Source organism: Bradyrhizobium sp. Kon58 (genome assembly GCF_055807455.1).
Genome location: NZ_JBVVOT010000044.1, coordinates 1 through 46,355 on the forward strand (window position 1 = coordinate 1; position 46,355 = coordinate 46,355).

Annotated in this window: 47 protein-coding genes and 1 pseudogene; 21 read left to right on the plus strand and 27 right to left on the minus strand. The window is 64.4% G+C overall.

What is annotated here, in order from left to right:
- Positions 1 to 255: 255 nt before the first annotated feature.
- Positions 256 to 489: a hypothetical protein gene (locus AC0L20_RS36800; RefSeq protein ID WP_245313367.1), complete on the minus strand. Its 234-nt coding sequence runs from the start codon at positions 487 to 489 to the stop codon at positions 256 to 258.
- 52 nt (positions 490 to 541) lie between these two features.
- Between AC0L20_RS36800 and AC0L20_RS36805 the strand changes: the two genes are divergently transcribed.
- A complete protein-coding gene (locus AC0L20_RS36805; protein ID WP_473295239.1) occupies positions 542 to 739 on the plus strand; it encodes a hypothetical protein in 198 nt (65 codons plus the stop codon).
- A 30-nt stretch (positions 740 to 769) separates the two neighbouring features.
- Here AC0L20_RS36805 and AC0L20_RS36810 read toward each other — a convergent pair whose 3' ends face one another.
- The 3 genes from AC0L20_RS36810 to AC0L20_RS36820 all read right to left on the minus strand — a co-directional run bounded on the left by AC0L20_RS36810 (position 770) and on the right by AC0L20_RS36820 (position 2,838).
- On the minus strand, positions 770 to 1,369 hold the full coding sequence (locus AC0L20_RS36810; RefSeq protein WP_473295240.1) for a hypothetical protein: 600 nt from the start codon (positions 1,367 to 1,369) through the stop codon (positions 770 to 772).
- A gap of 241 nt (positions 1,370 to 1,610) precedes the next feature.
- Entirely contained in the window at positions 1,611 to 1,988 is a 378-nt protein-coding gene (locus tag AC0L20_RS36815; protein WP_027518408.1) for a response regulator, read from the minus strand.
- Positions 1,989 to 2,229: 241 nt separating this feature from the next.
- Positions 2,230 to 2,838 (minus strand): TetR/AcrR family transcriptional regulator, encoded by a 609-nt coding sequence (locus tag AC0L20_RS36820; protein ID WP_473295241.1) that lies wholly within the window; start codon positions 2,836 to 2,838, stop codon positions 2,230 to 2,232.
- A 129-nt stretch (positions 2,839 to 2,967) separates the two neighbouring features.
- Here AC0L20_RS36820 and AC0L20_RS36825 point away from each other — a divergent pair, with 129 nt between their 5' ends.
- Together AC0L20_RS36825 and AC0L20_RS36830 are read left to right on the plus strand one after the other, a co-directional pair.
- Positions 2,968 to 4,206 carry an MFS transporter gene (locus AC0L20_RS36825; protein WP_473295242.1) on the plus strand — a complete coding sequence of 413 codons (1,239 nt, stop codon included), beginning with the start codon at positions 2,968 to 2,970 and terminating at the stop codon, positions 4,204 to 4,206.
- 212 nt (positions 4,207 to 4,418) lie between these two features.
- Positions 4,419 to 6,269 carry a caspase family protein gene (locus tag AC0L20_RS36830; RefSeq protein ID WP_473295243.1) on the plus strand — a complete coding sequence of 617 codons (1,851 nt, stop codon included), beginning with the start codon at positions 4,419 to 4,421 and terminating at the stop codon, positions 6,267 to 6,269.
- Positions 6,270 to 6,465: 196 nt separating this feature from the next.
- Here AC0L20_RS36830 and AC0L20_RS36835 read toward each other — a convergent pair whose 3' ends face one another.
- A complete protein-coding gene (locus tag AC0L20_RS36835; RefSeq protein ID WP_473295244.1) occupies positions 6,466 to 7,383 on the minus strand; it encodes an NADP-dependent oxidoreductase in 918 nt (305 codons plus the stop codon).
- Positions 7,384 to 7,752: 369 nt separating this feature from the next.
- A complete protein-coding gene (locus AC0L20_RS36840) occupies positions 7,753 to 8,565 on the minus strand; it encodes an aminoglycoside phosphotransferase family protein (RefSeq protein WP_473295245.1) in 813 nt (270 codons plus the stop codon).
- Between the two features lie 314 nt (positions 8,566 to 8,879).
- Here AC0L20_RS36840 and AC0L20_RS36845 point away from each other — a divergent pair, with 314 nt between their 5' ends.
- Complete coding sequence (locus tag AC0L20_RS36845; RefSeq protein ID WP_456769586.1) at positions 8,880 to 9,152, plus strand: hypothetical protein; 273 nt, start codon at positions 8,880 to 8,882, stop codon at positions 9,150 to 9,152.
- 28 nt (positions 9,153 to 9,180) lie between these two features.
- On the opposite strand, the gene AC0L20_RS36850 is transcribed toward AC0L20_RS36845, so the two are convergent.
- The 4 genes from AC0L20_RS36850 to AC0L20_RS36865 all read right to left on the minus strand — a co-directional run bounded on the left by AC0L20_RS36850 (position 9,181) and on the right by AC0L20_RS36865 (position 13,093).
- Complete coding sequence (locus AC0L20_RS36850) at positions 9,181 to 10,440, minus strand: acyltransferase family protein (protein ID WP_473295246.1); 1,260 nt, start codon at positions 10,438 to 10,440, stop codon at positions 9,181 to 9,183.
- 228 nt (positions 10,441 to 10,668) lie between these two features.
- Complete coding sequence (locus AC0L20_RS36855) at positions 10,669 to 11,223, minus strand: hypothetical protein (protein ID WP_473295247.1); 555 nt, start codon at positions 11,221 to 11,223, stop codon at positions 10,669 to 10,671.
- Between the two features lie 252 nt (positions 11,224 to 11,475).
- On the minus strand, positions 11,476 to 11,643 hold the full coding sequence (rpmG, locus tag AC0L20_RS36860) for a 50S ribosomal protein L33 (RefSeq protein ID WP_045008041.1): 168 nt from the start codon (positions 11,641 to 11,643) through the stop codon (positions 11,476 to 11,478).
- Between the two features lie 124 nt (positions 11,644 to 11,767).
- Complete coding sequence (locus AC0L20_RS36865) at positions 11,768 to 13,093, minus strand: LLM class flavin-dependent oxidoreductase (protein ID WP_473295248.1); 1,326 nt, start codon at positions 13,091 to 13,093, stop codon at positions 11,768 to 11,770.
- Between the two features lie 215 nt (positions 13,094 to 13,308).
- Here AC0L20_RS36865 and AC0L20_RS36870 point away from each other — a divergent pair, with 215 nt between their 5' ends.
- The gene (locus AC0L20_RS36870; RefSeq protein WP_456769590.1) at positions 13,309 to 13,869 is read left to right on the plus strand and encodes a hypothetical protein; all 561 of its coding nucleotides are present in this window, start codon (positions 13,309 to 13,311) and stop codon (positions 13,867 to 13,869) included.
- Here AC0L20_RS36870 and AC0L20_RS36875 read toward each other — a convergent pair whose 3' ends face one another.
- Genes AC0L20_RS36875 through topA form a run of 4 tightly spaced genes read right to left on the minus strand, consistent with a single transcriptional unit; the run spans position 13,870 to position 20,207 of the window.
- Positions 13,870 to 14,616, minus strand: a complete 747-nt coding sequence (locus AC0L20_RS36875) for an NUDIX hydrolase (protein WP_473295249.1) — start codon at positions 14,614 to 14,616, stop codon at positions 13,870 to 13,872. It abuts the gene before it with no gap.
- A 32-nt stretch (positions 14,617 to 14,648) separates the two neighbouring features.
- Positions 14,649 to 15,083 (minus strand): DUF983 domain-containing protein, encoded by a 435-nt coding sequence (locus AC0L20_RS36880; protein WP_473259555.1) that lies wholly within the window; start codon positions 15,081 to 15,083, stop codon positions 14,649 to 14,651.
- Positions 15,077 to 17,446, minus strand: a complete 2,370-nt coding sequence (rnr, locus tag AC0L20_RS36885; protein WP_473295250.1) for a ribonuclease R — start codon at positions 17,444 to 17,446, stop codon at positions 15,077 to 15,079. The genes AC0L20_RS36880 and rnr overlap by 7 nt, the downstream gene beginning before the upstream one ends.
- Before the next feature lie 7 nt (positions 17,447 to 17,453).
- Complete coding sequence (gene topA, locus AC0L20_RS36890) at positions 17,454 to 20,207, minus strand: type I DNA topoisomerase (protein ID WP_473295251.1); 2,754 nt, start codon at positions 20,205 to 20,207, stop codon at positions 17,454 to 17,456.
- A 226-nt stretch (positions 20,208 to 20,433) separates the two neighbouring features.
- On the opposite strand from topA, the gene AC0L20_RS36895 reads away from it, so the two are divergent.
- Complete coding sequence (locus AC0L20_RS36895) at positions 20,434 to 20,673, plus strand: hypothetical protein (RefSeq protein WP_007603303.1); 240 nt, start codon at positions 20,434 to 20,436, stop codon at positions 20,671 to 20,673.
- A 308-nt stretch (positions 20,674 to 20,981) separates the two neighbouring features.
- Here the strand turns inward: AC0L20_RS36895 and AC0L20_RS36900 are convergent, their stop codons facing one another.
- A complete protein-coding gene (locus tag AC0L20_RS36900; RefSeq protein WP_473295252.1) occupies positions 20,982 to 21,536 on the minus strand; it encodes a flavodoxin family protein in 555 nt (184 codons plus the stop codon).
- A 237-nt stretch (positions 21,537 to 21,773) separates the two neighbouring features.
- Positions 21,774 to 22,244 carry a winged helix-turn-helix transcriptional regulator gene (locus tag AC0L20_RS36905; RefSeq protein WP_473295253.1) on the minus strand — a complete coding sequence of 157 codons (471 nt, stop codon included), beginning with the start codon at positions 22,242 to 22,244 and terminating at the stop codon, positions 21,774 to 21,776.
- Positions 22,245 to 22,365: 121 nt separating this feature from the next.
- Between AC0L20_RS36905 and AC0L20_RS36910 the strand changes: the two genes are divergently transcribed.
- Both AC0L20_RS36910 and AC0L20_RS36915 read left to right on the plus strand, forming a co-directional pair.
- The gene (locus AC0L20_RS36910) at positions 22,366 to 23,139 is read left to right on the plus strand and encodes an SDR family oxidoreductase (protein WP_473295254.1); all 774 of its coding nucleotides are present in this window, start codon (positions 22,366 to 22,368) and stop codon (positions 23,137 to 23,139) included.
- 176 nt (positions 23,140 to 23,315) lie between these two features.
- A complete protein-coding gene (locus AC0L20_RS36915) occupies positions 23,316 to 23,498 on the plus strand; it encodes a hypothetical protein (RefSeq protein ID WP_473295255.1) in 183 nt (60 codons plus the stop codon).
- Between the two features lie 71 nt (positions 23,499 to 23,569).
- On the opposite strand, the gene AC0L20_RS36920 is transcribed toward AC0L20_RS36915, so the two are convergent.
- Positions 23,570 to 24,178 carry an FMN-dependent NADH-azoreductase gene (locus AC0L20_RS36920; RefSeq protein WP_473295256.1) on the minus strand — a complete coding sequence of 203 codons (609 nt, stop codon included), beginning with the start codon at positions 24,176 to 24,178 and terminating at the stop codon, positions 23,570 to 23,572.
- Between the two features lie 83 nt (positions 24,179 to 24,261).
- On the opposite strand from AC0L20_RS36920, the gene AC0L20_RS36925 reads away from it, so the two are divergent.
- Positions 24,262 to 24,672 (plus strand): winged helix-turn-helix transcriptional regulator, encoded by a 411-nt coding sequence (locus AC0L20_RS36925; protein ID WP_473295257.1) that lies wholly within the window; start codon positions 24,262 to 24,264, stop codon positions 24,670 to 24,672.
- On the opposite strand, the gene dprA is transcribed toward AC0L20_RS36925, so the two are convergent.
- Together dprA and AC0L20_RS36935 are read right to left on the minus strand one after the other, a co-directional pair.
- A complete protein-coding gene (dprA, locus tag AC0L20_RS36930) occupies positions 24,669 to 25,787 on the minus strand; it encodes a DNA-processing protein DprA (RefSeq protein WP_473295258.1) in 1,119 nt (372 codons plus the stop codon). The two genes, AC0L20_RS36925 and dprA, sit on opposite strands and share 4 nt — an antisense overlap.
- Before the next feature lie 109 nt (positions 25,788 to 25,896).
- Complete coding sequence (locus tag AC0L20_RS36935; RefSeq protein ID WP_473295259.1) at positions 25,897 to 26,868, minus strand: ABC transporter substrate-binding protein; 972 nt, start codon at positions 26,866 to 26,868, stop codon at positions 25,897 to 25,899.
- Positions 26,869 to 27,033: 165 nt separating this feature from the next.
- On the opposite strand from AC0L20_RS36935, the gene AC0L20_RS36940 reads away from it, so the two are divergent.
- Entirely contained in the window at positions 27,034 to 28,278 is a 1,245-nt protein-coding gene (locus tag AC0L20_RS36940; RefSeq protein WP_473295260.1) for an amidase, read from the plus strand.
- On the opposite strand, the gene AC0L20_RS36945 is transcribed toward AC0L20_RS36940, so the two are convergent.
- The 4 genes from AC0L20_RS36945 to AC0L20_RS36960 form a co-directional block, all read right to left on the minus strand.
- Positions 28,270 to 29,475, minus strand: coding sequence for a patatin-like phospholipase family protein (locus AC0L20_RS36945; RefSeq protein ID WP_473295261.1), 1,206 nt, complete (start codon positions 29,473 to 29,475; stop codon positions 28,270 to 28,272). The genes AC0L20_RS36940 and AC0L20_RS36945 overlap by 9 nt on opposite strands.
- Positions 29,476 to 29,620: 145 nt before the next feature.
- Positions 29,621 to 30,217: a glycerol-3-phosphate 1-O-acyltransferase PlsY gene (plsY, locus tag AC0L20_RS36950; protein WP_027518383.1), complete on the minus strand. Its 597-nt coding sequence runs from the start codon at positions 30,215 to 30,217 to the stop codon at positions 29,621 to 29,623.
- A 47-nt stretch (positions 30,218 to 30,264) separates the two neighbouring features.
- Entirely contained in the window at positions 30,265 to 31,566 is a 1,302-nt protein-coding gene (locus AC0L20_RS36955; RefSeq protein ID WP_247362754.1) for a dihydroorotase, read from the minus strand.
- Between the two features lie 5 nt (positions 31,567 to 31,571).
- Positions 31,572 to 32,519 (minus strand): aspartate carbamoyltransferase catalytic subunit, encoded by a 948-nt coding sequence (locus AC0L20_RS36960; RefSeq protein ID WP_007603315.1) that lies wholly within the window; start codon positions 32,517 to 32,519, stop codon positions 31,572 to 31,574.
- A gap of 177 nt (positions 32,520 to 32,696) precedes the next feature.
- On the opposite strand from AC0L20_RS36960, the gene AC0L20_RS36965 reads away from it, so the two are divergent.
- Together AC0L20_RS36965 and AC0L20_RS36970 are read left to right on the plus strand one after the other, a co-directional pair.
- Positions 32,697 to 33,461, plus strand: coding sequence for a M15 family metallopeptidase (locus AC0L20_RS36965; RefSeq protein ID WP_473295270.1), 765 nt, complete (start codon positions 32,697 to 32,699; stop codon positions 33,459 to 33,461).
- Positions 33,462 to 33,506: 45 nt separating this feature from the next.
- Entirely contained in the window at positions 33,507 to 34,277 is a 771-nt protein-coding gene (locus AC0L20_RS36970) for a lysostaphin resistance A-like protein (RefSeq protein WP_473295271.1), read from the plus strand.
- On the opposite strand, the gene AC0L20_RS36975 is transcribed toward AC0L20_RS36970, so the two are convergent.
- The gene (locus AC0L20_RS36975) at positions 34,274 to 35,197 is read right to left on the minus strand and encodes an AEC family transporter (protein WP_473295262.1); all 924 of its coding nucleotides are present in this window, start codon (positions 35,195 to 35,197) and stop codon (positions 34,274 to 34,276) included. The two genes, AC0L20_RS36970 and AC0L20_RS36975, sit on opposite strands and share 4 nt — an antisense overlap.
- A 3-nt stretch (positions 35,198 to 35,200) precedes the next feature.
- Complete coding sequence (gene ruvX / locus AC0L20_RS36980; protein WP_027567307.1) at positions 35,201 to 35,692, minus strand: Holliday junction resolvase RuvX; 492 nt, start codon at positions 35,690 to 35,692, stop codon at positions 35,201 to 35,203.
- Between the two features lie 47 nt (positions 35,693 to 35,739).
- Between ruvX and AC0L20_RS36985 the strand changes: the two are divergent.
- Positions 35,740 to 35,957: pseudogene (locus AC0L20_RS36985) on the plus strand (hypothetical protein).
- A 48-nt stretch (positions 35,958 to 36,005) separates the two neighbouring features.
- On the opposite strand, the gene AC0L20_RS36990 reads toward AC0L20_RS36985, so the two are convergent.
- Both AC0L20_RS36990 and AC0L20_RS36995 read right to left on the minus strand, forming a co-directional pair.
- The gene (locus tag AC0L20_RS36990) at positions 36,006 to 36,941 is read right to left on the minus strand and encodes a cyclase family protein (protein WP_473295263.1); all 936 of its coding nucleotides are present in this window, start codon (positions 36,939 to 36,941) and stop codon (positions 36,006 to 36,008) included.
- Positions 36,942 to 37,158: 217 nt separating this feature from the next.
- Entirely contained in the window at positions 37,159 to 38,049 is an 891-nt protein-coding gene (locus tag AC0L20_RS36995) for a LysR family transcriptional regulator (RefSeq protein WP_473295264.1), read from the minus strand.
- Between the two features lie 98 nt (positions 38,050 to 38,147).
- Here AC0L20_RS36995 and AC0L20_RS37000 point away from each other — a divergent pair, with 98 nt between their 5' ends.
- The 8 genes from AC0L20_RS37000 (at position 38,148) to AC0L20_RS37035 (ending at position 46,136) form a co-directional block, all read left to right on the plus strand.
- The gene (locus tag AC0L20_RS37000; protein WP_473295265.1) at positions 38,148 to 39,173 is read left to right on the plus strand and encodes an NAD(P)H-dependent flavin oxidoreductase; all 1,026 of its coding nucleotides are present in this window, start codon (positions 38,148 to 38,150) and stop codon (positions 39,171 to 39,173) included.
- Positions 39,174 to 39,279: 106 nt separating this feature from the next.
- A complete protein-coding gene (locus tag AC0L20_RS37005) occupies positions 39,280 to 40,356 on the plus strand; it encodes an NAD(P)H-dependent flavin oxidoreductase (protein ID WP_473295266.1) in 1,077 nt (358 codons plus the stop codon).
- Between the two features lie 76 nt (positions 40,357 to 40,432).
- Positions 40,433 to 40,720, plus strand: coding sequence for an Asp-tRNA(Asn)/Glu-tRNA(Gln) amidotransferase subunit GatC (gene gatC, locus AC0L20_RS37010; protein WP_028143922.1), 288 nt, complete (start codon positions 40,433 to 40,435; stop codon positions 40,718 to 40,720).
- A 79-nt stretch (positions 40,721 to 40,799) separates the two neighbouring features.
- On the plus strand, positions 40,800 to 41,012 hold the full coding sequence (locus AC0L20_RS37015) for a hypothetical protein (protein WP_007611210.1): 213 nt from the start codon (positions 40,800 to 40,802) through the stop codon (positions 41,010 to 41,012).
- Entirely contained in the window at positions 41,009 to 42,484 is a 1,476-nt protein-coding gene (gatA, locus tag AC0L20_RS37020; protein ID WP_473295267.1) for an Asp-tRNA(Asn)/Glu-tRNA(Gln) amidotransferase subunit GatA, read from the plus strand. Before AC0L20_RS37015 ends, gatA begins: the two co-directional genes overlap by 4 nt.
- Positions 42,475 to 42,777: a hypothetical protein gene (locus tag AC0L20_RS37025; protein ID WP_473295268.1), complete on the plus strand. Its 303-nt coding sequence runs from the start codon at positions 42,475 to 42,477 to the stop codon at positions 42,775 to 42,777. The genes gatA and AC0L20_RS37025 overlap by 10 nt, the downstream gene beginning before the upstream one ends.
- Entirely contained in the window at positions 42,774 to 44,252 is a 1,479-nt protein-coding gene (gene gatB, locus AC0L20_RS37030; protein WP_473295269.1) for an Asp-tRNA(Asn)/Glu-tRNA(Gln) amidotransferase subunit GatB, read from the plus strand. The genes AC0L20_RS37025 and gatB overlap by 4 nt, the downstream gene beginning before the upstream one ends.
- Before the next feature lie 1,617 nt (positions 44,253 to 45,869).
- Positions 45,870 to 46,136 (plus strand): hypothetical protein, encoded by a 267-nt coding sequence (locus AC0L20_RS37035; RefSeq protein WP_275167891.1) that lies wholly within the window; start codon positions 45,870 to 45,872, stop codon positions 46,134 to 46,136.
- Positions 46,137 to 46,355: the final 219 nt, after the last annotated feature.

Genomic DNA, 46,355 nt, shown 5'->3' on the forward strand with positions numbered 1-46,355 from the left:
TCAAGCCTCCCTTCAACTGAGACGCTTGAATCACAATCCAATTTCGAAGGGAATCCCTATTGAGTACAGACCCTAGTCGGATCAATAGCTTACGTCGGCCGCAAAACGGCTGATGCAGACGGCAATGCCGTTTGACTCGTCGGGCAAAACAGGAGCATCCTGCTAGCATCCCGAACATCCCACGAACTTCGCTGTCATCGCGCAGGCGAGGAATCCGGCACGCCACGGCGGACCAGCGGGCATCCATTCTTCAAGTCAGGGAGGATACGGCTCCGACCATTCTGCCTTGGCCAGGGCCGCGCCGGTGCTGGACTTTGCGATGATCTCGTAAGTGTACAGGCCGGAATTGCAGGGGCCCCAGGTTCGTAAGCTCTCCGGCTTCACGATGTTGTCTGAAGGAAATGGGATCTCCTGGCCGCCCATCTCGTAGTTCTTCTCTCTGCGAAACTTGACGACGATCGTGCGCGTGCCGGGCGGAACACTTTTCATCTTGATTTCGGGATTTGGAAAGACGGTGGTGCAGGGCCGCGGAGGTCCAAACGTGAATTGGATCTTCATCTCGTCAGCCGCGGCCGGGGTGCAGATGATCGGGAATGAAATTAGCAGCAACGACGACAATCTAATCATGGGCACGCCCCAAAAAGAAACCAGTGTATCGGCAGGGCCGCCTGATGCCAAGTTTACCCGTTTTTCGCTCTCGCAGCCCTCTTCGGGACGTCACAAAAAAGGCCCGCCGTAGCGGGCCCTGTGGAGATGGAGAAAGTCCGGGTCACTTCTGATCGACGTTGCTGGTCCCCGAGCCGGGCGTGCCGATCGGCAAACCATTCGCCGCATGACCGACGCCAACGCCGGGCGCACTGACCGCTCCTGGAGTTTGATCCTGTGGAAGCGTCTTGACCCCGGTTCTTGCTTGTTCCGCGGGGCTCATCTGCCCCTTGTTGTCGCTGTTGGCACCGTTGGTGGCCGTGATGCCGGACCTGTCGGTCCCGTTTGGCGTGCCCGTCTGCGTCGACCCGGACGCGGTGTTGCCCGTGCCCGAGCTGCCCGGTGCGGCCGGTGTGCTCGCGGTGTTGCCGTTCGGCGTCGGGGGCTGAACGTTCGGATTGGTTGGAGAGTTGTTGGTGTGAGCGCCGGTTGAGGTTGCGTTTGTGCCCATGCCGGATGGGGCCGAGGGACCTCCATTGGCGGCACCAGACGTGCCAGTGCCTGCACCTGAGCTCGCGGATGATCCGGACGCGCCGCCGCTCGCCGCCGCGCCACCCGCGCCTCCGCCGGCACCACCACCACCACCACCGCCGCCTTGTGCGAAGACGGGCGCGGCAACAGCGAAGGACAGTGCGGCTGTAAGAAGAAGCGTTTTTCGATTCATGACCTTCTCCAGTGTAAAGAAGGTCAACTACGCCGAAATGACGATGGTTCCTTTTCCTCCACTCGCTTCAGGAGTTCAGCTTCTAGCGGAGCTTCCTGATCAATTCGCGGACGTTCGCGGCATACTCTTCGATGGTTCTCATCCCTCTCGCGCACTTTCACTTCTGGCTCGGACGTCGGTGGATCATCGCTCATGCGTCACCCCAGCTGTCCCTCGGCAGCCGACTTTGATCAAGACTAGATCAATGCGAAGGTGGGACTTGGTTGAGCAGCTGCGATACTGCCGTAACGACCTGGGCGGGCGCGAAGGGCTTGCTCAGCAGAACGCTATTGGGCACGCCGTGAGAGGGCCACTGATCGGCTCCAGCGCCGGTCATATAGACCACCGGCATCTCTGGATTGATCTCTCGGGCTTGCTTTGCAACGTCCCAGCCGGTGAGCTTACCGGCCAAATGAACATCGGTGAGCAACGCGCGGTATTTGGTGGGGTCGCCTTTCAGCAGGGCAACCGCGTCCTCGCCTGATGAAACAATCTCGGTCTGAAATCCACCGTCTACGAGGGCCTCGCCCACCATCTCTTGGATGAGAGCTTCGTCCTCTACAATGAGGACTAGCAACAATTGGCTATCTTGCACCGGCCCCACCCTCTGTCGCGCACCATCGCGACAGTACAGATAAGTGTAAAAGTGCACAAAAGTTCCCGCATGGAAACCTGCGCCGCGTGCACTCCCTCAGCGATATCGGCGCGCTCTCTTGGAGAGGTCGAAGGTGAAGCATGGCAAACTGGGGTGGAGACTGCGGTGCGTGCTCTCCCATCCGCCCTCTTGCGGCGAGCGGAATCGCGTTGACCCTTCAGCTGCGTCAGGGATGCCGGGCCGACCGCTTGCCTCGCTTCACCGCAGCCTCGTCTCCCACGTCCACCCCCGCATTCCGCAACAACACCGTCGCCGCCTCCTTCGCGGCACGCGCCATTGCGGGGTCGTCGCGGACGAGGTCCTGGGCGATCGAGCCGTCGACCAGCAGCACGAGCTGCGTTGCGAGCGCCTCCGCGTTCGCAATGCCGAGCTCGTTCAGGCGGTCGCGAAACCAGATGCGGCGGCTTTCCTTGAAGGCGATGGCGATCTTCTTCACGGCGCGGTCGGCCGGGCCAAGCTCGGCGACCGCATTCACGAACGGGCAGCCGCGAAAGTCTTTGGCGGAGAAGCGGCGCTCCAGCGAATCGAAGGTGGCGAGGATCTGCTCGGCCGGGGGCTTGTCCGAGGGGCGGGGCTGCACGAAACGGCGCTCCAGATAGGCCGCGATCAGCGCGTCCTTGGAGGGGAAGTGGTTGTAGAGCGTGCGCTTGGAGATGCCGATCTCGGCCGCGATGGTGTCGACGCCGATGGCGCGAATGCCCTGCAGATAAAACAGCTTGTCGGCGGTCTCGAGGATCCGCTCTTTCATCGTCTGTGGGGCGGGCGGGGGAGCCATGCGGCGGTGAATGTCCTGTTCGCTTGACAGCGCGCGCTAACCATAGCCTAAGTACACAGGTCTGTGTAACCAAAATCAATCGATATTGCAGACGACGGCGCCCGCGCCGCGCCGATAAGGGAGAACAAAATGCCCCTGTTGCAGGTCCTGCGCCCGACATTGCCCATCCTGATCGGCGCCTCGATCATGCTGACGCTGAGCATGGGGCTGCGGCAGAGCCTCGGCATCTTCATGCAGCCGCTGACCCACGACATCCATCTGTCGATCTCCGACTTCACACTGGCGCTGGCCGTGCAAAACCTCGCCTGGGGCTTTCTCCAGCCGCTCGCAGGCGCGATGACCACGCGCTACGGCTTCCGTCCGATCATGATCGCAGGCTCGTTCATGTACATCGCGGGCCTGGTGCTGATGGCAACCGCGAACGGCCTCGTCGCCATCATGATCGGCGCCGGCGTGCTGATCGGCACCTCGCTCGCCTGCACCGCGGCGGCAATCGCAATGTCGGTGGCGGCGCGCGCGGTGCCCGCGACGGTGCGTTCCACCGTGCTCGGCATCGTCTCCGGGGCGGGCTCGCTCGGCGCGCTGCTGTCGGCGCCGATCGGGCAGATGCTCAACGAGGGTTTTGGCTGGCGCGTCGGGCTCGCCGGCTTCGTGGTGATGTCGGTGCTGATGATCCCGGCGGCCTGGTATGCCGGGCGCGTCGACGCGGTCCCGCTGCCGAAGCCCGCGACTGACGAGATCGTCGATGCCACGGCGATGATTGCCGCGAAGACCGCCTTCGGCAATGCGTCGTTCGTGGTGATGACCTGCGCCTATCTGGTCTGCGGCATGCAGCTCGTGTTCCTCACCACGCACCTGCCGTCCTATCTCGCGATCTGCGGCCTCGATCCGATGCTGAGCGCGCAGACGCTCGGCATGATCGGCGGCTTCAACGTGCTGGGCTCGCTGTTCTTCGGCTGGGCCGGCCAGCGCTGGAACAAGCTCGCGCTGCTCGGCGGCATCTACGTCCTGCGCTCGCTGGCGCTGGCCTGGTACTTCATGCTGCCGGCGACGCCTGCCTCGACCTTGCTGTTCGGCGCCATCATGGGCTTTTTGTGGATGGGTGTCGGTCCGCTGGTCGCGGGCGCGGTCGCCGAGATGTTCGGCCTGCGCTGGCAGGCGATGATCCAGGGCCTCGCCTTCATGAGCCACCAGATCGGCAGCTTCCTCGGCGCCTACGGAGGAGGGGTGCTCTACGACGCGCTCGGCTCGTATACCATGGCCTGGCGCATCGGCGTGGCGTTGGGATTGGCCGGCGGCATCATCCAGGTCGCCTTCGCGCTGATCCGACCATCGCAACCGCCGGCGCCGGTGTTGCGGACGGCGTAGCGGGGTACCGACCTCAGAGGCACTGGCATTTTTCGGATCCTGTCGGAACACGACGGGTCGGTTGTCGGCCGCGGCACAGGGCGCGTCGAGGGCATCACTGCGAATCTCGTCGGCCTCTTTGCTCGAACGCCGAGTGACCCAAGTCACAGAACTGTATTGCGTTCGGGAACGTTCCGGATACTACTTTATCCCGGTGCTTTCGCGGGGCTACGATGGGCGCATTCAGACTCGTCACATGTCTGATCCTTCTGCTTGGGTTGGGCGGAGTCGCGCACGCCGAACGTCGCGTCGCCCTGGTCATTGGCAATTCGGCCTACAAGAGCGCGCCGCTTCTCTCCAATCCCGTGAACGATGCGACGCTGGTCGGCGGCATGTTCAAGAAAGCGGGTTTCGACAGCATCGACGTCAAGCTTGATGTGAGTGCTGCCGAGATGCGCAGGTCGTTGCGCGAGTTTGCCAACCGAACGCGCGATGCCGATGTCGCCGTCATCTACTATGCCGGGCACGGTATCGAGCTGGACGGAAACAACTATCTGATCCCGATCGATGCGACGCTCGAAACGGACGGCGATGTGCTCGACGAGACGGTAGCGCTTGATCGTGCGCTGTTTGCCGTCGAGTCTGCGAAGCAGCTTCGGCTTGTCATACTCGACGCCTGCCGCGACAATCCGTTTGCCAGGACGATGAAGCGCACCGTGGCTTCGCGCGCCGTCGGTCGTGGTTTGGCCAAGATCGAGCCGACGAGCCCCAACACCATGATCGCGTTTGCCGCAAAGGCGGGCTCGACGGCCTCGGATGGTGACGCCAAAAACAGCCCGTTTGCCGCAGCTCTGGTCGAGCGGCTGCCGACGCCGGGGCTCGATCTGCGCAAGGCCTTCGGATTCGTCCGCGACGACGTTCTCAAGAGCACCGGCTACAAGCAGGAGCCCTACGTGTATGGCTCGCTGGGTGGCAACGATGTCTCATTGGTCCCCGCCAAGCCGGTCACGGTTGGACCGCAACCCAACCCGCAGGACGCGATCCGCCGGGACTATGAGTTGGCGATGCAGATCGGCACGCGAGAGGTCTGGACGGCTTTCCTGGCTCAATATCCCGATGGGTTTTATGCCAGCCTTGCCAACGGACAGTTGAGCAGGGTTGCGGCCGAGGAAGCGCGCGCCGCCGCGGCCGACAAGGCTCGGCAGGCCGAGGACGAGAAGGCCCGGCTTGCTACGGAGCGCGGCAGGAAGGCCGAGCAGGACAAGGCGGCGGCCGCAGCCAAGGCGGCCGAGGATGCCAAACTCGCCGCAGAGAAGGCCAAGCAGGCCGAGGAGGCGAAGGCGACCGCTGCCGAGCAGCGGCGCAAGGAAGCCGAGGCTGCTGTTGCCAAGGCGCTGGCCGACAAGCTCGCCGCCGAAAAGGCCCTTGCCGACAAGATCGCATCCGACAAGGCTGCGGCCGAGCTCGCCGCCAAACAGGCGGCGGAAAGGAAAACGCAGGCAGACGGCGAACAGAAGATCGCCGCTCTCGCCCCTATCGCATCGCAGCCCGGCATGTCTGCGCAGGAGACGGCGAAGTTGCTGCAATCGGAATTGCGCCGGGTAGGATGCTTCGCAGCGGCAGCCGATGGGGACTGGAGTGCATCGTCCCAGCGCTCGCTGACATTGTTCAACAAGTACGCCGGCACCAAGTTCGACGCCAAGCTTGCAAGCTTCGACGCGCTGGACGCGATCAAGGCGAAGCCGGGTCGGGTCTGTCCTCTGGTGTGCGATCGCGGCTTCAAAGCCGACGGCGACGCCTGCGTGAAAATCGCGTGTCGCTTTGGCTATCGCGTCAACGATGACAACGAATGCGAGAAGATTCCGGAGAAAAAGCCCGTTGCTACAAGAGATGACTCGAACAGGCGAGACGAGCAGCGCAAGCAGGTCGAGTCCGCGCCGGCCAAGCCGCAGGCGACCGGCCAGATGTTTTGCAACGGAGCAGGGTGCAGGCCCGTACGGTCCGGCTGCAAGCTGGTTCCCGGCGGCTCGAGTCTGCCTTCTGGCGATGGTAGGCCTAAGGCAATGCTGGAGGTTTGTGGTTAAGGTCGGCAGCCGCTTCGGATATTCAGCCCGACAGTCGAGCGTCTCGGTCGCGGCCGATAGTGAGAGCGCCTTTCGCCGAGATGGTCGGCGCGCTGGACGTATGCTTATGAGCGTCCGCCTTGGAGTCTACAGCGGACGCTGCGCTTGCTTGGTCGTGACCGCCGGCTGGCGGCGTGCATCGATGAGCGTGCGTCTCTCAGGGACGAATGTTGATAATCGTATTCCCCTTGCGTCGCTTGGTCGGATTTAATGCGGCGACGGCATCGTCGAGATTCGCGACGTTGCCGATGTTCGTCCGCAGTCGTCCGTCCCGCACCCGCTGGACGATCTCACTCAGTTGGGCACGATCGGACTCGACGACGAAGTCGACCGCCAGGCCATCGGAGGGCCGCGTCTCGGCCGGCCCCACGATTGTCACCAATGTTCCTCCGGCTCGGATCCGTGCTGCGGATCGCTTCTGGATGTCACCGCCGATGACATCGAACACCAGATCGACTTTGCCCACGTCCCCCAAGGTGTCGTTGTCGAGGTCGATGAACTCCTTCGCGCCGAAGTCGAGCACTGTCTGACGGTCGGCGGCGCGTCCAGAGCCGATGACGTAGGCGCCGGCCTCTCGTGCGAGTTGCGTCACCATCGACCCGACTGCGCCGGCCGCGCCGTGTGCGAGGACGCTTTGCCCCGCCTGAAGGCGGCCGTGTTGGAACAGCCCTTGCCACGCCGTCAGGCCCGAGATCGGCAGACTCGCACCCACCGTAAAGTCGACGTCGCCCGGCAGCGGTGCAAGGTTGCGTGCCTCGATCGCCACATACTCGGCCAGTGTGCCGTCGCGATACCAGTCCGCGAGGCCGAACACCCGCTGTCCCACTGACAGCCCCGTCGTGCCATATCCGAGGGCGGAGACCACTCCGGCTAGCTCGTGCCCAGGGATCGACGGTGTTCGGTCACGTTCGAGGCGATCGGTCCAGGTCGATGGCCACGCCAGCTCAGTCGGTACAAATCCCGACGCATGAACCTGAACGACGACGTCGTTTATCGCTGCCTGCGGCTCGGGCCGGTCCATGAGCTTCATCCCGGCCGTTCCTGCGGCCTGGTCCGTTACAACGATCGCCTTCATGGGAATTATCTCCTCGGTCATTTGTCTCTTGGTCGAATAATGCAGAGAGCGGGGACGCACCGGCTATCCACAGAATGCCGGGCCGTGTGGAACGCCTGTCTCCGTGTCCGCAATCTCCGCTGTCCGCATTGACCGGGGCTCCCACTCATCCTGATGGATCGGGATCGCTCCGGTCGCTGGTGTCAGCCATTAGATGCGTTGCGCCCGGCTATAAAACAGTACCAAGAATGCCGATTTTGGCTGTACCAAGCGCGACGGCCGCCTCCCGATACAACTCGATTGTGCCAAACGGCTCCATTGGCTGCCGAGATTTGCTCGGTGATCGAGAGCGCCTTGAGAGGGCGAACAGGAATCTGGATTGCGGACGGTTCAGTCTTTCGAGCGCAGCCCCGCTTCGATGCGCTGGATCAGTTGCTCCCGCAGCGCAGGCACCACGTTTCCGAGGACGACGAAGGTGCGGACGATAGGCAGATAAGGCTCCATTGCCGCCCTCAGCTCCGCCAGAGACATGCCGGCCAGCCGCGCATATTCGGATTGCGCCGCCGCATTGGTCGCGCGCGGCCGCTCCGGATTGTCGGCTATTTCCGGGGCGAGCTCGGACAGGATGACATGCAAGAACCCAAGATCGAGGGCGGCGGGCCCCCGCATCGCGAAGGTCCAGTCGACGAGCTTTGGGCCTTCCGCCGTCATGATCACGTTGCCGGGGCTAAGGTCGCAATGGCAAATCCCGTCGCCGGTCGGCAGGCGATCGATCAGGGCGAGGATATCGGTGGCGATGTGCTTCGGGACCTTGCCGTCGTCGTGCCGCAACTCGCTCTCCATATACGCGCGCATGGAGAGGAGCTCCGGCGGCGCGGACGTCTTGTGAAGAGTCATGGCCAGCGCCGCGACGATCGCGCCCGCCCGTTCGAACGTCACCGCGCCGGTCCGCGAGAGATGCAACAGGGTCGGTCCGTCGAGGCGCTCCAGCACGATGCCGAAGCGCCCATCCAGCGTCACCTCGCCGAATACCACCGGCACCGGGGCGCCGGCGGCCCGCACGGCGCGGATCATGCGTACCTCGTGTCGGCCGAGCAGATGAGAGACGCCGGCCTTGAACAGCTTCACCACCTGACCGGGCGCCCAGGCGTAGGCCTCGGAGAAGGCGCCTTCACCGATCTTTTCCCCCAGCGATCCCCGCATGCCCGTTCTCCGCCGTGCAGATGAAACACCGGCGGCGAGAAAAAAGGAACCCTTCACGTCGCGAGGGCAGCCGGAGATCATGATCGCGTTTTAACCTGCAGGGACCTTCGACAGCGTTCGCGCTGATCCGACCATCGCAACCGCCGGCGCCGGTGTTGCGGACGGCGTAGGCGAGGGTGTGCTCGCCGGAGTCAAGTCCAGAGGATGACGCTGATATCGCGCCGACCGGGGGTGACGCATTGGCAATGGTTGTAGTATTTGCTATCGTACATCCTGAGATAGCATTGAAGCTATCCACTATTGGGGAGAAGACGATGAGAGCTTCGGTTTCTCTTCTTGCGGGTTTGACCATTCTGTCGGTCAGCGCAGCCAGCGCCGCCCCTAAGGGCGCTTCCGCTTCGATCTCCGAAACGAAGGTCAGCTCGGTCGCGTGTTCCACGTCTGGTGGAGGCTTCGGGACCTATCCGGCAGGCTGCCGAAACGGCGCAAACTTCAAGAGCTACAACGAATGCAAGGAATCAGGCGTCAAGCGCGGCTGGAGGCACGAAGACATGGCATGGTATTGCAGCGGGCTGGGACTGCAATAGCGAGCAGACGCCAAAGCGCGGGGACGGTTCATTCTGATCTCATCGCGCTCAAGGGCACCGCGACATTCACCTTGACCGACACGGGCAGCGGAAGGCGCAGCCCGCGGGCCGAAGCCTGATAGCGCGATGCCGGCTGTCTCTTCGGCAGCTTTCCGAAATGCGAGAGGGCCTGCATCAGCGCGGATCTGACGGCGGGCTCGACCTTCGCACAAATGAGCCAGCAGACCAGAACAAGCAGGCCCAGCGCGATCCAGACGGCCGAGGTGGCATCGAAACCGGCATCGACCAGGGCACGAATGATCGCGGTGCCGATGACGTTATGCGTGAGATAGAGCGGATAGGTGATCAGTCCGATCGTTCTCAAATAGGCTGGTGTTTCAGGAGAAGCTTTGCCCGCAGAGCGCCTGCTCCGCTTCGCGGCAATGGCAATGAGGAGCACTGCAGCAGCCCAGACCATGATCGGCACGAGAGCCGATTGATCCGAGATGGCGGGGATAGACGTCAAGAAGAACGAGGCGAAGAAGTAGATTTCCGCCGCGCCTGATAGACACGTGATGGCAATTGCGACTTGTTCGAGCGCCGTCAATTGTCTGTTCGCGGAGATGAACAGCCAGATCCCCAGCGCAAAGAAGCAGCCATGCGTCAGCAGGAATGCCGCGCACGGCACCCGAAACATCAGAATGACGAGGTAAGGCAAGTCGGATGGCGTCGTGCATGACAGCACGAGCAGCGCGACGGCATTGAATATTGCGCTGTAGATGGTGAGGCCCCAGGCCAGGTGCCGCAGGGTGACCTTCTTGGTGAGCATCGCGCAAAACACCAGACCATAAAATGCCGTCTCGGCTGCCAGCGTCCAATAGACCTCGTCAAGCCACTGACCAGTGACTCCCTTGGGGACCATCAGCATGGCGTGGATGTAGGGCAGAATGAGTTCGGATGCCGGTCCGCTCCCGAAGAGGAGCAGAACAAGGAAGGTCGCGGTCGCGCAAACCCAGACCGCCGGATAAATCCGAAGCGCACGACCAAGAAGAAACTCGCCCGGCGACGATGTGCTCGCGGAATTCGCGATGACGAAACCGGAAATGACAAAGAAGATTTCGACGCCGACCCAGCCGAACCACGTGTAAGACGCGGCGGACGGGTAGAGAACATCGGCGGCGACGGTGCGCTCGAAACCCGGGACGCCAATCGAGGTCCAGGCCCAGGACCAGAACATCTGGTGGAACATGGCGACGCCGAGGGCGGCGGCGAAGCGCAGCGGATCCAGCAACGGCAAATGGCTCTTCACGGGAATGGACCAGGTTCATGCAACGATCCCGCTGGAGATATTGGAGCCGGTGAAGGCGCTCTGCGAGGTGGGTCACACTTGGTCCGTCGTGGTCGAAATGCGCAGGATCTTTGGGTTAGTCACGTAACCCTGCTCTCATGTCCGGACGCAACGCCACGCGCTGCGTCCGGGTCTGGACACGAGTGAGCTGAAGCTCGATCGCAACAGAAGGACTGCGGAGAGGATGGACTAGCGCGTGCGTCCTGACCGCTTGAGATCGGCGACCTTAAACCTGTTGCCGGCGGCCAGGCTGCTGCACAACCAGTGGGCCTTGTTTCGGTTGTCGCCCAGGAACGTTCTGGTGTCGACGCAATCCAGGTAGGATTTGTGGGTGATGGTGTCGCGGCAGGTTGGCGAGAAAGGACCGTAGTCGATGTTGCCGCCCGACAGGCTGCATCCCACCCAGGGATCCTTGCCGCTTGGGAAGCTTGATGCACAGCCACCGTTGCAGCTGCTTGCGACTTTCTCCAGGCTGGCAATCCTCCCCATCACAGAACCCGGCGCATACGTAGGCGTGCGCGCGACTGACGTTTGAGCTGTTGACGCAGTCCGACGCGGCGCAATTGTGTTTGCTTCCCGCTCCGACACGTGTGGCCTTGCGACCTGTTTCGGCGCGTCGACCGTGACGGGGGGAATCGTGGCGGCGGAGCCGGTTGGGATCTGCGACGCTGCCGGCGCGCACAGCAAGATTGTTGACAAGGCAGCGATGGTTGAAGGCACGACAAGGCTTGATGAGAATCTCATGACCATGTCCTTCCAAATCCGGCACGGACATTCCGCCCGGCAAGTGCACGGTAACATACATTCGGAAGCGAGCAACCGGGGGTTGAGAGAATGTCTGGCGATGACTCGCTGTGCCGAGCTCAGCCCTCGTGCCCAGGTCGCAGCGTAGCGTCACGTCCACGGGGCGCTGCGCGTCCGGGACACGAGAGAGGGGCCAAAATAAAACGGGGCCCGAAAGGGCCCCGCAAAAGTCTTCTACGTTCCGCGATCTTCTTACTTGATCTTGGATTCGCGGAATTCGACGTGCTTGCGCGCGACCGGATCGTACTTCTTCTTGACCAGCTTGTCGGTCATGGTGCGCGAATTCTTCTTGGCGACGTAGTAGAAGCCGGTGTCGGCCGAGGACACGAGCTTGACCTTGATGGTGACCGCTTTGGCCATGTTCAATACCTCAGGAATGAAGGGAATCTGGAGCCGGCCAAATGGCCCGCGTTGGCCGGCAACCTAGCCAGAAACCGCCTGATGTCAAGATTTTAGGGGTCGAGAACCGCTCAAATCGGCCCGATCAGGCCTCGAAGAACCGGTTTTTGGGCCGCGGCAGGCCGAGATTCTCCCTCAAGGTGGGCCCTTCATACTCTTTCCGGAAAATCCCGCGGCGCTGCAGCTCCGGGACCACCTTGTCGACGAAATCGTCGAGGCCGGCGGGCAGGAACGGGAACATGATGTTGAAGCCGTCGGAGCCGCGCCCGACCAGCCACTCCTCCATCTGGTCGGCAATGGTTTTGGCCGTGCCGATGAAGGAGAGCCCGCCATAGCCGCCGACGCGTTGGGCGAGCTGGCGCACCGTGAGCTTGTCGCGCGCGGCGAGGTCGACCATGCGCTGGCGGCCGCTCTTGCTGGCATTGGTCTCGGGGATTTCAGGGAGCGGTCCGTCCGGATCGAAGCCGGAGGCATCGGTGCCGAGGATGACCGAGAGCGAGGCGATGGCGCTGTCGTAGTGCACGCGGCCGTCGAGCAGCGCGCGCTTCTCCCTGGCCTCGTCGACGCTGTCGCCGACCACGACGAAGGCGCCGGGCAGGATCTTGAGGTGCTCAGGGTCGCGGCCGACCTTCTCCATGCGGCCCTTGATGTCGGCATAGAGTTTCTGGCTGTCGGCAAGGCTGCCGCCGCCGGTGAAGACGGCTTCCGCGGTCTCGGCCGCGAGCTGCCTGCCGTCCTCGGAGGCGCCGGCCTGCACGATCACCGGCCAGCCCTGGACCGGGCGGGCGATGTTGAGGGGACCGCGCACCTTCAGATATTTGCCCTGATGGTCGAGCACATGCATCTTCGCGGGATCGACGAACACGCCGCTGTCGACATCGCGCACGAAGGCGTCGTCGGCAAAGGAATCCCACAGGCCGGTGACGACGTCGTAGAACTCGCGGGCGCGCTTGTAGCGCTCGGCGTGCTCCATGTGGTCGTCGAGACCGAAATTCAGTGCCGCATCCGGGTTCGAGGTGGTGACGATGTTCCAGCCCGCACGGCCGCCGCTGAGATGGTCGAGCGAGGCGAAGCGCCGCGCGACGTGATAGGGCTCGTCGAACGTGGTCGAGCCCGTCGCGATCAGGCCGATCCGCTCGGTGACGGCCGACAGCGCCGACAACAGCGTGAACGGCTCGAAGGAGGTGACCGTGTGGCTGCGCTTGAGCGCATTGACCGGCATGTTCAGCACCGCGAGGTGATCGGCCATGAAGAAGGCGTCGAACTTGCCGGCCTCGAGCTTCTGGATCAGCGTCTTGATGTGGCCGAAGTTGAAATTGGCGTCCGGCCAGGCCCCGGGATAGCGCCAGGCGCCGGTGTGGATGCTGATCGGGCGCATGAATGCGCCAAGCTTGAGTTGCCGTTGTGCCATCGCCCGGTGTCCGTTCTTGGTGTCGTTGCGGAAGACATAGGCATGCCGCGGAACTCCGCCATTGGGGGAGGCGGGAAGATTATTTTGTTTTTCGATGCGCTCTCAGCACATTCGCGTCATCCCGGGCCGCGCCCGGAATGGCGGAGGAGTCCCATCGAACCGATCCACGGCTCACTCCGACCAAGCCATGACTTTCGCTCCCAAGGAGATCTTCGATGGCAGGTGCAATGACCGTGGACGGGCGCATCGTCCGCATCGACCGGCCCATGCCCTGGGTCGGGCGGCTGCTGTCATTGCCGCTGCTGGCGGCGAGCTTCTATCTGCTGTGGAATGTCGCGCTCGGCCTGCGGCAGGATTTCTCCGGTTTCGGCCGGCTCGCCGATGATCTCATGCCGGTGCTGGTGTTCACGGGACTCGGGCTGCTCGTCGGCATCCCCGGAATCATCCTGCTCACCTTCCGCACCTTCGTCGTGCTGAACGAGACGCTGCGCCAGATCGTCATCACCAGGCAGTTCGGCCCGCTGAATTTTCGCAACCATCGCGATCTCGCCGATTATCATTTCATCAGCATTACCGACGAGGACGATCCGGAGCTGACGACATACGATGTCAATCTCTGCGGCAACAAAGGGACTGAGCCGATCACGCTGATGAGCTTCACTAAGCGCGAGGAAGCCAGTCGGTTCGCCAGCGAGCTCGGGCGCGTGCTGAACGTTCCCGCGCGCGACTATGTCGGCACCGAGCCTGATGCGGACGATGCGGACGTCACAAACTGATCAGCTCAAAATATCCTTCTGCATCTTGCCGCCGTAGAAATGGAAGAACGGCACCGGCGCATCGTGGCGGAGCGGGCCGGTGGCAAGCCGCGCGTCGAGCTCGTTGAGCACGTTGCGCGTCATCGGATGCAGATCGGCGAGCGGCTTCGAGCCGAGCTCGACCCAGACCAGTTCGACCAGCTCGGCATCGGCATGGATCACGCCGTCGACGCGATGGGTGATCGCGGAGGCGTCCGCCGTGAAGAAGCGCGTGTCGAACCGCTTGACGCGGCCGGGCGGGGTGATCGCGCGCGCGATCAGGAACAGGCTGGAGGGATCGGGCAACAGGCCCGCATCGGCGAACGGCTTCCAGGGGCCTTCGAGTTTTGCCTTTCCCTCAGCCTTGCGCCCGAGGCAGAGACCGGTTTCCTCGCAGGCCTCGCGGATCGCGGCAATCGCCAGCGACTTGGCGCGCGAGGCCGGCGTCTTCGGACTGCCCTTGGCGAGATTGGCTTCCAGCTCGGCGGTTACAGGCGCCGCGCACGGCACGCGGTAATCGTCCTTGTCGACGCGGCCGCCGGGGAAAACGAACTTTCCGGGCATGAACACCACCTTGTCGTGGCGCTTTCCGACCAGGACCTTTGGAATGGCTCCGCTGCGATCGACCAGGATCAGTGTCGCCGCATCCCGCGGGCGGAAATAGGGATGATGGTCGGCTTCCTTGCCCTCGTGGATTTTTGCCTTTTCCGCCTGCGCCGTATCCGTCATGTCCTCACCCGAACTACTTTTGCTTATTTTGCTTACACAGGCGGAATACCATCCGTCGGGTTCTCGTCAAACCCGTGCATACGCAGAGCCCATTGCAATCCGACCACGGCTCCCTTCACCGGCTGGAGCAGTGCGAGCGAGGCGACAAAGGTGAAGGGCAGATAGGCCGCGAAGCTGATCCAGACCGGCGTGGTGTAGTTGGTTTCGATCCAGAGGATGCTGGGCACCACGATATGGCCGACGATGACGATGACGAGATAGGCGGGCAAATCGTCGGCCCGATGCGGGGTGAAATCGAGGCCGCAGACCGCGCAATTGTCCGCGGTCTTCAGGAAGGCGCGGAACAGTTTTCCGTCGCCGCAGCGGGGGCAGCGGCCGCGAAAGCCGCGCTTCATGGCAGCGAAGACGTCGCGCTTCTCGACGAGGCCGGTCTCGCGGGTCCAGATCTTCGGGGCTGTGCTCACCATGCCTTACCCTTCTGACCCTTGCCCTTGCTTTTTCCCTTGCCCTTGCTTTTTCCCTTGGCCTTTTTCCCCTTGCCGGGCTTCGGCTTGTCCGGCTTGCGCTTCTTGTCGGGACTGCGCCCGGGATGCGCCTTGAATGAGGGGCGGCGTTGCGGACCGGATCCCCTGCGGCCGCGCGGCGCGGTCTCCCCAGTCGAGGACAGCAGCTCGAAGCGCAACGCGCCTGCGATGGGAGCTGCCTCGATCAGGCGGACGTCGACGACATCACCGAGCTGATGCATGGTGCCGCTGCGCGTGCCGACCAGGGCGTGGCGGCCCTCGTCATAGTTGAAATATTCCGTACCGAGGGATCGGATCGGGATCAGGCCGTCGGCGCCGGTTTCAGCGAGCTTGACGAACAGGCCGGCGCGCGTGACGCCGGAGACGCGGCCCTGGAAGCTCGAACCGATGCGATCGGCGAGATGGTGCGCGATCAGGCGGTCGACGGTCTCGCGCTCCGCTTTCATCGCGCGCCGCTCCGTCACCGAGATGTGGGCGGCGACCTCGCTCAGGGTTTCCGGCGTCTCCGTGTCGGGCAGCGCGCCTTCGCCAAGCCCGAGCGCGCGAACCAGCGCACGGTGCACGACGAGGTCGGCATAGCGGCGGATCGGCGAGGTGAAATGCGCGTAGCGGCGTAGGTTCAGACCGAAATGACCGTAATTCTCCGAGGAATATTCGGCCTGCGCCTGGGCGCGCAGCACGACCTCGCTCACCAGCGGAAAATGGTCATGACCTTCGAGCTGCGCCAGCACGCGGTTGAACAGAGCGGGACGCAGCGCGCCACCTTTCGCGAAGGGAACGTCGAGCGTCTGCAAAAATTCCGCGAGCGCGTGGACCTTTTCCAGGGTCGGCTCGTCATGCACGCGGTAGATCAGCGGCAGCGATTTCTTCTCGAGCATCTCGGCTGCCGCGACGTTGGCGAGGATCATGAACTCCTCGATCAACTTGTGCGCGTCGAGCCTGTCGGGCACGACGACGCGATCGACCGTGCCGTCGTTCTTCAGCAGGATCTTGCGCTCGGGCAGATCGAGATTGAGCGGATCGCGCTCGTCGCGCGCGCGCTTGACGCAGGCATAGGCGGCATAGAGCGGCCGCAGGATCGGATCGAGCAGGGGCCCGGTGGTGTCGTCCGGCCTTCCGTCGATCGCGGCCTGCGCCTGGGCATAGTTCAGCTTGGCCGCGGAGCGCATCAGGATGCGATGGAAGCTGTGCGAGCGTTTGCGCCCGTCCGGAGCGATGATCATCCGCACCGCGAGCGCGCCGCGCGGCTCGCCCGGCACCAGCGAGCACAGATCGTTGGAGATGCGCTCCGGCAGCATCGGCACGACGCGGTCGGGGAAATAGACCGAGTTGCCGCGGTCGAGCGCGTCGCGGTCGAGCGCGGTGCCCGGCCGCACGTAGAAGCTCACATCGGCGATGGCGACATCGACGATGAAGCCGCCTCTGTTGTTGGGATCGGGATCCGGCTGCGCGTGCACCGCGTCGTCGTGATCCTTGGCATCGGGGGGATCGATGGTGACCAGCGGGACGTCGCGCCAGTCCTCGCGCCCCTTCAGATTGGCCGGCTCCGCCGCTTCGGCTTCGCGCTCTGCCGCGGGACGGAATTGCAGGGGGATGTCGTGCGCGTAGATCGCGATCAGGCTGATCGCCTTCTCCGACTTGACCGAGCCGAGCTTCTCCTTGACCCGGCCTGACGCGAGCCCAAAGCCGCGCGAGCGGATGATGTCGACGCTCACGAGATCGCCGTCCTGCGCGCCGTGCGTCTCGGTCGGCGCGATGTTCAGCTCGCGGTCGGCGGACTTCTTGTCGACGGGGATGAGCCGTCCGCCGCCTTCGGGCAGGCTGCGGAAGACGCCGAGGATGCGGGTCTTGGTCTTGTCGAAGACCTTGATGATGTGGCCGCGATAGGCCGGGCCTTCGGTCTCATCGGAGCGCTCGACGCGCAGCAGCGCGCGATCGCCGACGCCGGCTGCGGTGCCGGGTTTTGGCCGGCGCGGCATCGTGATGAGGATCTTGGGCGGTTCCCCGCTTTCGACCTCGTCCCATTCGGTCGGGGAGGCGACCAGCTCGCCGTCGGCGTCGCGGCCAGTGATGTCGGCGACCAGCGTCGGCGGCAGGCTGTCCGGCTCTGAAATCGTATGGCGCTTTTTCTTGACGAGACCGTCGTCGGCGAGCTCGCGCAGCATGCGCTTGAGCTCGATGCGGTCGGCGTTCTTCAGGCCGAACTCGCGCGCAATTTCGCGGGTCCCGACCTTTCCGGGATTTGCCTTGATGAAGGCGACGATGGCTGCCCTGTCGGGAAAGCCACGGTCATTCTTGCGTTTCACTTAGCCTCTATTTGGTGCCGGCACTTTTCTTGGCCGGAGCTTTGGCGCCAGCTGCCTTGGTCGGCGACGTCTTGATGGCCGAAGTCTTGGCCGTCGACGACACGGCGGCGCGCGCCTTGCTGGTGGATTCGGATTTGGGTTTGGCCGCCTTCTTCGCGGCCGGCTTTTTGGTTTTTGGCGCGGCGTCGTCGCCCGCCTTCGCCGCAGCCTTCTTGGCCTTGGCCGGCTTCGCCGCCTTCTTCGGCTTCTTGCCGCCGCCCTTGGCCGCGCGCTCGTCGATCAGCGCGATCGCCTGCGGCAGCGTGATGGCGTCTTTCTCGATGTCGCTCGGGATCGTGGCGTTGACGCCGCCCGCCGTGACATAGGCGCCGTAGCGGCCGCCCTTCACCGTGACGGTGCCGAGGCTGGGATGATCGCCGATCGCCCTGCCGGGATCGGCGCCGAAGCGGCGGCTCGGGCCCTTGGCGATCTTCTCCGCGATCAGCGTCACGGCCCGGTTGATGCCGATGTCGAACACTTCGTCGCCGGCCTCGAGGCTGGCATAGGTCTTCTCGTGCTTCACGAACGGCCCGAAGCGGCCGAGGCCTGCGGTGATCGGCTCACCCGTTTCCGGATGCTTGCCGATCTCGCGCGGCAGCGACAGCAGCTTGAGCGCGAGGTCGAGCTCGACATCTCCAGGGGAAGTCCCCTTCGGAATGCCCGCGCGCTTCGGCTTCTCGCCTTCCGCATAATCCTTCTGCTCGCCGAGCTGGATGTAGGGGCCGAACCGGCCGGCCTTGACCCAGACATCGCGATCCGTATCGGGGTCCTGGCCGAGCGAACGATCGGCCGTTGCCTCGCCGTCGGCGGCAAGCTGACGGGTGTAGCGGCATTCCGGATAGTTCGAGCAGCCGACGAAGGCGCCGAACTTGCCGGCCTTCAGATTGAGCCGGCCGTTGCCGCAGCTCGGGCATTGCCGGATGTCGCCGCCGTCGGTGCGGGGCGGGTAGATGTGCTGTCCCAGCATGTCGTCGAGCACGTCGAGCACCTGGGCTACGCGCAGATCCTTGATCTCGTCGACCGCGCCGATGAAGCCGGTCCAGAAATCCTTCAGCACCTGCTGCCAGGAGATCTCGTTGTTGGAGATGCGGTCGAGCTGCTCTTCCAGATTGGCGGTGAAGTCGTATTCGACGTAGCGGGCAAAGAAGCTTTCAAGGAACGCGACCACGACGCGGCCCTTGTCCTCGCCGTGCAGGCGCTTCTTTTCGAGCTTGACGTAGCCGCGGTCCTTGAGGACCTGGAGGATCGAGGCATAGGTCGAGGGCCGGCCGATGCCGAGCTCTTCCATGCGCTTGACCAGCGAGGCTTCGGAGAAGCGCGGCGGCGGCTCGGTGAAGTGCTGGGTGACGGCGAGCGACTGCCGCTTCAGCGCGTCGTTGGGGCTCATCGCGGGCAGGCGGCGGGAGTCCTCGTCCTCCTCGTCGTCGCGGCCTTCCTGATAAAGTGCGAGGAAGCCGTCGAACTTGACGACCTGGCCGGTGGCGCGCAGGTCGAGCGTGCGGCCGCCGACCTTCGCCGTGATGTCGACCGTGGTGCGTTCCAGCTCGGCCGATTCCATCTGGCTCGCGATGGTGCGCTTCCAGATCAGTTCATAGAGTCTCGCCTGGTCGGACTCGAGCTTGCGGCTCATGCTGTCGGGGCGGCGCGACATGTCGGTCGGCCGGATCGCTTCGTGGGCTTCCTGGGCGTTCTTGGCCTTGGCCTGGTACTGGCGCGGCGCGTCCGGCACATAGGCGTTGCCGTAATCCTCGCCGATCACCTTGCGCGCCTGGGTGATCGCGGACGGATCGATCTGCACGCCGTCGGTACGCATATAAGTAATGAGTCCGGTGGTCTCGCCGCCGATGTCGATGCCTTCATAGAGCCGCTGCGCGATGCGCATGGTGTGCGCCGGCGCAAAGCCGTATTTGCGGCTGGCTTCCTGCTGCAGCGTCGAGGTGGTGAAGGGTGCCTGCGGATTGCGCCGGGCCGGCTTGGCATCGACCGTGGTCACCGCGTAGGCGGCTGCTTCCAGCGCCTTCTTGAAGTCTTCGGCTTCCGCGCCGGTGCCGATGTCGAGGCGCTGGATCTTCTTGCCGTCGGCGCCGACGAGACGGGCCTCGAAGGCATCGCCGCGCGGCGTCAGCAGGGTCGCGATCAGCGACCAGTATTCGCGCGCGACGAACTTCTCGATCTCGAGCTCGCGGTCGCAGACCAGCCGCAACGCCACCGACTGCACGCGGCCCGCCGAGCGGGCGCCCGGCAGCTTGCGCCACAGCACGGGGGAGAGGGTGAAGCCGACCAGATAGTCCAGCGCGCGGCGCGCCATATAGGCGTCGACCAGCGCACCGTCGATCTGGCGCGGATGCTTCATGGCGTCCGTGACCGCCTGCTTGGTGATGGCGTTGAACACCACGCGCTCGATCTTGTGGTCCTTGATCGCGCGCTTCTCTTTCAGGACCTCCAGCACGTGCCAGGAGATGGCCTCGCCCTCGCGATCAGGGTCGGTGGCGAGAATCAGGCGGTCAGCGTTCTTGAGGGACTTGGCAATGTCGTTGAGCCGGCCGGCCGCCTTGGGGTCGATCTCCCAGATCATCTTGAAATTGGCGTCGGGATCGACGGAGCCGTTCTTCGCCGGCAAGTCGCGGACATGGCCAAACGAGGCTAGAACCTCGTAGGACGAGCCCAAATACTTGTTGATCGTCTTGGCTTTCGCCGGCGACTCCACAATGACGATATTCATGTAGTTCCAGTAACTTATGGGGAAATTTGGGGCCGAATTCGATGAGATTCGGGTCGGCCCTTTCGTCCCGAACATGGGTGGTGAGGCCGTCGCTGTCAAATCGAGGGCTGTTGAAAGCCATCCCGATGGGAAAAGTTTCATATCGAGAAAGTTGCAAAATACCACCTTGGAGTTGCGGCCGATGTCGGCGTAATGTTTCTTCGGGGCATGGATTCGGGTGGGGCTGGTGACTAAGCCAGGAAAGAAACGGGCGGGCGCCGCATCGCGCGCGGCGGGAGGCTCGCGTCACGAGGAACCGGGGGAGGGCGGCGTCGAGGAGGCGGTCGCCTTCATTGCCGAGCAGGTCGGGGCACTGCGCAAGCTCGCCGAGCGTCACAAGCTTGATGTGCTGCATTATCTCCTGGGAATGACCAAGCTCGAGGCCGACGAGCACCTGCGGCTGCGGAGCAAGCGCAAGCTGTCGTGAAGGCGAAGACCAAGCGGAATCGATTACGCTCGCTCTCCCTCCTGTGTCGTCCTGGCGAAAGCCAGGACCCATACCGCGAGGTCTATCGACCTCACCGCGGTGCGAATTCCGGGTGACGAGCCTTCGCCAAACTCCTCCTTGGGGTAATGGGTCCTGGCTTTCGCCAGGACGACGTTGGAGAGACAGCGCGCGCCCCGCTGAAGCCGCCGCCGCGGCTTCAGCGTGGTACCCGCGTCGGGAAGGTACCGCGGACCTTTTCCGTCAGCACGTGCGCCTGATAGGCGCTGCGCTCGCAATGACGGGTGAGGTTAGCCGTTGCGGCTTGCCATTTTGGCCAATCGCAGGCCGAGATATTCGGCCGTGCCGAGGTCGCTCTGCGGCAACGAGCCGTCAATCAAGTGTGTTGCCAAGCCAAGCTGGCTGCCCAAACGATTGCGGCCGCTCGGATCCTCCCCACCCGGAATATCCAGTCCGCACCAGAGCATGCCGTGCTGCGCGGCCAGAATGGAAAAGTAGGTCAGTGTGTGGAGTTGATCGCCGCTTGCGCACGCGCCCGTGGTGAATCCGGCTGCGATCTTGTTGGCCCAGGCTTGCTTGCTCCATCTGTCGCTCGAAGCGTCTGCAAAAGCTTTGAATTGGGCGGCGGGTCCGCCCATGTAGGTGGGGCTGCCAAACGCAACGGCGTCGGCGCGGTCGATCGTCTCTAGTAAGCTCTCATTCTGAAAGCGGCCTGACAGGATGTCGTCGCCGGTGATGCGACAGAGCGTGACCTGCGCCTTGCCATCCGCTCCGCGCGCGACCGCATGCGCCAGCTTCTCGGTGGTGCCGGAGATGGAAAAATAGACGATGGCGAGCAGGGGCATGGTGGTGCCACTTTGGTGGGACCTCGCCATCCTTCACGCTGGCGATGTCTTGTACAAGTCCTGCCGCGCCACACTCGCTCTCCCTCGGAGTCGTCCTGGCGAAAGCCAGGACCCATACCGCGAGGTCTATCGACCTGAGCGCGGTGCGAATTCCGGGTGACGAGCCTTTGCCAAACTCCGCCTTGGGGTAATGGGTCCTGGCTTTCGCCAGGACGACGTTGGAGAGATAGAGCGCCGCTATGCCATCGATCGCCGTCGCGGCGCCGGCCGCGGCTTCAGCGTGGTATCGGCTTGCGTCAGCAATCGCCCGTCCTCGGCGCGTAGTTCGAGCTTCTTCACCGGGCGGCCTTTCTCGCGATCGACCAGGATGGTCGCGATCTCCGATGGGCGATCGTCGAATTCCTCGCTCCATTGGCGCAGCGCTACCAACACCGGGAAGACGCCGCGGCCCTTCGGCGTCAGCACATATTCCTCGTAAGGGCTGCCGTCGGAGGCGGGGGCCGTGGTCAGGATGCCGTGGTCGACCAGCGCGCGCAGCCGCGCCGACAAGATGTTCTTGGCCATGCCGAGCTTGCTCTGAAACTCGCCGAAGCGGCGCAGGCCGAACAGCGCCTCACGGATGATCAGCAGGGACCACCAGTCGCCGATCGCCTCCAGCGATCGCGCGATCGGACAGGCATCGCCCTCGAAGCTCGTTCGTTTCACCATGGTCGGGTCCTTTCGCGATCGCACGGTCCGGTCGCCGTTCACGCGCTCGTGTGGTTGCATATTAAAACCAGATGGCCTAGATGGCAATCGTAGTTTTATGATGCAACCACTGGAGGCGAACGTGAGACTGAAGAACAAGACGGCCCTGATCACCGGCGGCAATAGCGGCATTGGACTGGCAACGGCAAAGCTGTTCGTGGCCGAGGGCGCCAAGGTGGTGATCACCGGACGCAACAAGGAGACACTCGAGGCGGCCGCGAAGGAGCTCGGGCCGAACGCGCTCGCGCTGGCCGCCGACGCCACCGACATCGCAGCGACCGAAGCTGCGATCAAGAAGGGCGCCGAAAAGTTCGGCAAGTTCGACATCGTGTTTGCCAATGCCGGCATCGCCGGCGGCACGCCGCTGGGATCGGCCACGCTGGAGGTCTTCGAGAAGGTCATCAGCACCAATCTGACCGGCGTGTTCTTCACCGTGCAGTCCGCGCTGCCTTATCTCAACGACAACGGTTCGATCATCCTCAGCGGCTCGGTGATCTCCGTGCTCGGCATTCCCGGCTATTCGGCGTATGGCGCCGCCAAGGCCGGCGTGCGCGCGATGGCGCGGATCATGGCATCAGAACTGTCGCCGCGCGGCATTCGCGTCAACGTGGTCGCGCCCGGTGCGATCCGCACGCCAATCTGGGGAGCTGCGACCGCCACACCGGAAGCCGAGAAGGCGTTCGAGAAGCGAATCGCGCTGACGACGCCGCTGGGGCGCATTGGTGAAACAGATCACGTCGCCAAGACGGTGCTGTTCCTCGCCTCCGACGATTCCGCGCATGTGCAGGGCCAGGAAATCTTCATCGACGGCGGCGCAGTCGCCTCGCCGAGCGGCGCGCCGATCTATCGTGGCTGATCAATTGAAGTGAAAATTGAATCGGTCGGCGTACGCAAACCGGTTGCGCCGGCCGGTTCCCACGTCTCGCGAGCTGTATTTTCTGAACCTTGCGTGAGGCGTTGAACCTTCGCTTGCGCTGCCAAGACACTTTTACGGGCAGGAGGTCACGAAGACTCATTTCAAGGGAGCCCGATATGCCAAAGGCAGCTCGTATTTTTTCCCCGATTTCAGCACCGCGTATTTACACTGAAAATTCTGCCGTCCCCGCCAAGCGTTCCGACACCTCCGAGTTCATCGGGGTCGCTCTTTTCTCCGGCATCGGCCTGTTCGTTTCGCTCGTCGCCGTCATCCTGGGCATTCAGGGCGCCTGGTTTTAGCTTCGCCGATCGCGCATCGGTCGTCAGCCGCCGCAAGCGATGTTGCGGCGGCTGACGATGTGCGCGTTGCCTCAGGCCGCGCGCAGGCTGGTTGCCGCCTCGAGCGCGCTTGCGAGCGACTTCTCGCGATGCTCCGGCCCGACCTGGATGCCATCGGCGCTGATGAATTCGGGATGATGGATGCCCATGAAGCCGAACACGCCACGCAGATAGCTTTCGAGGTGCTCCAGCGACGCGGCGGGCGTGCCCGCGCCGTAATAGCCCCCGCGCGAGATCGCGAAGATCACGCGCTTGCCGCCGGCAAGGCCCTGCGGTCCGTTGGCGCCGTAGCTGAACGTCTTCCCCGCCACCAGGATCCGGTCGATCCAGGCCTTGAGCTGGCTCGGAATGGTGAAATTGTACATGGGCGCGCCGATCACGACGATGTCGGCGGCAAGGAACTCCTCCAGTGCGGCCTTGCTGGCGGCGAGGTCGGGGCCGAGTTCCGCCGGCGTAGGGGCGCCTTGCGCCGCCGCGAGATGCGAACCGGAGAGATGGGCGAGCGGGCTCTGCGTCAGGTCGCGATAGACGATGTCGAGCGATGGCGTCGCCTGCCTGAGACGGTCGACGATGGCGGCGGAGACCTGCCGGGAAACGGAGTGGGGGCCGAGCACGCTGGAGTCGATGTGGAGGAGTTTCATTCGGGATCACCCTGGTATATGTTTGTAACCAGAGCTACATGAGTGACTATCGAAATCCCCGCAAGAACGCACCTTTTTGAGCCATGGGCACATCCTTGAAACCTGCGCACATCGATCTGCCTGCCACGCCGATGCCGGATCGCGACCACGCGGACTGCCGTGGCGTCGCTTCCATCCTCGCGCGCGTCGGCGACAAATGGAGCGTGTTCGTGATCATGATGCTGAGCGACGGGCCCAAGCGCTTCAACGAGCTCAAGCGCATGATCAACGGCATTTCGCAGCGGATGCTGACCTTGACGCTACGCGGGCTCGAACGTGACGGCCTGGTCACACGCACGATCTTCCCGACCATTCCGCCGCGGGTGGACTACGAGCTGACCGATCTCGGCCGCGGACTGCAACAGCCGGTGAAGGCACTCGGCGAATGGGCGATCACGCATCAGCAGCAGATCGCCTCGGCGCGCACGCGCTTCGACGAGCGGAACACTCCTTAAAGCAGCGAGACCAAGCCACCGCCGTGGCGTTCGAGCCGGCCGGCGAGCTCGAGCTCCAGGAGCACGGTGCGCACGATGGCAGGCGAGGCGCCGGACATCCGCACGAGATCGTCGATCGTGACAGGGGCGGGGCCGAGCAGGCCGGTGATCTGATCGCGGTCGTGTCCTTGCGGATCGCTTTCGAACGGCTCGCTGTCGGGCTCGCGCGCGGTGCGCATCAGTGGCCGCTCCATGATCGGTGCGACCGCGTTGACGACGTCGGCGGCTTCGGTGACGAGCGTCGCGCCCTGCTTGATCAGATCGTTGGTGCCGGCGGCGCGCGGATCGAGCGGCGAGCCCGGCACCGCGAACACCTCGCGGCCCTGTTCGGCGGCCATGCGCGCGGTGATCAGCGAGCCCGAGCGATGCGCCGCCTCCACCACGACCACGCCGAGCGCCGCGCCCGAGATCAGCCGGTTGCGGCGAGGGAAGTCGCGAGCGCGCGGCTCGTGGCCGAGCGGCATCTCGGAGATCGCGGCACCCTTGCGGTCGAGGATCGCGGCCAGCAGATCACCGTGCTCGGGCGGATAGATGCAGTCATGGCCGCCGGCGAGCACGGCGATGGTGCCGCTCTCGACACTGGCGCGGTGCGCGGCCTGGTCGACGCCGCGGGCGAGGCCGGAGATGACGACAAAGCCGGCTTCGCCGAGCTCGCGGGCGAGCTGACCGGCGAATTTCAAGCCCGCACCGGAGGCGTTGCGCGAGCCGACGATCGCGATCATCGGCCGCATCAGCGTGGCAGTGTCGCCGCGCACGGCGAGCAGCGGCGGCGCATCGTCGAGCGTTGCCAGCCGCGCCGGATAACCGTCCTCGCCGGGCGCGAGCCAGGCAATTCCGAGCTTGCGGCTCGCGGCGAGCTCGGCCTTCGCCTCGTCGGCGCTACAGATGCGCGCCGATCGCTGCGCACCGCCGCGACGTGCGAGATCCGGCAGCCGCTCCAGCGCCGCGCGCGCCGTGCCGAAATGATCGACCAGCGAGCGGAACGTGCGCGGCCCGACATTGTCGGAACGAATTAGCCGCAAGCGGTCGACCCGCTCGGCCTCTGTCAGCTCCACGCTTCGATTGATGGCGTCCACGGCGGCTCCCCTTGCAGGCGCAGCATGGAACAACCTGAGGGCGTGGGCAACAGCGGCGTGCTTGTTTCTATCGTCCCAATCACGGACGGAGGAGGAGAAGTCGGCACTGCTATTCGATGACCTCGTCCGCGCGCACCTGCAACGACTGCGGTATCTCGAGGCCCAGCGTCCTGGCGGTCTTCAGGTTGATGACCGTCCTAAACAGGGTCGGCTGCTCAATCGGGATGTTAGCCGGGTTGGCGCCCTTCAATATCTTGTCGACGAAAACAGCGGCACCGCGAAACATGGCGGTGAAGTCCACCCCGTACCCTAGCAGCGCGCCCGCCCGGGACGCGACGACGGGTGCGGCAATCGATGGCACGTGGCACTTGTCGACAATCGCGGCGACCAATGACGAGTTGGTGACAAACGCATTGGCGTCGGTGACCACGAGACCGTCCATAGCGGTGGCGCCGACGATGGCCAATGCGTCGTCGAGGTCGCCGGGGATGCCAACCTCGATCGGTCGCAACTCTACCTTCATTGCCGACGCGGCGGTCGCCATGGCACTGATTGTGCCGTTATTCAGGGGATTGCCTCGTTGCATGAGCACCCCTACGCGGGTCATCGAAGGAGCTATGCTCGCAAGCACCTCTAACCGCTTGGCAGCTAATTCTGTGAGGAAAAAGGTTTGTCCCGTCGTGTTACCACCGGGATGAGCCATGCTGGCCGCCAGGCCCAAGGTCACCAGATCGGGGCCCACGATCATCACGGTCGGAACTGTGGTCGTCGCACGGTGCGCGGCCAGAATCCCTGGAAATGTGGCTGTCACGAGAACATCGACGCCGAGCGCGACCAGTTCAGCGGCCAGCGCAGGAAGCCGGCTGTCGTCGCCGTCCGCGTCGCGATATTCAACGCGAACGTTCTCGCCCTCAACCCAACCGAGACCGCGAAGCGCAACGAGGAACGCGTCGACCTCCGAATTTCGCGGCGGGGGCAGGAAAAGGCCGACCCGCGGGATGCGCTTGCCTTGCTGAGCGTGCGCCGCCGTGGCCCAGGCCAATGCCCCGCCAGAGAGAGAGATGAATGCGCGTCGTTTCATGCCATGTTTGATCGCTGTTACTCCGGCGGAGAAGCCGCATTTGTCGACATTGGTCCAACCAGGTCAATGACCAGGTCGAGTCAGAAGGCATGAGTGGTGCGCTCAGGTCTGCTTGCGCAACCACCTTGCGATGCTAAAAGCAAGGCCCATACCAAGGGTTTTGCCATGATCTCACTCGCCGACCTCCAGCGCCGCATCGAAGCGGGCGAGCTTTCGCCCGAGGCCGCCATCACGCAATCGCACGCGGCCATCGAGGCGCGGGAGAAGGACGTCCACGCCTTCGTCCGTCACGACACCTCCGCAAAGGCGCAAGGCGCCGGGCCGCTGCGTGGCATCGCGGTCGGGATCAAGGACATCATCGATACCGCCAATATGCCGACCGAGATGGGATCGGAGATCTATCGCGGCTGGCAGCCGCGCGCGGATGCGCCAGTGGTGATGATGCTGAAGCGGGCGGGCGCCACCATCATCGGCAAGACCACGACCACGGCGTTCGCCTCACGCGATCCGACCCCGACGCTCAATCCGCATAACCTCGGCCATACGCCGGGCGGCTCGTCCTCGGGCTCGGCCGCGGCCGTCGGTGCCGGCATGATCCCGCTGGCGCTGGGCACGCAGACCGGCGGCTCGGTGATCCGGCCCGCGGCCTATTGCGGGACCGCCGCGATCAAGCCGTCGTTCCGGATGCTGCCGACGGTCGGCGTCAAATGCTATTCGTGGGCGCTCGATACGGTCGGCCTGTTCGGCGCGCGCGCGGAGGACCTCGCGCGCGGATTGCTGGCGATGACCGGCCGCAGCGAATTCGCCGGCATCGTGCCGGCGAAGGCGCCGCGCATCGGCGTGGTCAGGCAGGAGTTTGCCGGTGCTGTGGAGCCGGCCGCCGAAGAGGGGCTGCAAGCGGCGATCAAGGCCGCCGAGAAGGCTGGCGCCAGCGTGAAGACTATCGATCTGCCGGAGGCGGTGCAGGAGGCCTGGCGCATCCACCCGATCATTCAGGACTTCGAGGCGCATCGCGCGCTCGCCTGGGAATTTTCCGAACGCCACGACGAGATCGCGCCGATGCTGCGCGCCAGTCTCGATGCGACGGTCGGTCTCACACCCAAGGACTACGACGACGCACGCCGGATCAGCCGTCGTGGCCGTCGCGAACTCGGCGAATTGTTCGAGGGGTTCGACGTGCTGCTGACCTATTCGGCGCCGGGCGCGCCGCCGGCCAAGGAGCTCGCGAGCACCGGCGACCCCCGCTACAACAGGCTCTGGACGCTGATGGGCAATCCTTGCGTCAACGTGCCGGTGCTCAAGGCCAATGGCCTGCCGATCGGCGTGCAGGTGATCGCGCGCTTCGGCAACGACGCGCATGCGCTGGCGACGGCGTGGTTCCTGGAGCAGGCGCTGGCGAAATCAGGCTAGCGCAGGTTCGAGAGCGACGATGCGCTGGCCCGATGCGGCCGGCGCTGCGCTGTAATCCGTACCTTGCTTGAGCCAGCGCCCGGCTGCCTCGCGGCCACTGCGGTGCAGCGCGCGAATGAAGCCGCGGCCGAGATCTGTGGAGGAGCGCTGCGCCAGACCGTCGACGAAATCTTCCGCGGCGATCCTGGAGAGCCGCAACGACGATGCGGCCTGCGATTGCGCCCATTCCACCGCCGCGATCTCGGCATTGAGGGCGGCGTTGGCCGCGATTTGATCCAGCCTGCGGTCGATCGCGGCGAGCGTGATCGGCACGTAGCTGTCGCGCGCCGGCGTGACCTGGACCAGCAGGATTTCGGTGCTCGTCGTGTCCTGCACCAGCCGCAGCAGGGGCGGATTGCCACCGAGGCCACCGTCCCAATAAGCCTCGCCGTCGATCTCCACCGCGCAATGAACCAGCGGCGGACAGGTCGAGGCCAGCGCGACGTCGGCGGTGATCACGTCGTTGCGAAAAATCTGCTGCTGCCCGTCGCGGATCCGGGTCGCCGCGATCAGAAGCTTCGGGCAGCGCGGGTCGCGCAAGGCGGAAAAGTTGATGTCGCGCGACAGCGCCTGCCGCAGCGGATCGAGATCGAACGGATCGAACTGGCCGGAGCGCAGCGTCGGACCGAACGCGACCGAGCTTCCCGCCGGCGAGAAGCCGCCGATCAGCATCAGCGATCGGAACGAGGCCTCGTGCATCAGCCGGATCCAGAATCGGTTTAGCCGCGCGCGGGCACCTTCGCGGCCGCCCTCGGCGAAGCCGGAAGCGAGCAGCAGCGCGTTGATGGCGCCGGCACTGGCGCCGCTGATGGTGTCGATCGCAATGGATGGCTCTTCCAGCAGCCGCTCCAGCACGCCCCAGGTGAAAGCGGCGAAGGTGCCGCCGCCCTGAAGTGCCAGCGACAGTTTTTGCGGCGGCCATGGGTTGGCGCGGAGCCGCGCGGGTGCAACTGGTGCCGCAGCGATCACGGCCTCAACTGTCAGAGGAGCTTGCGCGATGCGAGCAGGCTGCGGCGCTGGTGGCGAAACGCGCACAGGCTTGGGAGCAGGAAACGGCGAGGGCGCATCGGACCAGATATCCGTGGTCAAGAGCATCCGGCTTGCCGCAGTGCCCTGCAAGCCACCTTCAACATGCGCGCTGACAATCTTCTCGCTCATTCTGAGCACCGCGTAGAGCCATGCCCATGATCAGGGCCAAGGCCTGGAACCCGTTCGTCCATACAGCCGTGATTCGGCTGCAAGTTGCGAACACCATTTGCAATATAATGCAGAAGGGGTGCCGCGGTATCCGTGGATTCCCGGCTTATGCCTTCTCGCCGATCCGGCTTTCCTTGCCCGATTGCAGCCGCTTGATGTTCTCGCGATGAGCATAGAACAGCAGCAGCGTCAGCACTGCCGCCAGTGCAGCGAGTGCGGGTTGGCCGAACCACAGCAGGAACAGCGGGGTGATGAACGAGGCCACCAGGGCCGAGAGCGAGGAATAGCGGGCGGTGAAGGCGGTCGCCAACCAGAGCAGGCAGAACACTACCGCCGCTGGCCAGAACAGCCCGAGCATGATGCCGATATAGACGGCGACACCCTTGCCGCCTTTGAATTTGAGCCAGACCGGGAAGAGATGGCCGAGGAAGGCACCGAGCCCGGCCAGCATCGCGGCATTGGGACCGGCGATGTAGCCGGCGATCACCACCGCCACGGTGCCCTTGAGCGCGTCGAACAGCAAGGTCGCGGCGGCAAGGCCCTTGCGTCCGGTGCGCAGCACGTTGGTGGCGCCGATGCTGCCGGAGCCGATCGAGCGGATGTCCTGCGTGCCGCCGAGTTTCGTCAGGATCAGTCCGAACGGAATCGAGCCGAGCAGGTATCCGATGACAAAAGCCACCGGCAGGAACAATTCAAGCGCCATGTCTGCAAATTCCCTGTCTGCACATTCCCTGGCTGCAGCTCCGCACGTCAGACATGCTCGTATACGGTCCGTCCGCCGACAATGGTGCGCACCACGCGGCCTGTAAAGCGGGCCTCGTCGAACGGCGTGTTCTTGCAGGGCGATTTGAGGTCGGCGGGATCGACCACCCAGGGCACATCGGGGTCGATCACGATGACGTCGGCCGGGGCACCTGTGCGCAGGGTTCCGCCAGGCAACCCCAAAATCTCGGCCGGCCGCGTCGACATCGCGCGGATCAGCGTCTTGAGGTCCAGCTCGTCATTGTGCACGAGGCGAAGGCCCGCCGGGAGCATGGTCTCCAGCCCGATGGCGCCGGGGGCCGCTTCCGCGAAAGGCAGGCGCTTGACCTCGACGTCCTGCGGGTTGTGGTCGGACATGATGACGTCGACGAGGCCGGAGGCGACGGCGGCAACCAGCGCGCGGCGGTCGTCCTCGGTGCGCAGCGGCGGCGACAGCTTCAGGAACGAACGGTAAGGGCCGATGTCGTTCTCGTTGAGCGCAAGGTGGTTGATCGAGGCCGAGGCGGTCACCGCGAGGCCGGCGTCGCGGGCGCGCTTGAGCACGTCGAGCGACTCGATGCAGGTCAGCGAGGCCGCGTGATAGCGGCCGCCAGTGAGCGCGACCAGGCGCATGTCGCGCTCCAGCATCACGGCCTCCGCCGCGTTCGGGATGCCCATCAGGCCGAGCCGCGAGGCGAATTCGCCCTCGTTCATCACGCCTTCGCCGACGAGATCGCGATCCTCGGTGTAGTGCACGATCAGCGCGTCGAAATCGCGCGCGTAGGTCAAGGCGCGGCGCATCACCTGCGCGTTGATCACGCTTTTGTCGCAGTCGCTGAAGGCGATCGCGCCGGCCGCCTTGAGCAGACCGAACTCGGTCATCTCCTCGCCGTGCATGCCTTTGGTGAGCGCCGCCATCGGCTGGATGTTGACGATCGCGGTGTCACGGGCGCGACGCATCACGAAGTCGACGGTCGCCGAGTTGTCGATCACCGGCAAGGTATCGGGCTGGCAGATGATGGTGGTGATGCCGCCGGTCGCAGCCGCCTGGCTCGCGGACGCAAAAGTCTCGCGATGGCTGAAGCCGGGCTCGCCGACGAAGGCGCGCATGTCGATCAGGCCGGGTGCGACGATCTTGCCGGCGCAGTTGACAACGTCGGTGCCCTCAGGGACGCCGGCAGCGCCAATGCCGCGGCGGGTCTCCCGGATGATGCCGTCGGCAATCAGGACATCGCCGGGGCCATCGAAATCCCGGGAGGGGTCGACGACGCGGGCGTTGGCAAGCAGGATGGGTCGGCGGTCGGTCAACATGAGCATCACGCGTTCGGCAGGTTGCGGGCGAGCGCTTCCAGCACCGCCATGCGCACGGCCACGCCCATTTCCACCTGTTCGCGGATCAGGGACTGCGCGCCGTCAGCGACCGCAGTGTCGATCTCGACGCCGCGGTTCATGGGGCCGGGATGCATGACGAGGGCGTCTGGCTTGGCGTAGGCGAGCTTCTTCTGGTCCAGCCCGAAATAATGGAAGTACTCGGAGGTCGACGGCACGAAGGAGCCGTTCATGCGCTCGCGCTGGAGCCGCAGCATCATGACGATATCGGCGCCGTTGAGCCCCTCGCGCATGTCGCGCGCGACCTCGACGCCCATCCGCTCGATGCCGGGCGGCAGCAGCGTGGAGGGGCCGACGACGCGGACGCGGGCGCCCATCGCGTTGAGCAGGATGATGTTGGAGCGGGCGACGCGCGAATGCAGCACGTCGCCGCAGATCGCGACCACCAGGCCCTCGAGCCGGCCCTTGTTGCGGCGGATGGTGAGCGCGTCGAGCAGGGCTTGTGTCGGATGCTCATGCGCGCCGTCGCCGGCATTGATCACGGAACCGTCGACCTTGCGGGCCAGCAGTTCCACTGCGCCGGAGGCGTGATGGCGCACCACCAGGATATCCGGGTGCATGGCGTTGAGCGTCATGGCGGTGTCGACCAGCGTCTCGCCCTTTTTGATGGACGAGGAGGACACCGACATGTTCATGACGTCGGCGCCCAGCCGTTTGCCGGCGAGCTCGAACGAGGATTGGGTCCGGGTGGAAGCCTCGAAGAAGAGGTTTACCTGCGTCCGTCCACGCAGGACGGTGCGCTTCTTGTCAACCTGGCGGTTGAGCTCGACATATTCTTCGGACAGGTCGAGGAGGCCGGTGATGTCGGCCGCGGAAAGGCCCTCGATGCCCAGCAAATGCCGGTGGCCGAGGACGAAGGTCGATTTCGATGTCATTAAAGCGAGAGCTATAGGCGGGGATGGCCGGGGGGGCAAGGGCCAAAGCCCGGGCGGGGAGTTATCCCCCGGTAGTGCTCCTTCCTCCGTCATGCCCGGGCTTGTCCCGGGCATCCACGATCTTGCACGCTCGGCGCAAAAAGGGCGTGGATGGCCGGGACAAGCCCGGCCATGACGATGCGGAGGGATATTGTGAGATCACTTCTAATTGCGGCCATAGCGATAACCATAGTGTCGTCAGCCCACGCCCAATCGCTCCCGGGCGGTTTCGTCTATTTGCGCGACATCGACCCCGGCATCATCCAGGACATCCGCTACGCCACCTCGAACAATTTCGTCGGCCGTCCGCTCGCCGGCTACGGCGCCGGCGAGTGCGTGGTGAAGCGGGAGGTTGGGCTGCGGCTGAAGGCGGTGCAGCAGGAACTGGCGGCGCAAAATCTCTCGCTGAAAATGTTCGACTGCTACCGGCCGGCGCGGGCCTCGCTCGACATGGTCAGGTGGTCGCAGAACGGCCACGAGACGGCCGCCGAGCGGCGCTACAATCCCAAAATTCCCAAGACCGAGCTGTTCCGGCTCGGCTACATCGCAAGCCGCTCGCAGCATTCGACGGGCGCGGCGCTCGATCTCACGCTGGTCGATCTCAAGGCGGACAATTCAGGCAAATACGACCCGTCAAAGGCCTACGCAGATTGCACGGCGCCGGTCGAGGCGCGCCCGCCCGAGGGCAGCGTCGACATGGGCACCGGTTACGACTGCACCGACGCGAAAGGGCACACCGCCGCACCGTCGATCAGTCCGGACCAGCGCGCCTGGCGCAAGCGGCTCGTGGCTGCGATGGCGAGGCAAGGCTTTGTGAACTATGCGAAGGAGTGGTGGCACTTTTCCCTGCCGGGGGCGGGCGGGGCGGCCTATGATTTCCCGATTCCGTCGCGGACGAAGTAGATCGCAACCGACCCGCCCGGAATGCTCCCCAATGAAAGCGCCTTGATGGACTCGCTCAATCCCGATCATCCGCCGCTGACCGTGACGCCAGCGCACGAGGCGACGCGCGTCTGGAAATTCTGGGGCACGGCGATATGGGGCGTCGTCATTTTCGCTGCAATGTTCGTCGGGCAGATCGGCGCCATCCTTCTGCTGGCGGTGCAGCGTGGCCTACCGATGGACCTCGCCTCGCTTCAGCTCGTCGGCGGCGAGCCGCAGACGCTCGCGCTGTCGGTGATCATGGGCCTGCCGGCGACACTGGCCGCGGTGTGGCTTGCCATCCGCATCAAGAAGGCCTCCTTCGTCGACTATCTTGCGCTGCGCTGGCCGTCCTGGAAGCAACTCCTGTTCGGCGCCGTCGGGCTGATCCTGATCGTGGTCGCCTGGGAGACGATGTCGCGGAGCCTCGGCCGCGAGGCCACGCCGGGCTTCATGACCGATCTGTTGAAATCCGGTCGCGACAAGGGCGCAGCCTTCTTCCTGCTGTTCGCCTTCAGCGTGGCAGCGCCGATGTCGGAAGAGGTTTTGGCGCGCGGCTTCCTCTATCGCGGCTGGTCGGCGAGCTTCCTGCGCGTGCCCGGCGCCATCATCCTGTCGTCGCTGCTGTGGACGGTCGTGCACCTGCAATACGACCTGTACTTCCTCGCCGAGGTCTTCTCCATCGGCCTCTGGTTCGGCTACATGCGCTACCGCAGCAGCTCGCTCTGGCTCACGATCGTCCTGCACGCGCTGAACAATCTGACGGCGGTGGTGCTGACGATGTGGCTGGGGAGTTAGGCCACCAGCGCGATCGCGATCGGCATCGTGATCGCCGCCAAAATCGTCTGCAGCGTGATGATCTGCGCCAGCAGCGGGGCATCGCCGCCCATCTGGCGGGCCAGCACATAGGCGCTGGTCGAGGTCGGCACCGCGGCGCAGATCGCGACGATCGCGAGGCTGTCGCCGGACAGTCCGAACCAGACGGCGAGCACCAGCGCAACCATCGGCATCAGCACCAGCTTGAACACCACGCCGATAGCGGCGCCTGCGCTGGGGCGCAGCAGGCCTTCAAGATGCAGGCCGGCGCCGGTGACGAGCAGGCCGATGGCGAGGGAGGAGCGGCCGAGTGCGTCTGCCACCTCATGCCAGATCCTGGGCAGCGGCAGGTGGACGACATTGATGACGAGACCGATCACGCAGGCCCAGATCAGGGGATTGCGGACAACCGTCATGACGATCGCGCGCGCGGATTGCTTCTCGGGCGCGGCGTAGTGCGCGAGCACCGCCACGCTGAGGACGTTGACCAGCGGAATGATCGCCACCATCGCGACGGAGGCGAGCGCCAGCCCGACCTCGCCGAACATGTTGGCGGAGACGGACAGCGCCACATAGGTCTGCCAGCGGATCGCGCCCTGGAAGATCGAGGAGAAGGCGGGACCGTCGATATCGAGCCGCGCGAGAACCGGGCGGAGCGTGAGGCAGAGCAGCGACATCGCGAGCGCAGACAGCAGCAACGCGCCGCCGACGCCTGCGACCGGCACCCTGGACAGGTCGGCCTTCACCAGCGTCTGGATCAGCAGCATCGGAAACAGCACGAAATAGGTCAGCCGCTCCAGCCCGTTCCATTGCGTCTCGAGCCGCATCAGCGTGCGCTTCAGCACCACGCCGAGCACGATGAGGATGAAGACGGGGAGGAGCGCCGCGATCACGACGGCCATGGATCAGCCGGGCCCCGGGGCTGCGCGCAGATTGGCGAGGCGGTCGAGCGCGCCTTGCAGGATGAAGATCGCCGCGTGCTCGTCGATCACTTCGGCGCGCTTGGCGCGGCTGACGTCCATGCCGATCAATTCGCGCTCGACCGCGGCGGTCGACAGACGCTCGTCCCAGAGGCCGATGGGCAGCGCGGTCAGGCCGGCGAGGTTGCGGGCAAACGCCCGGGTGGATTGGGCGCGCGGGCCTTCGCTGCCATCCATGTTGATGGGCAGGCCGAGCACGAAGCCGACGGCCTTGCGTTCACTGGCAATCGCGAGCAGCCGGGCGGCATCCTGCTTGAACGCCTTGCGCTGGATGGTCTCGACGCCGGTCGCTAACCGGCGATCCGGATTGGACACGGCAACGCCGATGGTCTTGGTGCCCAGATCGAGCCCGACCAACCCGCCGCGTTCGGGCCAGTGGGTTGCAGCATCGACGAGAGGCAAGATAAGAGCCGGCATGGGATTAGCGCATATCACGCGTCGCGCTGCGGAGTGAACCTGTAACTATGGATGCGCTGACATTATTCGGCTTGGTCGCCGTGACAGCCATGCTGGTCACTTACGCCCTGGAAGACCGCAGCCACTGGTTCGTGCTGCTGTTCGCATGGCCTGCGTGCTCGGTTCGGCTTACGGCTTCCTGCAAGGCGCCTGGCCGTTCGGCGTGGTCGAGGCGATCTGGGCTTTGGTTGCGTTGCGGCGCTGGCATCTCAAGTCGGAGAGATAGGCCGGGCGAGGGCGCCTGCGGACGGCAGGGTCCTCGCCCGGTATCGGATCAGCGGATCGCGATCGGGTTGATCATCGCCTGCACGCCGCCGGTCCAGCGCGGCTGGCCGAGCACAAACAGGAATTCATAGCCCTTGTCCCGGGCGAGCGCGGCCGTATCCATGTTCTCGAGGATGTAGGTCCCGTTCATCGCGAGCAGGATCTGGTGCACCTCGAATACGTTCTTGGACTCGAACGGCAGCACCTCGAGCGCCCAGTTGTCGGCACCGATGGCGACGACGCCCTTGCTGGTCAGGTATTTTGCGCCTTCGACGCCGAGACCGGGCTCGCCGGCCGAATAGCGCTTGTCGTCCTTGCCGATCAGGCTGAGCCAGCCGGTGTGGAAGATGACGACGTCGCCCTGGCGGATCTCAACGCCCTGCTTCTTGGCGACCTCGTCGATCTCCTTGACGTTGAAGGCGGTGCCTTCCTTCACGATATCGGTGTTGTAATAGGCCGCCATGTCGAGCAGCACGCCGCGGGTCACGATCGGCGGGACCTTCTCGATCCCGAGCTTCTTCAACCCGTTCGGGTCGGCGAAGTCGGCGAGCTTGTTGCCGTTGTAATAGACGTGCTCGACGCCGAGATGGCCAAGGCCGTCGATCTGGCTGCCGATGCCGACCCAGGTGTCGAGGATGTCGTCATTGTAGGTGGCCTTGTTCGGGCCCAAACCCGGGATGCCGGCCTGTCCGGGTTGCACGATGGTGAGCTTGAATGCGCGCGGCGGATAGGCGGGCGTTTGTGGTGTAACGGGAATGCCGAGTGCGTAGGTCTTTCCGGTCTTCACCAGAGATGCAGCCTTCAGCACGAGTTCGGGCGTCATGTAGTTGGCCGCACCAATCTCGTCGTTCGGTCCCCATTTCGATTTGGTCCAGTCTTGAGCGCTTGCTGTTTCGATCGTCGCAGACAACGCGGCGACACAGCACAACACGAGCGTATTGCGCATCGATAGTCCTCCCGATGTTTTTGCCGATGTTTGGCTTCGTTATGATTTCGCGCTGGCCAGTCGCTCATCCTAACGTAGAAAAGCCGTGCGCTTCAAAAACTTTTCGCGGTGCCATGCTGCGGCGGCTGAACGCAGTGCTCGCCAAGTGCAGCGTCGATTAAATCAAGTACGACAGATTTGTGACAGCGAATTTCGCGCGGTGGAACGCGCTGGCATCTCAGGCCGCGATGACATCGTCGTCTTGCTTCAGGCAGGCGGCAAATCCGTTCAGCGCACTGGTTTGATGTCCGGCACGACGTTGGATGAAGAGCGTCTCGACCTGCGCGTGCGAATGGCTCAGCGCGTGCATCGACACGCTGCCGTTGATCGCACTGCGTTCGACCACGGCGCGCGGCAGCAGCGTTACGCCCATGTCGGCGGCGACACAGCCGATCATGCCGTCGAGCGTGCCGAGCTCGAAGCGTGCGGCTGAGGGCCAGCCGAACTCGACAAAGATCTGTTCCAGCCGCTGCCGGTAGGTGCAGCCGGTGCGGAACGCCAGCGCGGTCGGACCGGATTCCGGCGTGCCGGCGCGCAGCTCGGCGAGTGTGGCCCAGCGCCGCGCGCTGACCAGCACCAGCTCTTCGCGGAACGCGCTTGTCGCGATGAGATCGGCATGCGCGATCGGACCTGCGACGAAGGCGCCGTCGAGCGTGCCTTCGAGCACGCAAGCGACGAGGTCGGCGGTGGGCGCGGTGCGCAGGCTCAGCCGGACGGCGGGAAAGCGGTGATGAAAATCGGCCAGCAGCGGCGGCAGCCGCACCGCCGCGGTCGTTTCCATCGAGCCAATCGCGAGCGGTCCCTTGGGCTCGCCGTCGTCGCAAGCCGCGAGTACGGCCTCGCGCGCTAATGCGGACATCCGTTGCGCGTAGGGCAAAAGGCGCTTGCCCGCGCCGGTCAGGGTCATGCCGCGGCTATGGCGTTCGAACAGCGGCGTGCCAATCTCCGCCTCCAGCGCCTTCACGCGCTGGGTGACGTTCGACTGCACCGTGTTGAGCTCTTCGGCCGCGCGGGTGATGCCCCCGGTACGGGCGACTGCGGCGAAGGTCTGGATGTCGCTGAGTTCCATGGCATCGTTTCTCTTTTGAGATGGCAGCGTTCGCTAGAATTCAATTTTAGAGAATGGTATTCGCGCCTAGTCTCGCTGTCCAGACCAGGGAGGGAGCCATGCCGATCGCGACGTCGCTGACCACGCTATTGGAGATTGAGCATCCGATCCTGCTGGCGCCGATGGACGTGGTAGCAGGCAGCCGCCTCGTGGCGGCGGTGAGCCGTGCCGGGGGCTTCGGCATCCTGGGCGGCGGCTACGGCGAGAGGATTTGGCTGCAGCAGGAGATTGCCAAGCTCGCCGGCATGAAAGCGCCGTTCGGGATCGGCTTTATAACTTGGAGCCTCGCCAAGCGGCCCGAACTTCTCGACATCGCACTCGCCGCAAACCCATCCGCGATCATGTTGTCGTTCGGCGATCCCGCACCCTTCGCAGCCAGCATCAAATGCGCCGGGGCCCGCCTGATCTGCCAGGTGCAGGACGAGACGATGGCGCGGCAAGCGCTCGATGCGGGCGCCGATGTCCTGATCGCGCAGGGGACAGAGGCCGGCGGTCACGGCGCCTCGCGCACCACGATCGATCTCGTGCCGGCAATCGTCGATCTTGCCGCGGGTCGTGTGCCGGTGGTGGCGGCCGGCGGTATTGCCGATGGGCGGGGACTTGCGGCCATGATGATGCTCGGTGCGGGCGGCGTGCTGCTCGGCACGCGCTTCTACGCGAGCCAGGAGGCCGATGGTGCGGAAGAGGCCAAGCGGCGTATCTGCGCGGCAGATAGTGGCGCAACGGTGCGCGGCATCATTTTCGATCTCTCCCGCAACAATGTCTGGCCCGCGCCGTTTACCGGCCGGTGCCTAGTCAACGATCACGCCAGACGCTGGATCGGCCGCGAGGTCGAGCTGATGCAGAATGTCGCCGCAGTCGGGGCCGACTATGCGGCTGCGAAGGCAGCCGGGAATTTCGACATCGCTGCGGTGATCGCGGGCGAGGCGGTCGGCCTGATCCATGATATTCCGTCCGCCGCCGAAATCGTCGAACGTATTGCGACCGAGGCCGAGCAACTGCTAACCGGCCGGCGTAATTCCAATATTTCTTTTCCTTCTCCCCTTGTGGGAGAAGGTGGCACGGATGCAATCCGCGCCGGATGAGGGGTCTGTCTCCGCGGATACAAACCCCTCACCCGTCTCGCCGCTGCGCGGCGATCCACCCTCTCCCACAAGGGGAGAGGGGAAGAGCGAACACGAGAGAACAACCATGTGGCCGAACCGTCGACTGATTGACCTCTTCAAGACCGAATTCCCGATCGTGCTGGCGCCGATGGCTGGCGTGATGGACGCGGAGCTGGTGATTGCCGTTGCGCAAGGCGGGGGGCTCGGCTCGCTGCCGAGCGCGATGCTGTCGCCGGAGAAGGCACGCGAGCAGGTCAACATCATCCGGCAGCGCGTCTCCGCGCCGGTGAACATGAATTTCTTCTGCCACACACCGGTCGAGCTCACGGCCGAGGCGGAGGCGCGCTGGAAGCAGCGCCTCGCGGGCTACTACAATGAGCATGGCCTCGATCCCGCCGCACCCATCAATGCCGCGAACCGCGCGCCGTTCGACGCCGGCTTCTGCGAGGTCGTGGAGGAGCTGAAGCCGGAGATCGTCAGCTTCCATTTCGGCCTGCCGGAGGCCGCGCTGCTCAAGCGGGTCAAGGCGGCCGGATGTCTCGTCATCTCCTCGGCGACCACGGTGAGGGAAGCAATCTGGCTCGAGCAGCACGGCGCTGACGCGGTGATCGCGCAGGGCGCGGAGGCCGGCGGCCATCGCGGCATGTTTCTGACCGACAAGATCTCGGAACAGCCCGGCACCTTTGCGCTGGTGCCGCAGGTGGTCGACGCCGTGAAGGTCCCGGTGATTGCGGCCGGCGGCGTTGCGGATGGCCGCGGTATCGCAGCCGCCTTCGCGCTCGGCGCGGCCGGCGTGCAGATCGGGAGTGCTTATCTGCGCTGTCCGGAATCCAAGGTCAGTACGGCGGCCCGTGCGGCGCTCGCCGGGGGGCGGGATGATTCCACCGTCATCACCAATGTCATGACCGGGCGGCCGGCGCGCGGCGTCCAGAACCGCCTGATGCGCGAGGCCGGCCCGATTTCGCCGGACGCGCCGCCATTTCCCCACGCCGCAACGGCGCTGGGACCGCTCAAGGCCGCGGCCGAAAAGCAGGGCAGGGTGGATTTCACCAATCTCTGGGCCGGGCAGGCCATCGCCCTAGGCCGCGAGGTCCCGGCAGCCGAATTGACCCGGGATCTCGCCAAATCGGCGCTTGCCCGGATGAAGGCGCTGGCCGGATAGCTCCCGGCGCCGGTTGCGGCGCAAAAGCGGCCTCTGCTATACGGCACATAGGTTTTGCCGTGAGAGGCCTTATATAATGTCCGTCGACGCCGCTACCGTCCGCCGCATCGCGCATCTGGCGCGCATTGCGGTTTCCGAGGGCGAGGTTCCGCATCTGCAGGGCGAGCTCAACGCCATGCTCGCCTTTGTCGAGCAGCTCTCGGAGGTCAATGTCGAGGGTGTGGAGCCCATGACCTCGGTCACCCCGATGCAGATGAAGAAGCGGCAGGACGTCGTCGATGATGGCGAGATCGCCGACGACATCGTTGCCAACGCGCCCGCGACCGAAGGTCACTTCTTCCTGGTGCCGAAGGTTGTTGAGTAATTTACGTAGCGTTTTCGAGCGAAGTGGAAGCCGGTTCGCGTAAAGAAAACGCGTCAAAAGAGTCTCAGGACGAAGTCCGATGTGCATGCTTTGCGACGATGAGAAGGCCTATCAGGCCTACATGAACTATCTCGACAAAATGGAGCGGCAGGGCAAGGCCGCCGATCCCAACGTCGCGGTCAATGCCGTGCTCGACGAGATCGAGGCGGCTGCGAAAGCGGCCGCCAAGAAAGACGACCCGGCCAACGACAAGTCCCTGTCTCCGTTCTTCTGCAGCCCGATCAATAAATGACCGATTTGACATCGCTGACGCTCGCCGAGGCCCGCAAGGGCCTCGCGGCCAAGACTTTCACGTCCCTCGAGCTGACCGACGCGCATCTGAACGCGATCGAAGCCGCGCGCGTGCTCAATGCTTTCGTCATGGAGACGCCGGACCAGGCGCGGACGATGGCGCGCGAAGCGGACGCCAGGATCGGGAAGGGCGATGCGGGGCCGCTCGCCGGCATTCCGCTCGGCATCAAGGACCTGTTCGCGACCAAGGGCGTGCGCACCACGGCGTGCTCGAAAATCCTCGGCAATTTCGTGCCGACTTACGAGTCCACCATCACTTCGCAGCTCTGGCGCGACGGCGCGGTGATGCTGGGCAAGCTCAACAATGACGAGTTCGCGATGGGCTCGTCGAACGAGACCTCGTGCTTCGGCCCGGTCGGAAATCCCTGGCGTCGTGATGGCTCCAACACGACGCTGGTGCCGGGCGGCTCGTCCGGCGGCTCGGCCTCCGCCGTGGCAGCTCTGCTCTGCATGGGCGCGACCGCGACCGACACCGGCGGTTCGATCCGTCAGCCGGCGGCGTTCACCGCGACCGTCGGCATCAAGCCGACCTATGGCCGCTGCTCGCGCTGGGGCATCGTCGCCTTTGCCTCCTCGCTCGACCAGGCCGGTCCGATCGCGCGCAGCACGCGCGATGCCGCGATGCTGCTGCGCTCGATGGCCGGCCACGATCCGAAGGACACGACCTCGGTCGACATCGCCGTGCCGGACTACGAGGCCGCGATCGGCAAGTCCGTAAAGGGCATGAAGATCGGCATTCCCAAGGAATACCGTCTCGACGGCATGCCGGCCGAGATCGAAAAGCTTTGGGAAGCGGGCGCGGCCTGGCTGAAAGCAGCCGGCGCCGAACTCGTCGAAGTGTCACTGCCGCACACCAAATACGCGTTGCCGGCCTATTACATCGTGGCGCCGGCGGAGGCGTCCTCCAACCTCGCGCGCTACGACGGCGTGCGCTACGGCCTGCGCGAGCAGGGCCGGAACATCAACGAGCTCTACGAGAACACCCGCGCAGAAGGTTTTGGCGCCGAGGTGAAGCGCCGCGTCATGATCGGCACCTATGTGCTCTCGGCCGGCTATTACGACGCCTATTATTTGCGCGCGCAGAAGGTGCGCACGCTGATCAAGAAGGACTTTGAGGATTGCTTCGCCAAGGGCGTCGACGCGATCCTGACGCCGGCGACGCCGTCGGCGGCCTTCGGCATTGGCGAGAAGGGCGGCGCGGACCCCGTCGAGATGTACCTCAACGACATCTTCACCGTGACCGTGAACATGGCGGGCCTGCCGGGCATCGCCCTGCCCGCCGGCAAGGACGCGCAGGGCCTGCCGCTCGGCCTGCAGTTGATCGGCCGTCCCTTCGACGAGGAGACGCTGTTCTCGCTCGGCGAGGTGATCGAGCAGGCCGCCGGCCGCTTCACGCCGGCGAAATGGTGGTGAGCGTGGCGGCGTATATCGCCAGCCTTGACGGCGCCGCGCCGCCGCCGGATCTCAGCGCGCCGCTCGCTGCACTGTGGTGGGCCGCCAAGGGTGACTGGGACCAGGCGCACAGAATCGTCCAGGACGAGAGCAGCCGCGAGGCCGCCTGGGTGCACGCCTATCTGCACCGGGTCGAGGGCGACCTCGGCAATGCCGGCTATTGGTACCGCCAGGCTGGCCAGCCCGTGGCAACGGATTCATTACAAGCAGAGTGGGATCGGATCGCTGCCACGCTGCTCGGGAGCAAGACATGAGCACGGCCACGCACAAACTTCTCAAAGGCGCCACCGGTGACTGGGAGATGGTCATCGGCCTGGAGGTCCACGCTCAGGTGACGTCGAACGCGAAGCTGTTCTCCGGTGCCTCGACCGCGTTCGGCGGCGAGCCGAACACGCATGTCTCGCTGGTCGACGCGGCGATGCCGGGCATGCTGCCCGTCATCAACGAGGAATGCGTCAGACAGGCTGTCCGGACCGGGCTCGGGCTGAACGCGCAGATCAATCTGCGCTCGGTGTTCGACCGCAAGAACTATTTCTATCCGGATTCGCCGCAGGGCTACCAGATCAGCCAGTACAAGTCGCCGATCGTGGGCGAGGGCGAGGTCGTGGTCGAACTGGACGGCGGCAAGACGGCCACGATCGGCATCGAGCGGCTGCATCTGGAACAGGACGCAGGCAAGTTGCTGCACGATCAGTCGCCGACCATGTCCTATGTCGACCTCAACCGCTGCGGCGTGGCGCTGATGGAGATCGTCTCGAAACCCGACATCCGCGATGCCGAGCAGGCCAAGGCCTATGTGACCAAGCTGCGCTCGATCCTGCGCTATCTTGGCACCTGCGACGGCGACATGGAGAAGGGATCCTTGCGCGCCGACGTCAACGTCTCCGTGCGCAAGCCGGGCGCGCCGCTCGGCACCCGCTGCGAGATCAAGAACATGAACTCGATCAATTTTATCGGCCAGGCGATCGAGTACGAGGCCCGGCGCCAGATCGAAATCCTCGAAGACGGCGGCGCGATCGACCAGGAGACCCGGCTCTACGACCCCAACAAGGGCGAGACGCGGTCGATGCGGTCCAAGGAAGAGGCGCACGACTATCGCTACTTCCCCGATCCCGACCTGCTGCCGCTGGAGTTCTCGCAAAGTTTCGTCGACCAACTGAAGGCTGAGCTGCCCGAGCTGCCGGACCAGAAGAAGACGCGCTTCGTCGCGGATTTCGGCCTGTCGGCCTACGACGCCAGCGTGCTGGTCGCCGAGCGCGAGAGCGCGGTGTTCTACGAGACCGTGCTGGAGAAGCTCGCCAACCGCGCGCGCGACGGCAAGGTCGCAGCGAACTGGGTCATCAACGAGCTGTTCGGTCGTCTCAACAAGGAAGGCCGGGATATTACGGACTCTCCGGTCGATGCCGCACAGCTCTCAGGCATCATCGACCTGATCGGCGAGGGCACGATCTCCGGCAAGATCGCCAAGGATCTGTTCGAGATCGTCTGGCAGGAGGGCGGCGATCCCCGCGCGCTGGTCGAAAGCCGCGGCATGAAGCAGGTCACGGATCTTTCGGCGATCGAAAAGGTTGTCGACGACATCATCGCGGCCAATCCCGACAAGGCGGCGCAGGTCAAGGACAAGCCGCAGTCGCTCGGCTGGTTCGTCGGCCAGGTGATGAAGGCATCCGGCGGCAAGGCCAACCCGCAGAGCGTCAACGAGCTGCTCAAGTCCAAGCTCGGCATCTGATCTCGCACGTTCGAACGAGGTGACGGACAGGCGTCGTCACCTCGCTTTCGGTTCGCGATGCGACGCTCGCGCGCGTCCTCGGCGACGAACTTCATCCCGATCGAACGCGATACGCCGACCGAATCGCCGTCACGCGATTCGCGCAAAACGGCGACTTGCACACGCTCCGACGAGCGCTCGCGCCGTTAATCATGAAAATATTTTCGTTGCCAAAAGTCGCGACTCAGAGTCCGCGAAGCGCCTTCGCGAGGCGTTCGTGTGATCGGCAGGATGCATCATTGCAGCGATCGCGCGCGATGCACGCGTGCAAGAAAATACTTGCTGCATAGTGTTTTTCTGCAGTCGCATCTTTTGCAAAGGTCGATGCCGCCGGCACTCTCTGCGATCGCGAGCGCACCTCATGCAGTCCGTTTGCATCGCGTTCGCCAGCGCAGGCGCGTTTCGCCGTCAACACTTCTTTAAGCGAGACGCTGTTTTTTTCGTTGTGTTGGTGTATTCGGGATGAGTGTGCACTCGATCCCCGACTGCATGCAGCGATTAAGCCATCTCACACATCGGAGGGCAACATGGCCAAGAAAGCTAAGAAGGCAAAGAAGGCGAAGAAGGCGAAGAGCGCAGTGAAGAAGACTGCGAAGAAGACCCGCAAGGTCGCCAAGAAGAAGTAACTTCGCTTTTTGAAGTTGCCGGCTCCTAGAGAGCCGGCACGTCATCAGCGCCTCTCAAAAGGTTCTGGTCGACGATAGAGGGTGTCGGCGAGACATCAGGTCAACGGTCGGATCGTTCTCTTCGCGGGTTCGCTCGCTAAGCCCGGTCCGGCAGAAGAAACGGGTTTTCTTCGTTCGGTGCGGTTCTCCGTAAGGGCTCCGCAATTTCACAGGTGGCCTTCGGGTCAACGTGGAATCTGGTCCTGACGTGTTCGCCGACGCCCTCGTTCTCATGAGGCCGGGGTATTGCCGGCATTCCCTTATCCCGACATTGTTGATCTGACCGCGGCGTGGCCGTTCTGCCGTTGCGCAGTCGGGGCTCTCGCATATGAGGTCTCAGCGACGCCTGAGCGAGCGCTTCGTCCTTCGAGACGCCCGCTTCGCGGCCTCCTCAGGATGAGGCTTGGCAGCGCATCCGTCTGCGTTGACATGCTGCCGCATACTCATCCCTCATCCTGAGGGTCCGCCGCAGGCGGGCGTCTCAAACGATGGCCGCAGTCGAGCTTCCCAGCCATATGTTTCTTCATAGGCGCGTCTTGCTCGAGCAGGGAGGCTGTGGCGCAATTGCACGCTGCTCGCGCGCCGCTTCTCATTCGCGGTCTCATCGCCCGGACGCCAGTCACCGCGCGCGATGGTTATCGTTCTCCCAAAATCCCAAGGTAAACCGAATCTGACGAATTGCAGAAGTGCCTGCAAAACAGGGACTTCTTGCATTTATCGTGCGCGCCTGGCGCTGGCGCGTTTACGTCTGCTTCATCGCGATACTTAAACTGCCATTCAAATTTGCCCGCCATAATTACCTCCAACAAGCCGGCAAACGGCACGGGCAAGAAGCCTCGGGGATGAGTTGAACAGTTGATTGGACGGGAGCCGCGCTCGGGGGACGAGACGGCATAAAAAAAGGGGATGCGTTATGTTTCAGGGTACTTTCGATCTGGAGACCGCGACGCCGATCGACGCAGGCGCGCTGTCTGACGTGCTGTTCGAGCGCGGCCTCTATTGGGCGAGCGGTCGTTCCGGTCTGGTCGATCTCGTCGCCGCGCACAAATGGTTCAACCTCGCCGCGCTCAAGGGCCGCAAGGACGCCGTGACGCTGCGCCAGGAAGTCGCCGGGCAGATGTCGGACGCCGACATCTCGGCCGCGCAGCGCGACGCGAGGGCCTGGGTCTCCGCCCACTGAGCGGAGAATCTCGTTCTTGGTTTCACAGGCGAAGCTGATTTGTGCTGAATCAGGTTCCCTCGTGATCCGCCAACCGGATTCGGAGCGGCATGAGGCCACCGTCGCCTGTCAGGCGAAGGAACGCACAGATCTCGGATTTCGCCTGAGCGGCCCGAGACATAGGTGACAAAACGTACCGGACACATGGGTTACACTTTCCGCTTTTGTTCTGCGGGAGGT

Bases quoted from the DNA above. Each gene is read 5' to 3' on its own strand.
- AC0L20_RS36945 (WP_473295261.1), bottom strand. From the start codon at position 29,475: ATGAGCGAGAAGATTGTCAGCGCGCATGTTGAAGGTGGCTTGCAGGGC.
- AC0L20_RS36845 (WP_456769586.1), top strand. From the start codon at position 8,880: ATGAGAGCTTCGGTTTCTCTTCTTGCGGGTTTGACCATTCTGTCGGTC.
- AC0L20_RS36920 (WP_473295256.1), bottom strand. From the start codon at position 24,178: ATGAAACTCCTCCACATCGACTCCAGCGTGCTCGGCCCCCACTCCGTT.
- AC0L20_RS36990 (WP_473295263.1), bottom strand. From the start codon at position 36,941: ATGCGCAATACGCTCGTGTTGTGCTGTGTCGCCGCGTTGTCTGCGACG.
- AC0L20_RS37035 (WP_275167891.1), top strand. From the start codon at position 45,870: ATGTTTCAGGGTACTTTCGATCTGGAGACCGCGACGCCGATCGACGCA.
- AC0L20_RS36940 (WP_473295260.1), top strand. From the start codon at position 27,034: ATGATCTCACTCGCCGACCTCCAGCGCCGCATCGAAGCGGGCGAGCTT.
- AC0L20_RS36970 (WP_473295271.1), top strand. From the start codon at position 33,507: ATGGACTCGCTCAATCCCGATCATCCGCCGCTGACCGTGACGCCAGCG.
- AC0L20_RS36935 (WP_473295259.1), bottom strand. From the start codon at position 26,868: ATGAAACGACGCGCATTCATCTCTCTCTCTGGCGGGGCATTGGCCTGG.
- AC0L20_RS36960 (WP_007603315.1), bottom strand. From the start codon at position 32,519: ATGACATCGAAATCGACCTTCGTCCTCGGCCACCGGCATTTGCTGGGC.
- AC0L20_RS36965 (WP_473295270.1), top strand. From the start codon at position 32,697: ATGCGGAGGGATATTGTGAGATCACTTCTAATTGCGGCCATAGCGATA.
- AC0L20_RS36900 (WP_473295252.1), bottom strand. From the start codon at position 21,536: ATGCCCCTGCTCGCCATCGTCTATTTTTCCATCTCCGGCACCACCGAG.
- AC0L20_RS36830 (WP_473295243.1), top strand. From the start codon at position 4,419: ATGGGCGCATTCAGACTCGTCACATGTCTGATCCTTCTGCTTGGGTTG.
- topA (WP_473295251.1), bottom strand. From the start codon at position 20,207: ATGAATATCGTCATTGTGGAGTCGCCGGCGAAAGCCAAGACGATCAAC.
- AC0L20_RS36820 (WP_473295241.1), bottom strand. From the start codon at position 2,838: ATGGCTCCCCCGCCCGCCCCACAGACGATGAAAGAGCGGATCCTCGAG.
- AC0L20_RS36855 (WP_473295247.1), bottom strand. From the start codon at position 11,223: ATGAGATTCTCATCAAGCCTTGTCGTGCCTTCAACCATCGCTGCCTTG.
- AC0L20_RS36925 (WP_473295257.1), top strand. From the start codon at position 24,262: ATGGGCACATCCTTGAAACCTGCGCACATCGATCTGCCTGCCACGCCG.
- AC0L20_RS36810 (WP_473295240.1), bottom strand. From the start codon at position 1,369: ATGAATCGAAAAACGCTTCTTCTTACAGCCGCACTGTCCTTCGCTGTT.
- AC0L20_RS36800 (WP_245313367.1), bottom strand. From the start codon at position 489: ATGAAAAGTGTTCCGCCCGGCACGCGCACGATCGTCGTCAAGTTTCGC.
- AC0L20_RS37005 (WP_473295266.1), top strand. From the start codon at position 39,280: ATGTGGCCGAACCGTCGACTGATTGACCTCTTCAAGACCGAATTCCCG.
- gatC (WP_028143922.1), top strand. From the start codon at position 40,433: ATGTCCGTCGACGCCGCTACCGTCCGCCGCATCGCGCATCTGGCGCGC.
- AC0L20_RS36865 (WP_473295248.1), bottom strand. From the start codon at position 13,093: ATGGCACAACGGCAACTCAAGCTTGGCGCATTCATGCGCCCGATCAGC.
- AC0L20_RS36915 (WP_473295255.1), top strand. From the start codon at position 23,316: ATGCCAAAGGCAGCTCGTATTTTTTCCCCGATTTCAGCACCGCGTATT.
- AC0L20_RS37025 (WP_473295268.1), top strand. From the start codon at position 42,475: ATGGTGGTGAGCGTGGCGGCGTATATCGCCAGCCTTGACGGCGCCGCG.
- AC0L20_RS36905 (WP_473295253.1), bottom strand. From the start codon at position 22,244: ATGGTGAAACGAACGAGCTTCGAGGGCGATGCCTGTCCGATCGCGCGA.
- AC0L20_RS36825 (WP_473295242.1), top strand. From the start codon at position 2,968: ATGCCCCTGTTGCAGGTCCTGCGCCCGACATTGCCCATCCTGATCGGC.
- AC0L20_RS36880 (WP_473259555.1), bottom strand. From the start codon at position 15,083: ATGGTGAGCACAGCCCCGAAGATCTGGACCCGCGAGACCGGCCTCGTC.
- rpmG (WP_045008041.1), bottom strand. From the start codon at position 11,643: ATGGCCAAAGCGGTCACCATCAAGGTCAAGCTCGTGTCCTCGGCCGAC.
- AC0L20_RS36995 (WP_473295264.1), bottom strand. From the start codon at position 38,049: ATGGAACTCAGCGACATCCAGACCTTCGCCGCAGTCGCCCGTACCGGG.
- AC0L20_RS37000 (WP_473295265.1), top strand. From the start codon at position 38,148: ATGCCGATCGCGACGTCGCTGACCACGCTATTGGAGATTGAGCATCCG.
- AC0L20_RS36875 (WP_473295249.1), bottom strand. From the start codon at position 14,616: ATGACGGATACGGCGCAGGCGGAAAAGGCAAAAATCCACGAGGGCAAG.
- plsY (WP_027518383.1), bottom strand. From the start codon at position 30,217: ATGGCGCTTGAATTGTTCCTGCCGGTGGCTTTTGTCATCGGATACCTG.
- gatB (WP_473295269.1), top strand. From the start codon at position 42,774: ATGAGCACGGCCACGCACAAACTTCTCAAAGGCGCCACCGGTGACTGG.
- AC0L20_RS36835 (WP_473295244.1), bottom strand. From the start codon at position 7,383: ATGAAGGCGATCGTTGTAACGGACCAGGCCGCAGGAACGGCCGGGATG.
- ruvX (WP_027567307.1), bottom strand. From the start codon at position 35,692: ATGCCGGCTCTTATCTTGCCTCTCGTCGATGCTGCAACCCACTGGCCC.
- AC0L20_RS36840 (WP_473295245.1), bottom strand. From the start codon at position 8,565: ATGCGGGGATCGCTGGGGGAAAAGATCGGTGAAGGCGCCTTCTCCGAG.
- gatA (WP_473295267.1), top strand. From the start codon at position 41,009: ATGACCGATTTGACATCGCTGACGCTCGCCGAGGCCCGCAAGGGCCTC.
- AC0L20_RS36870 (WP_456769590.1), top strand. From the start codon at position 13,309: ATGGCAGGTGCAATGACCGTGGACGGGCGCATCGTCCGCATCGACCGG.
- AC0L20_RS36975 (WP_473295262.1), bottom strand. From the start codon at position 35,197: ATGGCCGTCGTGATCGCGGCGCTCCTCCCCGTCTTCATCCTCATCGTG.
- AC0L20_RS37015 (WP_007611210.1), top strand. From the start codon at position 40,800: ATGTGCATGCTTTGCGACGATGAGAAGGCCTATCAGGCCTACATGAAC.
- AC0L20_RS36955 (WP_247362754.1), bottom strand. From the start codon at position 31,566: ATGTTGACCGACCGCCGACCCATCCTGCTTGCCAACGCCCGCGTCGTC.